The sequence below is a fragment of the Pseudomonas sp. FW306-02-D09B genome (genome assembly GCF_058782685.1).
Window position 1 is genome coordinate 370,800 of the sequence record NZ_JBYSXY010000003.1, and the last position, 41,081, is coordinate 411,880.

Sequence of the window (41,081 nt, forward strand, 5' to 3'; positions counted from 1 at the left end):
TCGGCAATGCGGCGCCCGAAGGCCACCTGCGTCGCGAGCAGGTTGATCTGGCGCCCGTGCGGCGCCTGCTCAACGGTGAAGCCCTGCCGATTCTCGGCGACGACCCGCGCAGCATCGACGGGCGCAAGGTGTTCAGCGCCGCACCGCTCAAGGTCAACGGTCAGCAGGTCGGCTATCTCTACGTGGTGCTGCTCAGCGAAGAACATGACCGCTACGCCGAACGCGGCGCCACCAGCGCCGCGCTGAACACCGCGCTGTGGTCGATCGGGATGGTCGCGTTGCTGTGCCTGATCGCCGGTCTCACGGCGTTTACCCTGATCACCCGGCCGCTACGCCGCTTGACCGACACGGTCGCGCATTTCGACATTGACGGCGTACCGGTCGCCCCGCCCTCGCCGGCGCCCTCAGGTCCAGCGGAGAACCTCGCCACTCAGGACGAAATCGCCGTGCTCGATGCCGCCTTCCGGCAGATGCAAAAACGCCTGGGCGAACAATGGCGTTCCCTGACCCGCCAGGATCAGGAGCGCCGCGAGCTGGTCGCCAATATCTCCCACGACCTGCGCACACCGTTGGCGTCGCTGCATGGCTACCTCGAAACCCTGTCGTTGAAAGACGCCAGCCTGACCCCGGCCGAGCGCCGCCGCTATCTGGGCATCGCCCTCGACCAGAGCCGCAAGGTCGGCGGCCTGGCGCAGTCATTGCTGGAACTGGTGCGCCTGGAACACGGCTTCGTCCAACCGGTGCTGGAGCGTTTTTCCCTGACCGATCTGGTGCAGGACATCTTTCAAAAATTCGAGCTGACCGCCGAAGCCCGACACGTGCAGCTCAAGGCAAGCTTCGCACCGAATGTCTCGGCGGTCTGCGCCGACCTTGGGTTGATCGAGCGCGTGCTGACCAACCTGTTCGACAACGCCTTGCGCCACACACCCGATGGCGGGGAAATCGACATCAGCCTTGTCCCACAAGGCAAGTTCGTCGAGATCACCGTCAGCGACAGCGGCCCAGGCATCGCCGCGGAACTGCGCGAAGGCTTGTTCCTGCGGCCCTTCAACATTGGCGGTGCACGCCGTGACGGCGGTTTGGGACTTCGCATCGTGCACCGGATTCTGCAACTGCATGGCCGCGAGATTCACTTGCTCGATATACCGGGCCAGGGCGCGACCTTCCGTTTTTCGCTTCCGGTGGATGAGGAAACGGCGAGCGCGTTGGCGGTTCGCTCGATGAATTTGAATTCGCCCCAGCGATAATCCGCTGGCCTCCCTGATACTCATTTAAGCAAAGACGCCGGCGGCTTGCCCGCCGGACTGCTTTTAGCCCCGCCTTCGAATCGAACTCGGGGCTTTTTTTGCGCAACGATTGGCCGCTGTTGCGGTCACATCGGTCGCTGTGTTGCCCTGATCGTCCGTTGGTCCGTGACAACATCGCAGCGGTCCAATAGATTAAGCGACCCGAAAACGCCGATGCCGTTCTCGTCTCAAATTCTGTTTAAAGAAGTAGTGAATTTTCAATGCCAGATTCCAACACCGCTGAATCCGTAATCACCTTGTCGTCCAAAGCGGAATACGAAAACTCCATCAATCTTTCACAACACGTGCCGCAGGCCAAAACCATCAGCGAGATGGTCCTGGACGCCTTCCACACCTCGAAAGAAAGCGACCAGATTCGCGAGCTTCGCGCGGCCATCCGCCAGGCTCACGACCGCTTCGACGACGACAAAGCCTACGAACTGATGGGCGAACTCAAACAACTCAAGGACGCCGAGGCCGCCGATATCGCAGCCCTGGAAGACCTGAGCAGCAAGTTCCCGATCAGCCGGATTCTGTCGAGCTTCAAGGATGACCCAGACTTTCAGGAGCTGGTCTACGGCCTGGCGCTGAAAGTGCTGAACCAGACCCATCAGGCCATCAGCAACCCAAGCGCCGGCAAGAGCAAAGCAGCCCGCGCCAAGAAAGAAATCGAAGTGTTCAGCATCAGCAAGGACGGTGTCAGCGTCAGCCTGCCGCTGCGCAATCCGCGCTCCAAACCGTACGTCGACCGTGAAGCCTTCGAATTCCTCGGTTTCACCTTTGTGGGTGAAGGCGACGAGGCAGAGCTTGCCAGCGAGACCTTCATCGACAATGCCGGTACCGAACAACCGGCCACCCGCAAAGCCATCGTCACCGCCCTGCAACAGCAGACGGCGTTCGACGGCTACAGCATCGCGGCACAGTAACCACGGCCTGCGCCTAACTCTCGTTATTGCCGTAACTCCCGTTATTGCCGTAGCAGCTGTCGAGCCTGCGAGGCTGCGAGGCTGCGAGGCTGCGTCAGAGGCGGACCGCGATCGGGCGCAGTCCTCGCAAATCCTGCGTACGCGGTTCGCCTGAAAGAACGCATTGCCTGATTTTACGACCGCTTTGCGGCCGGACGCAGCCTCGCGGGCTCGACAGCTGCTACGAGAGCTAGACGTAGCCTCGCGGGTACGGCAGCTGGAACAAGCAATTGGGCCACTCGCTCCGCCTGACAAATCCTGAATCCGGTCTACATTAAAAAGCCACTACCCAAAGCGCAGGGATTCGCTTATCCTTTTGGCTGTATATAAATACAGTAGTCGCAAAAGACAACTATCGTGAAGGCATGTGAGGTGGTGAATGGCCGTCGAAGTGGTATACCGCAGCAGCCGAGATCTGGAGCGCTTGTTCATGGATAAAGCCGAAGCTGACCGTCATGACAAAATGCTCGAACTGGCCGAATTGCTGGCTGAAGTGTTGCAAAAAGCGGTTCCGTCGCTGACCGAGCAACAGGTGGAAGAAGCCGGGATCTACATGGCGAAAAACCGCGATGTGTTCGCCAAGGCGTTCAAGAGCCAGCCGGACGCCCTGTCCGAATTGCTCAACGTGCCTGTCGCAGCCGTTGAACCCGTTGAGCCAACGGAACCAGCCGAGCCAGCGGAGCCTGCCAAACCCGCGAAATCGGCTAAGCCCGCGAAGTAAGCAACGCCCGAATTGAATAGGCCCTGAGTCACTGACTCAGGGCCTTTTTCATGCCCGCGTTTCAACTGTCCGGTTGTTCCAGTGCCTCGACCAACACCTTGAAGAACCGCGCCGCTTCTCCCCCCGTCACCACCCGGTGATCGAAGGTCAGCGACAGCGGCAATATCGGGTGCACCACAACCTTGCCCGCCATCGCCACCGGCTCGTCGCGAATGGCACCGGCCGCGAGGATCGCTACTTGCGGCGGCACCACCACCGGGTTGGCATAGCGCCCGAACATGGTGCCGAAGTTCGACAAGGTCAGGGTCGCGCCCATCATTTCCCTGGCGGGGATCGAACGCGCCTGCACGTCGGCGCGCAAGCGGGTGATGCCTTCTTTCAAATCATCTGACGAGCGATTACCCACATCGCGCAACACCGGCACGAACAAACCATCAGGGGTGTCGACGGCAATGCCCAGATTCAGGGTGTCGTGGTGCTTTATCGACAAGGACTTGCCATCAAAGCCACTGTTGAGCATCGGCTCCACGGCGCAGGCTGCCGCCATGGCTTTGGCCAAACGGATCAACGGATCACGCGCACGGCCCCAGCGATGCAGGTCGGCATCGGCGTAGATGGTCACCGGCACCACCTCCGCGTGGGACCTGGCCATGTTTTGCGCCATGCTGCGGCGCACCCCGCGCAGCTTCTCCCCGCCAAATTTGTCGCGCTCGGTTTGCGAGGCACTTTCCACATCGCTGCGGGTGATCAGCCCATCGGGGCCGGACCCGCTCAGCCCAGTCAACTCGACGCCCAGTTGCCGGGCCAATTGCCGTACCGCCGGGGTTGCGCGAGGACTCATGTGTTCACGGGTCGAGGGCGCGGCGCCAACGAAAAACTGATCGTCCTGATGGCCGCCACCGCCTTCAAGCCGGCCCACCACCGTGCCGGCATCCGCCTCGCCTTCATACCCCAGCAAGGGCTCGCCGACGTGCAGGATGTCACCTTCACCGCCGAAGGTTTTCGCCACCACACCGTCGTAAGGTGCGGGAATATCCACCAGGGCCTTGGCAGTCTCCACCGAAACCAACAGTTGATCGGCCTTCACCGTATCGCCGACCTTGACGTGCCATTCGACGATTTCCGCTTCTTGCAGCCCTTCGCCCAAGTCAGGCAGTTTGAAATATTTCATTGCAGCCTCCCGGGCCTCAGACGCCTCTTTAAAAGTGGTGCAGCACGCTGTCACAGGCGTGAAGGATGTCTTCGACGTTGGGCATGTACAGCAACTCTTGCCGATACAGCGGTGGCGGAATGTCCGGCGCGGTGACCCGCAGGATCGGCGCCTGCAAATCCAGCAACGCACGTTCATAGAGGCTGGCGGCGATTTCCGCGCCGACGCCACAGGTACGTGGCGCTTCATGGACGATCACGCAACGGCCGGTCTTGCGCACCGAGGCCTCCAGCGTGTCGAGGTCCAGCGGCTTGATGCTCGCGACATCGATCACCTCGACCGAAATCCCTTGTTCCGCCAGCGCATCGGCCGCCTGCAAGGTTTCCATGACGCTGGCACCCCAACTGATCAGGGTGATATCGCTGCCTTCACGCAAGGTGAAACAGGTATCGAGCGGCAAGCGTTTGCCATCGTCGATCAACGGTTGCGGGTTCATTCGGTAGAGCCGCGTCGGTTCGAGAAAGACCACCGGGTCCGGGTCGTCGATAGCCGCCAGCAGCAGGCCATAAGCCCGTGCCGGTGACGAAGGAATCACCACGCGTAACCCTGGGATATGCGCAAACAGCGCCTCGGTGCTTTCACTGTGATGTTCCGGCGCACGAATGCCCGCGCCCATCGGCGTACGCAGCACCATCGGGCAAGTGATCCGCCCGCGCGTGCGATTGCGCATGCGGCTGGCATGCGACACCAGGTGCTCCATGGCCGCGTAGATGAAGCCCATGAACTGGATTTCCAGCACCGGTTTCAGTCCCTGGGCAGCCATGCCGATCACCAGCCCGCCGAGCATGGTTTCGGCCAGCGGCGTATCGATCACCCGCTTGAAGCCAAAGCTGTCGCGCAACCCTAGCGTGGCGCGAAACACACCGCCGTTCACGCCGACGTCCTCACCGAGCACGATCACGTTTTCGTCCTCGCGCATAGCCCGATGCAATGCCAGGTTGACCGCCTCCAGCAGCGTGACTTTGCCGTTACTCATGAGCGGCCCCTCCTGCACGGCGCGCCGCGCGCTCGAGCAACCACTCGCGCTGCTCGGCCAGCGCCGCCGGCCACTGGGCATAAACGTGATCGATCACCGATTCAGCTGACTGCTGGCCGGCCGCATCGAAGTTATCCACAGCGCCCTGCACCAGCGCCTGGCACTCGGCAATCAACGCCTGTTCACGCCCTTCGTCCCACACGCCCTGCCCGGCCAGATAACGTTGCAAGCGCTTGACCGGTTCTTCAAACCAGGCCTGTTTGACCTCTTCGGCCGGGCGATAACGCGTCGCATCGTCTGCGGTGGTGTGATCGCCGAGGCGGTAACTCACACATTCCAGCAACACCGGACCTTTACCGTGACGCGCGCGTTCGAGGGCGATTTGCACCCGGTCGTAGACCGCGAGTATGTCGTTGCCATCGACTTGCTCGCCGTGGAAACCGGCGCCGATCGCCTTCTGCGCCAGGGTCGGCGCTGCACATTGAATCCGCCGAGGCACCGAGATCGCCCACTGGTTGTTGTTGATCACGAACACCACCGGCAACTGCCAGGCCCCCGCGACGTTCAAGGCCTCAAGAAAGTCGCCCTTGCTGGTGGCGCCATCGCCGCAGGTGGTCACGGCTACCCGGTGCTCGCCACGAATCTTGAATGCACTGGCGACTCCGCAAGCGTGCAGCGCCTGGGTGGCGATCGGCACGCAGATCGGGAAGTCCTCGACCGCCGCGGGCTCGGCAAAGTCGCTGCCGCGCTCATCGCCGCCCCAGTACAGCAAAATCTCTTCCATGCGCACCCCGCGCATCAATTGCACGCCAGTGTCGCGGTAATACGGGATCAGCACGTCCTCAGGATGCATCAGGCTGCCGACTGCCACGCCGATCGCTTCCTGGCCGAGGGTCGGCGCGTAAGTGCCGATGCGCCCGGTGCGTTGCAGGGCGACGGCTTTTTGATCGAAGAGACGGGTCAGGACCATTTGCCGGTAGAGGCGGGTCAGCAGATTGAAGTCGTCGGCCCAGGCGGGAAGTTCGCTCAATGCCTGGCCGTCGGGGGATAAATAGCGGGTGTAGGGAAGGTCGACCTTGTTACGAGGCATGAAACGGCTCCTTGCACGCCGGGTCAGCGTGCCGTTGTCGGGCCTGACGCTTGTGGCGCCAGGCTCAGGGAGCAAGTCGACCGGGTAAGGCCCTCACTCCGTCATCGGTACAGCACTTTCTCTGCCAGCTCATCCGCCACCCGGGCCGGCGAGCGTTTTTCAGCCTGGGCATGGGCGAAGACTTCAGTCAGCCGCGAGCTGATTTTCGAGAGGTGCGCGGTGATGTTCGACAACGCCTCGCCACGGTGTTTGAGCGATACATAAATCAACCCGCCGGAATTGATCACGTAGTCCGGCGCATACAGAATGCCGCGGTTTTCCAACTGGTCGGCCACCAGCAGGTTGGTCAGCTGATTGTTGGCCGAACCGGCCACTGCGGCGCAGCGCAATTGCGCAACGCTGTGGCTGTTGAGCACGCCGCCCAGCCCACAAGGCGCGAGAATGTCGCACGGGGTGCTGAGCAGCGATTCGTTGGCAATCGGACGGGCGCCCAACTGCTCGATGGCCAGTTGTACCTTGCCGGCGTCGATGTCGCTGACCAGCAATTCAGCCCCGGCGGCATGCAGTTGCTCGGCGAGGGCAAAACCGACATTGCCCAACCCCTGGACCGCCACCCGCAGGCCTTCGAGGTTGTCACTGCCCAAGCGGGCCATGGCCGTGGCGCGAATACCGGCGAACACCCCCATGGCGGCATGCGGCGCCGGATCGCCGGCGGCGGTGGTGCTGGTGACATGCTGGGTTGTCTGGGCAATGCAATCCATGTCGGCGACCGAAGTACCGCTGTCGATGGCCGTGATGTAGCGACCATCGAGCTGTTCGACAACGCGGCCGAAGGCCTCGAACAAGGCACTGCGGCTTTCGACGTGAGGTGGGCGAATGATCACCGCCACCCCGCCACCCTGCGCCAGCCCGGCCAGCGCGGCCTTGTAACTCATGCCTTGCGCCAGGCGCGCAGCATCCACCACGGCGCTTTCATCGTCGGGATAGGCAAGGTAACGGCAGCCACCAAGGGCGGGACCCAAACGGCTGCAATGAATGGCGATCACCGCCTTCAACCCGGTCACCGGGTCAACGCTCAGGTGCAGCGATTCAAGGCGAGTGCTTTGCATGAGAGCGAACATCGTAGGGCTCCCGAATCACTTCTTGTAGTCGCCAGTATAGGCCTGCGGCTGAAAATTGCTGAAGCGCACCGGAATAAGCAGAAGCGGTTTTACAGCCTTTAAGACATAACCTGCAACGGCATGTGTAGAGCACTGGACGAATGCCTGAGACGGGGCTAAAACGAGGCATCCGTCGGAGATTTTGATGAACCCGCGCCACGCTTTTTTCGCTTGTCTGCAACGCTCGCCACCGGCGCTCTTCGAAGCGGCGCTGTGGATCGCTGCCGAACACGATCCACAGGTGAAGCCCGAGGTACTGCTGGAGCAATTCAAGGACCTGCAACAACGGGTCAGTGCCGGTTTACCCATGTTGCCGGTCAGCGAATTGGCCCAACCGTTGTTGCGGCGACTCAATGACATGGGTTATCGACAGGACGAGTCCATCCCGCTGCGCCCGCAGGCGGCGCTGCTCAACAAGGTGCTGGAACGCCGGCGCGGACAACCGCTGGCCCTCGGTTTGATCGCGCTGGAGCTGGCCCGACGGCTGGAGATCCCAATGGTCGGGGTGAATTTTCCCGGGCATTTTCTGTTGCGGGTGCCGGGTGCCGATCATTTGCTCGACCCGTGTGGCGGTCGGCGCTTGTACCCCAACGACTGCCGCGAGTTGCTGCAGCGCCAGTACGGTCCGAACATGCAGCTCAACGCCGAGCATCTGCTTACCAGCGAACCGGTCCAGATGCTCCAGCGACTGTCGCGCAATTTGCGCCAGTTGCATTTAACCAACGACGACAACATCGACGCACTGATCGATGCCGAGCGGGTGCTGGAACTCGGCAACGCTTGCGTCAGCGACTACCTGGCCCGCGCCAGCCTCTATCAACGGCTGGAATGCCCCAACGCCGAGCGTTTCGACCTGGAGCATGCCTTGTTGCTCACCGACGACCCGATCCAGCGCATCCGCCTGACTGAACGGCTGGGGCATTTGCCACCTAACGCCATCGTGCATTAACCCTTTAACCACTGCATTCCTGTGGCGAGGGAACTTGCTCCCGCTGGGCTGCGCAGCAGCCCCAAAACCGGCGAATGAGATCCTTCAGAAACAGTGTTACTGCCTGTTTTTGGAGCGCTTCGCACTCCAGCGGGAACAAGCTCCCTCGCCACAAGAACAAAGTATCCGCTCAGCTATGGGGTATCGGGCTGATTCGCCGGGTGGGCCTTGATGAAGGCCGGATGCTGCGCTGCCAGCGCCGCGACCCGGCGAATCCGTGGATACGCCTCAAGGGAAATGTTGAACCGCTCGGCCGCGTACAACTGCGGGATCAGGTAGACATCCGCCAGCCCAGGCGCGCTGCCGAAACAGTAACCCTCGTCGCCAATCAAGTGCTCGACCGCCGCCAGCCCCTGAGTAATCCAGTGGCCGATCCAGTGCACCACCTGCGGCTCATCGTGACCGAGTTGGCGCAGTTGATTGAGCACGCTGACGTTGTGCAGCGGATGAATGTCGCAACCGATCAACGCCGCCACCCCACGCTCATGCGCGCGCCTGGCCAGGTCTTTGGACAGCAGCGGCACCTGTGGATAACGCTCCTCCAGGTACTCGATGATCGCCGGGGACTGGATCAGCAACTCGCCTTCATCGGTACGCAAGGCTGGCACCCGGCCTTGCGGGTTGATATGCAAATATGCCGGTTGCTGGTGTTCGCCACCTTGCGGCGCGATCAAGTTGATCGGCAGCGCCTGGTACTCCAGCCCTTTGAGTGCCAGGGCAATGCGCACCCGAAAGGACGACGTCGAACGGTAGTAGGTAAAGAGTTCCATGGCCTGAACCTCTTAGCGCGCCGGCAGGATTTTGCCGCGGCATTCGCCGAAACCGATGGAGGCGAAACCGTCACGGCTGCAGCGTGCGCGCAGGATGATTTCGTCGCCGTCTTCAAGGAACTTGCGCACCTCGCCCGAAGCCAGCTCGATCGGCTTTTTACCGCCTTCGGTGATTTCCAGCAGGCTGCCGAACTGACCGTTTTCCGGCCCCGACAAGGTGCCCGAACCGAACAGGTCACCGGCCTGCAACTGGCAACCGTTGACGCTGTGGTGCGCGACCATTTGCGCCACGGTCCAGTACATGTATTGAGTGTTGCTCAGCGTCAGGCGATGGGCTGGCAGGTTTTGTTCGCGCATGGCTTCGGTGAGCAGCAGCACTTCCAGTTCGATATCGAAGGCACCCGCGGCCTGATCGCGTTTGTCGAACAGGTACGGCAGCGGTTGAGGATCGCCTTCGGGACGCGCCGGTTGGGCACGGCGGAATGGCTCCAGCGCTTCAGCGGTGACAACCCATGGCGAGATGCTGGTAATGAAGCTTTTCGACAGGAACGGCCCCAGTGGCTGGTATTCCCAGGCCTGGATGTCGCGCGCCGACCAGTCATTCAGCAGGCAAAAACCGGCGATGTGCTCGGCGGCGTCGCCGATGGCAATCGAGTCGCCCATCTCATTGCCCTGGCCGATCCAGATGCCGAGCTCCAGTTCATAGTCCAGACGCGCACACGGGCCAAACGTTGGTTCGGTCTGACCGGCTGGCAAGGTCTGGCCTTTCGGACGACGCACGTCGGTGCCGGATGGGCGAATGGTCGATGCACGGCCGTGGTAGCCGATCGGCACGTACTTGTAGTTCGGCAGCAGCGGGTTGTCCGGGCGGAACAGTTTGCCGACGTTTTGCGCGTGCTCGATGCCGACGTAGAAGTCCGTGTAGTCATTGATCTTTGCAGGCAGGTGCATCTGGCAATCGGCGGCCAATGGCAACAGTTTTGCGCCTTGGGCTTCGATCTTGCCGCGCAGGGTGCTGCCTTCGGTGAACAGCTCCAGCAGACGCTCACGCAGGGCCACGCGGGCGCCACGTCCGAGGTCGAAAAATGCGTTCAGCTGACCGCCACGAGTGGCTTCGACGGCCACACGCGCCGCACCGTCAAACAGACCGGCGTCGAGCGCCGCTTCCAGGTCGAAAATATGCTCGCCGATCGCCACACCGCTGCGCGGCGCCGAACCCTTGGTGCTGAACACGCCCAGCGGCAGGTTCTGCAGCGGGAAGTCAGTGTGACCGTTGGCGGAGGCAACCCAGCTACGAGTGGGGGTGGTCTGAGTCATGGGTTATCTCCGGTTCGGATTGAATGTGACGGGCAGCGAGGCCCAGCATGCATCGTAGTTGTTTTGCAGTTGCGGGCAATCGAGGGCAAAGCGGCTTGGGCGCAACACCTGGCTGGTCTCGAACATGAAGGCCATGGTGTTGTCGATTTTGCTCGGCGCCAGTTCGGCATTGATCGCCTTGGTGCAGGTTTCACCGTCCGGACCGTGAGCGCTCATGCAGCTGTGCAACGACGCGCCACCCGGCAGGAAACCTTCGGCCTTGGCGTCGTAGGTGCCCTGGATCAGGCCCATGAATTCGTTCATCAGGTTGCGGTGGAACCACGGTGGACGGAAGGTGTTTTCGGCCACCATCCAGCGCGGCGGGAAGATCACGAAATCGAGGTTGGCCAGACCATGGACACTGGTCGGCGACGTCAGCACGGTGAAGATCGACGGGTCCGGATGATCGAAGCTGACTGTGCCGATGGTGTTGAAGCGGCGCAGGTCATATTTGTACGGCACATTATTACCGTGCCAGGCGACCACGTTCAGCGGCGAATGGTCGAGCTCGCAGCCCCACAACTCACCGAGGAATTTCTGTACCAGGGTGGTCGGTTGCTTGAGGTCTTCGTAGTGCGCGACCGGAGTCAGGAAGTCCCGTGGATTGGCCAGACCGTTACTGCCAATCGGCCCGAGGTCCGGCAAGCGCAGCGGCGCGCCATGGTTCTCGGCCAGGTAGCCACGGGCTTGCGGGTCGAGCAATTCGATGCGGAACTTCAAACCGCGCGGCAGCACGGCGATTTCCAGCGGTTCCAGTTCCAGCACCCCGAGTTCGGTGGCGATGCGCAACCGCCCCTGCTCCGGCACCAGCAACCACTCGCCATCGGCGTTGAAGAAAACCCGCTCCATGGAGCGATTGGCGCGGTAGTGAAAAATGCTGATCCCTGCCGGTTTTTCCGAACCCGAATTGGCCGCCATGCACACCAGACCGTCGATGAAATCGGTCGGTTCGCCAGGGATCTCCAACGGGTTCCAGCGCAGGCGGTTGGGCGTCACGTCGCCCAGCGGTCCGCCAGCCAATTGCCGCTCCAGCTTAACGAACGCCGGGTGATTGGCCGACGGCTGAATACGGTACATCCAGGTGCGTCGCGCTTCACTGCGCGCCATGGTGAACGCAGTACCGGAGAACAGTTCGGTGTAGAGACCGTACGGGGCTTTTTGCGGGGAGTTCTGGCCGACGGGCAGTGCGCCGGGCAACGCTTCGCTGCTGAATTCGTTGCCGAAACCTGACTGGTAAACCAGCGCTGGCGCCGTTGAATCAAGGTTCATGGAGCCTCCTGAACAGGGAGTAGGCCGTGGCCTGTGGCTCCCTTTCAGAAGTCTCGGCACGCCCAGGTTATTTTTATCGTAATTAGATTACGCATAACGTAATTTGATTGGTATTGACCGTCAAGCTATAAAGACGCCCATTCGTCCCGGGATCACACCGCCTCCATGGAAAAGCCGCGTAGCAGCACCGCCGACAGCGGTAAACAAAAAGTCCGCTCGGCCGAGGTCGGCACCGACATCCTCAAGGCCTTGGCCGAGTTGTCGCCATCGACATCGTTGTCGCGCTTGGCCGAACACGTGCAGATGCCAGCGAGCAAGGTTCACCGCTATTTACAGGCGTTGATCGCCAGCGGCTTTGCCGAGCAAAACGCCGCCACCAACCATTACGGCCTCGGCCGCGAAGCCTTGCGCGTTGGCCTGGCCGCTTTAAACAGTATGGACGTGCTGAAAGTCGCCGCCCTGCCACTCGCCGAGTTACGCGACGACCTGAACGAAACCTGCTTCCTCGCGGTATGGGGCAACCAGGGCGCAACCGTGGTGCATATCGAACCGGCGGTGCGTGCAGTGACGGTGGTGACGCAACTGGGTTCGGTCTTGCCGCTGCTCAGCTCATCCACCGGCCTGGTGTTCAGCGCTTTTTTGCCGAACCGCGAAACCGTTGAGTTACGCGAACTGGAAGTGCAGGCAACGGCGGCCCATCCGCTGGCCGATGACCAGGTCTACGCGACCTTGTGTGAACAGATCCGCGAACGCGGCCTGCATCATGTGCATGGTTTGCTGATGCCGGGAGTCGATGCGCTCTCGGCTCCAGTGTTCAATGCCGTCGGCCAGGTGGCGGCAGTGCTGACCATCGTCGGCCCGACGTCGTTGTTCCACGCCGACGAAAACGGCCCGGCGGCGCAGCGATTGCTGGCGGCGACCCGGGCCGTGAGTTGGCGGATGGGCTACGAGCCCAGCGTCGCCGGTTAAATTGTTCGGCGCTGAACGCCTGTGTTTACTCCAGTAGCGTCTGCTCGCTGGAATCAGGCTCTTCGAGCGCCTCCTTCATCAATTCGGTCATCACCGCCAGATCCACGGTTTTTCCACTGCACGCAGAGACAACGCTCAAACAGGTATTCGCATCGCCCAAGCGCTTGGCAATCGCCTTCTGCACCTGCGAGAAACCCAACTTGCCGATACGCATCGTGGCCAGTTCCAGCATGCAATCGAGGTAGCTTGCGAATACCCCCGAATGATCTCCTTCGTGATAAGCCTTTGCCCCCTCGAACACCCCTTTTGCCATCACGACCGCGCTTAACCCAAGACCGATCGGTGGGAAGATACAGCCTATGACGGTGACTGCCGCTACCGCAGCGTCGTAGCTCAGTTTGGCAACAATCTCGATGAGACTCATGGTTTGTGCATCGACACCGTCAATGATCTGCCTGATCATCTCGCTGTAACAATGCGAAAAGTCGAATACCCGGCTATGAACGTGCAGTGCCGGCGGCTCGTCGTCGGTACTACGTTGCGTCATCTCTTCGATGTATGCGCTGATCACTCGCTGGTCGGTGTATTTGACTCGCTTGCAGTAATAACTGCCTAACCCCCCCACTTTCACCGACCTGGCGAACTCGGCCCGTGGTCGAAACCATCGGCCGTCAGGTGCATTCGGGGTATACAACAGATCCGTGGCCACGCCATCGTTCATCAAGCGGAAAACATAAACGCCCTGGACCCTGCGGTTTTGCAGATAAAACTGGTACACACCGTTGCGTTGGGGAGATTCAGGCTCATCATTTTCTATTGGATCGGTGGACTCCGGTACTCGCAACCGATCAATAGCCTGTTCGATACGTTCATAGTGTTCCCGCGAAAGCACACCGCTGAACAGTTCCGCCAACGCGGCGCGCTGCATCTCATGCAGTTGCGTGTTTACATACACATCGCGTTTCAGCGCGTAACGCGGGGCATTGGGGTCCAGGTAGTCGCTGGACAACATGTCGATATATTTTTCGCCCGGACGCAACGTCTTCGACCAGCCCACCATGTATTTCATCAGCACGTCGGCCATCAAGGTGTCGGAGATGGGGGGATGGCCGGCCAACAAACGCAGTGTTGGGTAGATTCCCGGGTTATGTATCGGCCCGCTATCTTCCGTGATGTGTTGTTCCTTGATGATGAGCTGAGACAAGGTCATTTCTTGCGACTCGTCCAGCACCACCTTTATCAGATCGGGGTTCACGACGACTGTTTCACCGTGTTCCGCCAGAACACCTTCAACCCTTTGTTTGATGAGGTCGTACGCAAACTTCTCGTAACTGATCAGCGCCGCCTCATGGCTGGCCAGCCGGGTCAACGCTTTAAGCTCGGTATTCAAACGAGCGAAATACCGTCGATGGTAAGAGGACGCCGAACGATAACCGGCAGGGATGACCGCCTCCACTTCGCCCCGCAGCCAACCGACATTGAGCAGAACAGCCTGGCGTAATGCCCCTGCACCGAACTGCGGCCATGGGGTACGCTTGAGGCCGCGCCATTGACTCGGCAACTCCAGCACAAATCTCATGTAAGCATCGGTGCGCTCTCGCTCAGAGGCGTGAGACTGCCGACTCAGGTAACTGCGTCCTGCCGGCTGATTCGTCCAATCGGCCATATGGAAGTTCAGTTGTTTGATGCTCACAAACTCGAACCAGACCCTGCCCCCGGGGGCTTGCGGCGTATAGAGCACGCAAGGACCGTCTTCACCTTCCGGTCCACAATAAACAATCATCCCTTGGAAGGCGTGTTTCCAGGTGTCAAACGAAAGACTCCCCATGGAATAGTTTCTGACGTTCTGGCTGGCCAGTTCGACGATCTTGAGGCTGTCGTCACTGAGATGCCCTTGCAACTTCGCGCTGAACGAACTCAGGTCCGTGCGACTGTCCAGCAAGGCTTGCAGGGCTTGCAGCACCGCTTCGCTGGTGTATTTTTCTTCAAATTTCTCGGCATACAGTGAGCGCATGCTGTTCTCATCGCCCAGCACCTCCCTCAGTACTTGCTCGGTAAAGTCTGGCGGTAACGTCTCACCTTCAAGGGTGATCTCCAATGGAACAGAGGACGGATCATACAAACCGTTGAGCATGAACTCGGGAAGTGTCAGGCGATTGCGTTGAACAACCTTTTGCTGCCCCACATAAAACGTATGAGAAGCGTTGACAAGAATGTGCTCCGGGTCGACAAGTTCACCGGTTTCAATTCTGACAATCTCTTGGGCATAGAAATGTGCGAACGCCTTGAGAGATACGGTTTCTTTCAGCTGCTCATCAAGCGCTTGCTCTTTTGCTGCCAGGGACTGTTCCGTATCGACATAATATTGGCGATCTTCTTCACTGGCATTTTGCAACCAATCCGGTATCAGGTGAGGTTGTTCGGCCATTGTTCGTTTCGAAGGACGCAACAGCTCTTTCGAAGAGTCGCCCCCCGCCACGGCCGTTAAAACATTAACATTCATGCACACTTCCTTTTGGCATCCAATAAAACTCTTTAACACCCCGCACACTGATCGCGCGGGGCATTCTACCAACTCATTCCATTTATCGGCCACTGCACAGGCTTATAAGGCACTGCTTATTGCGCGCGGTAATACTCGACGATACTGCGCCCAAACAAATTCAGCTTTTCAATATTGAAGATATTGTTATCCACGCGATAAAGCGGATCAAACGTCCACTGCCGGGTAAATACACCCGCATACTCGTCGCCGAACGTTGGAAACTCGTCATCCTGGACCTTCTCCATGATCGCCCAGCTCAGGGTTTGCGAGTAATCGACTACCGGCTGCCCAAGGTCATTGATCACTGTCGAGTTCAAGTAAGTCTCATCGGCCTTGATGCCATACTTCAACTGTTCAAAATCCTTATCCAGCATCGCACTGATTTCTTTCAACAAATCCATATTCAACATCTCCGAAATCCTTTTAATAAATAAGTGATCGCCCCTACACAATAGATAAATTCACTTGAACCGGGCCGACGAACACCTTATAAAGATTCCAGCCTTCAAAGTACACCCCGGAACATGTATGCATTCGTAAACAGCCACAACAAGATCGTGTTCCACCCACACTTAAAATACTAAACCCCTGCACTGTTTCCCTGGCCACCGCTGGAGTTCCTCGCCCCACGCCCAACGTTCCATTGATCCGTCGCGCCTGGGCTTTTACCGTATGTAACGATATAAACAAGAGGTCGGCAATTCGTTAGTTCGCGTTACCTTGAGCGACTAACTTGAGCACTTCTATTTCACGTTGACTCAACGGGTTTTGTACAAAAGGCGCCACCTGACGTGCATCGGCCATGGCAGCGACTGTTGCCGATGCTGTAACAGTCATTGTCTCGAATCGCTATTTTTCCTTTGGGGATAAGGACTTATCCTTGCCTGGCTTTCAGGGCAATGGGGCCGAAAGCACGAAGTACCGAGGTGTGATTTTCCCGCCTCATCAGCAACAGAATCCAGGTGATTTGAATCCGTTTCAGCTCATCGACCCGTGTTCACTGACGTTGATTTGTAGCTCCTTGATCCAACGTCTTACCTTGGCCGCTGCGTTTGCAGCGGCCTTTTTTATGGGCGAAATAAAGAACCCCGTGAGCACGGGGTTCGATGGGGGAAGTGCTCGGAGGCGAAGCTGATTGAGCGTACGCTGGCAATAGTCTTCGGAGTTACAACGAATACTTCTGCAAATTCCCCATCATTTCCTTCAGCGCCTCAATGTTGTCCTTCGGATGCGCTGCACCTTCAAAGTCGCAAATCTGCTGCCAGTGAGCCGCAACATCTTCCGGCGAGAAGCCCTCACGCGGATCGAAACCGGCGCCGAGGCTGCGCTCCCAGCGTACTTTGCCCATCCAGCCACCGCCGACTTCGAACAGGCCGGAGGTTTCCTGGCAGTTCTCACTGGCCAGGTACACCACCAGCGGGCTGACCAATTCCGGTTTCAGCTGTTCGAAGACTTGTGGCGGAATCAAGCCTTCGGTCATGCGCGTGCCACCGGTCGGGGCGATGGCGTTGACCAGAATATTGTTCTTGCGGCCTTCGAGGGCCAGGGTGCGAGTCAGGCCATAAAGACCGAGTTTGGCCATGCCGTAGTTGGACTGGCCGAAGTTGCCGTAGATGCCGGAGGTCGAGGCAGTGAAGATCACTCGACCGTAGTTTTGCTCACGCATGTGTGGCCACGCGGCACGGGTGACTTTATAAGCACCTTCGACATGCACGCGGTAAACCAGGTCCCAATCGCCGTCTTCCATTTTGTGGAAGGTCTTGTCGCGCAATATCCCGGCGTTGTTGACCACCACGTCGATGCGACCAAAGGTATCGAGGGCGTGCTGCACGAGTTTGTCGCCGTCGGTCACCGAATCGTGGTTGGCCACGGCACTGCCGCCGGCCTCGCGAATCTCTGCCACCACGCGGTCGGCTGCCGAGGCATTGGCGCCTTCGCCTTGAGCCGAGCCGCCGAGATCATTGACCAGTACCTTGGCACCCTGCCTGGCGAATAACAACGCATGAGCCCGTCCAAGACCGCCGCCTGCACCGGTGACGATCACCACTTTATCTTCAAAGCGCACAGACTCTTTCATTACCAAACTCCAGCAGGCCAGGGACAGTGAGCCCGAGTGTCAGGCACGGCGCGGGCAGTCACAATCAACAGGGCTGAGGCTGAATGGTGTGCAATAAGGCGGGGGGATGATGAGCGCGAATGCGCTTGCACGGACCGTGCTGGAGCAGCCGGGCAGCACTACGTTGACCAGCGAGACAGCAATTCGCTGAATAGGGGGTAGTCCTTAGGGCTTCTAGCCTGTTCGCGTGTAGGATATGTGCCATTTTGCCAAGGATGCTCACAATGTTTGACTCGTGCAAGGAAGCCTGGCGCCGGATATCCGGGGTCTTTCTCACCGTGGTGAGCGTTCTTTCCAAAGTCGTTGGCTGGTTGCTGAAAAGCCTCTTTGGCCAGTGGCAGCCGCCCTTCTGGCTGAGGGCTATCGGCGCTGGGCTGACGACGCTGGGGCACAAGGCCCGAGCCTATCCGCGCCAGACCACTGGCGGCGTGTTGGGCTTGCTGCTGGTAGTGGCAGCGGTTTTTTACGGCTGGCACTGGTATTCAAACCTGCCAAAACCGCACACCGTGGCCTATTCGGTGCACAAGCCGAACCTGACGGATTACACCCAGCAGCCCCCCATCGTCGATACCCTGCAAATCCGCTTCGCCGAATCGGTGGCGCCGTTGCAGGACATTGGCAAGCCCGTCACTCAGGGCATTAGCCTCAAGCCCGCCGTCCAAGGCACCTGGAGCTGGGCCGATGATCGCAGCCTGTTGTTCGTGCCGGACCAGGACTGGCCGATTGACGCCCATTACAGTCTCGAACTTTCAAAGAGCAACCTGCTGGCTGACGGTGTACTACTGGCCGAATACAACAGCCAGATAACCACCCCGCCATTCCGCGGCCAACTGACCCAAAACGAGCTGTACCAGGACCCAGTCAATCCGACACTGAAACAGCAGGTGGCGACCTTCCGCTTCTCCCACCCGGTGGACGAAGAAAGCCTGCGCAAGCGAGTGTCCATTACCCTTGGCAAAGGCTTGGCCTACCGCGATGCCCAGGCGCCTAACCTGCCGGAAATCAGCTTCGACGAACGCAAGCTCAACGCCTACATCCGTTCCGCCGCCCTGGCCACGCCGCTGGAAAACGCCTCGGTCACGATCAAACTCGACGAAGGCATCAAGGCTCGAGATGGCGGCAACACCAGCCCTGCGCCGTTGAGCGCCGATGTGACGGTGCCCGGGCGTTATCGCCTGACCTTCAGCAGCGCCGACATCCAGTTTGTCGACAACGAACGCGGCGAGCCGGAACCTGTGCTGATGTTCAGCAGCTCCAACGCTGTGGCCGATGAGACCATCGCCGGTAAGGTCCAGGCCTGGCTGCTGCCGGAAAAAGCCGAGGATGACCACCGCCCCTGGTCCACCAGCGAAATCGACGAAAAACTGTTGGCCCGCAGCATCCCGGTCAAATTGACCCACGTACCGAGCATCGAGCCGCTGAACACTCAGCACGCCTTCAAGTTCAAGGCCCCGGCGGGCCGCATGCTGTATGCACGGGTTCCGGCCAATCTGGAAGCCATCGGCGGTTACCTGGCAAAAAATCCTGTGGCGTCGCTGGTGAGCATGCCGGCCTATCCGCGTACCTTGCAGTTCCTCTCCAACGGTGCATTGCTGAGCCTCAACGGCGAAAAACGCCTGGGTTTCATGGCTCGTGGCGTGCCCGGCGCCCATGTGGAAATCGCCCGTTTACTGCCCAACCAATTGCAGCACCTGGTGGATCAAAGCAGCGGCAGCTTCGCCCGGCCAAACTTCGGCAACGACTATTTCGACCGGATGGTAGAGCGCATGTCCCTGGACATTCCGCTTTCGGCCGCCGATCCGTCGAAAACCCTCTATGACAACGTAGATCTCAGCCGTTACCTCACCGCCAACGGTGGTCGCCGAGGGATTTTCGTCCTCAAGCTGAGCCCCCAGGACGATCCGGCCGAGCACACCTTCGACGGTTATTCGCGCAATACCACCAGTGACCTGCGCTTTATCGTGGTCACAGACCTGGGGATCATCGCCAAACGCTCCAGCGACGGCAGCCACGATGTGTACGTGCAATCCATCGGCAACGGTTCACCCGTGGCCGACGCTCAGGTCGATATCATCGGCCGCAATGGCTTGCCAGTGAGCAGCGGTAAAACCGACACCGAAGGCCACGCCCACTTTGCCAAACTCGACGAGTTGCGCCGCGAAAAAACGCCACTGATGTACGTGGTAACCCGTGGTAACGACCAGTCCTTCCTGCCAATTGCCCGACAGTCCCAGCAATTGGACCTGTCGCGTTTCGACGTCGGCGGTCTGAAAGAAGACGGCGCCATCGACCGCTTGAGCGCTTACCTGTTTACCGACCGCGGCCTCTATCGCCCCGGCGAGACCGCGCATCTGGGCATGATCGTGCGTAGCGGCAATTGGAAAGGTGTGCTGCAAGGCCTGCCACTGGAGTTGCAAATCACCGACCCCCGGGGCCTCGAAGTGATACGCCAGCCGCTGAAGCTGTCGGCCTCGGGTTTTGAAAGCTTCGATTTCGCCAGCAGTGAAGTAGCGCCGGCCGGGGATTACACCGCGACCCTGCAACTGATTGGCGAACAACAGACCCGCACCGATTTGGGCAGCGTCAGCTTCAAGGTTCGCGACTTCGAGCCGGACCGCATGAAAGTCAGTCTGAGCCTGCACGATACGCCGGTACAAGGCTGGATACCGCCGGAGCAAGTGGTGGCCAAGGTCACCGCGCTGCACCTGTTCGGCGCTCCGGCGTCGGGTCGGCGGGTGACCGCAAAAATGTCCCTGAGCCCGACGCTGGCCGCCTTCGATCGCTTCCCGGACTACCGCTTCCGTCTCAGAGACTCCCTGGAAGAAGCCAACTCCGAGGACCTGGCAGAGACCGAGGCCGACGACAACGGCCAGGCCGTCCTTGACCTCAACTTGCAACGTTTTTCCAACAGCACCTATCGCCTGCAAGTCATGGCTCAGGTCTACGAGGCCGAAGGCGGTCGCAACGTCGCCGCCCAGAGTGCTTTGCTGGTGTCTTCGGCGTCGTACCTGGTAGGTGTGAAGAGCCAGGATTCCTTGGGCTACGTGGCCAAGGATGCGTCGCGCCAGGTGCAATGGCTGGCCGTCGCGCCGGATCTCACGCCGGTAGCGGTCGAGGGCCTGAGCACCGAGCTGGTGGAACACCGCTACGTTTCGGTGCTGATCAAGCAATCCAACGGCACCTACAAATACGAGTCGCGGATCAAGCACATCAACCAGTCAGCCACGCCCCTGCCCTTGGGTAAGGACGGCGCGAAACAGACGCTGAACACCGCCACACCAGGCGACTACACCCTGCAACTCAAGGACGCCAACGGCAACCTGCTCAACGCCATCGACTACAGCGTCGCCGGGCGTGGCAACACTTCCCGCTCCCTGGAGCGCAACGCCGAGCTGCAACTGCGCCTGGACAAACGCAGCTATGCCACCGGCGACGAGATCGCCATCAGCATCCGCGCGCCTTACACCGGCGCCGGGCTGATCACCATCGAGCGCGATAAGGTCTACACCCAGCAGTGGTTCAAGGCCGACAGCACCAACAGCGTGCAGCACATCCGTGTGCCAGCCGGGCTGGAGGGCAATGCTTACATCAACGTGCAATTCGTGCGGGACATCGGCTCATCCGAGGTCTACATGAGTCCATTGTCCTACGGCGTGGTGCCGTTCAGCATCAACCTCGATGCGCGGCGCATGGCGCTGAAGGTCGAAGGCCCGACGAAGACCGAGCCGGGGCAGGTGCTGGACATCAAGGTCAATGCCGACCGCCCTTCCCGCGCCGTGGTCTACGCAGTGGACGAAGGCATTCTGCAAGTAGCGCGTTATCAGACGCCGGACCCGCTGGGCTTCTTTTTTCAGAAACGGGCGCTGGAGGTCGGTACCAGCCAGATTCTTGACCTGATCCTGCCGGAATTCAGCCGCCTGCTCAGTGGCGCTGCACCCGGTGGCGATACGGAAAACGCCTTGGCCTCGCACCTCAACCCGTTCAAACGCAAACACCAGCCGCCCGTGGCATGGTGGTCAGGGCTGATCGACTTGCCGGCCGGGGATACCGTGCTGCATTACCAGATCCCGGACAGCTTCAACGGCAAGTTGCACCTGTTTGCGGTGGCGGTGGATGCCGACAGCGTCGGTGTCAGCGAGGCCAGCACCGATGTGCGCGGGCCACTGGTGATCACGCCGAACGTGCCGGCCTTCGTTGCACCTGGGGATGTGTTCAGTGTCAGTGCCGGGGTCTTCAGCAATCTGGAAGCGCCCACCCGCGTGAAATTTGAGCTGCAAACCAGCGCCGGCCTGAAAGTCGAAGGCGACCCCAACAGCACCCTGGACCTGCAACCGCGCAAGGAAGGCATAGCCGAATTCCGGATCAAGGTCCTGGAAAACCTCGGCTCGGCGGATTTGCGCTTTGTCGCGGTGCTGCCGGACGGCAAGCGTATCCAGGTGGCCGAAACCACCTCGATCCGGCCCTTGAGTGAACACCGGGTCGCCCTCAGCCTCGGCCGTTTCGACAGCACCAGCAAAGAGTTGAAACCCACGCGCGAACTGTTCCCCCAACTGCGTAATGTGCAACTGGGGGTGGCCGCCTCGCCTCTGGTCTGGGCTAATGGCCTCAAACACTATCTTGATGACTACGGTTACGCCTGTACCGAGCAATTGGTGTCCAAGGCCATGCCGACGTTGATCTGGGGCGGCACCGCACCAGAAGCGGAACAGGCCTTTACCGGTGCGGTGCGCATGCTTCGACAGCGGCAGAATCAAGCCGGTGGTTTCGGCCTGTGGGCCGCCAATCCTGACGTCGCGCCTTATGCCAGCCTGTATGCCACTGACTTCCTGATCGAAGCCAGGGAGCGCGGTCTGCCGGTGCCGGAAGATGTGCTGGTGCGCGCCAACGCTTACCTCACCGACCTGGCCAACGGTCCCAGCGAAGGCCTGTCGGAATTGCGCAACCGTGCCTACGCCAGCTACCTGCTGAGTCGTCAGGGGATTCTGGTCAGTGGTGCCTTGAGCGATATCCGCGAGCGCTACGAGAGCTACTTCCGCGACAGCTGGAAGAATGACTTGGGCGCCGCCTACCTCGCCGCCAGTTACAAGTTACTGAAGCAGGATCGTCAGGCTGATGCACTGGTGCGCAAAATCCCGTGGCGTTCCATCAGCGATGCCTGGGACAGCGACGGCCTGTATTACGACCCACTGGTCCACGACGCCGAGCACCTGCATTTGCTCAGCCGCCACTTCCCGGAGTTGCTGGGCGACGTGCCGGTGAACCTGCTGGACAAGCTCGGCAAGCGCCTCAATGAGCAGCGTTACAACTCGCTGTCGGCCGCACTGTTGTTGCGCGCCCTGGACAACTACGGCCAACGGGCGCAAAGCAACATGACCCTCAAAGCCACGGCCTGGCTGGGAGACAAGCAGCAACAACTGTTACAGATGGCCGGTCAACCGCCTCGTGCGGCAGTCCCGCCAGGCACGCAAAAACTGCTGATGGAAAAAACTGACGGTCCTGCTGCGTTCTACATGCTCAGCGAGGCCGGTTTTGATCGGAGTGCGACCCTCCATTCCATCAGTAATGGCCTGGAAATCATCCACGAATACCTCGACCTGAACGGCAAGCCCGTCAGCCAGGTGAGCGTCGGTGATGAGTTCCTGGTGCGCCTGCGACTGCGGGCCACGGATCGGGATCAGGTGCAGCAAGTGGCGGTGGTCGATTTGTTGCCGGGCGGCGTCGAGCCGGTGTATCGCCTGCCGCCAGAGCCGCAGGCCGCCAGTGAAGGTGAAGGCGAAGAATCGCAATACGCCGAAAACAGCGAAGAGGCCAACGCCTGGCAAGCGCCTATTGGTGAGAGCGAGTTGAGCAATTGGCAACCGGATTACATTGATGTGCGCGATGACCGGGTGGTGTTTTATGGCACGGCGCTGCGGGACGTCGGCACCTTCGTCTACCGCGTACGGGCCACCAACGCCGGGACCTTCAACACGCCACCGGCCTATGCCGAAGGCCTGTACCAAACCACCTTGCAAGGCCGTGGCAAGGTCGGCCAGCTTGAAATCGTCAAGCCTTGAAACATCCGGGACGGCGCTTGAAACCCCTGCTGGCAGTTGGGCTGGCAGTGGGCGTGCTGGTGGGGCTGCGACTGTGGCCCCATCAGCCACTGGAGCAAACCACCTCATCCTCGCGACTGGTGCTGGCCGACGACGGTTCGCTGCTGCGCATGACCCTGGCCGCCGACGGCCAGTATCGGCTGTGGCTGCCCCTGGAGCGCATCTCGCCATCACTGGTCGAGGCGTTGCTGCTCAAGGAAGACCGCAACTTCTATTGGCACCCGGGAATCAACCCGCCAGCATTGCTGCGGGCGGCCACGGCCACTTACAGCGGGGGCCAGCGCCAGGGCGGCTCGACCTTAAGCATGCAACTGGCGCGACGGCTGTGGGACCTCAATACCCGGCAGGTCCCCGGCAAACTGCAACAAATGGCCCTGGCGCTTTGGCTGGAGCTGCGTTACAGCAAACACGACATCCTTGAGGCCTATCTCAACCTGTCGCCCATGGGCGGCAATATCGAAGGTGCCGAAGCGGCAAGCCGGATTTACTTCGGTAAAGCGGCAGCGCAGTTGTCGTTATCCGAAGCCCTCGCGCTGGCGGTGATTCCCCAGCAGCCAGGACGGCGCGCCAGCTTCGGACCGTCGCTGCAAAACGCTCGCCTGCGGCTGATGGCGGACTGGCGCAAGACCTATCCCGAAGATCCGCGTAACAGCAGTTTGCTGGAGCTGCCACTGGAGGCGCGCACTCGTCAGCAGATTCCTTTCCTGGCGCCTCATTTGAGCGAACAGCTGCTGACGTCCCAGACCGGTAATGAGCTCAACAGCACTCTCAACCTGCCCTTGCAACGGCTGCTGGAACGTTTGATTGGCGGCTTTATCGCCGAACGCCGCAGCACCGGTATCGAGAACGCCACGGCAATCCTGGTGGACAGCCGCGACCAGAGCGTCAAGGCGCTGGTAGGCTCGGCGGATTACTTATCCACGGCCATTCACGGGCAGGTCAACGGCGTGCTGGCGCGACGCTCACCCGGTTCCACCCTCAAGCCGTTTCTCTATGGGCTGGCGCTGGATCAGGGGTTGATCCACCCCATGAGCATTCTCAAGGACATGCCCAGTAACTTCGGCTACTTCCAGCCGGAAAATTTCGATGGCAGTTTTGTCGGCCCACTGACAGCCCGGGACGCGTTGATTCGCAGCCGCAATATTCCGGCGGTGTGGCTGGCCAGCAAGGTCAAATCCCCTTCGTTGTACGGCTTTTTGCAAAGGGCCGGGATCAAGGGATTGCGGGGCGAGAGCCATTACGGTCTGGCCCTGGCCCTGGGCGGTGGCGAGATGACCCCCGAAGAATTGGCGCGGCTGTACCTGATGTTGGCCGGCGACGGGCATTTGCGGTCGTTGCGTTACCTCGTCGAGCAGCCTCAGACCAGCGGTGCCGCGCTGCTGACGCCGCAAGCCGCGTTCATGGTGCGCGATATGCTCAGGCACAACCCGCGCCCGGATGGCTTGCCGGCCAACAGCGCTAGTCGGCACTGGCGCACGGCCTGGAAAACCGGCACTTCCTGGGGCTTTCACGATGCCTGGAGCGCCGGAATCGTCGGCCCGTACGTGTTAATCGTGTGGGTCGGCAATTTCGACGGCAGGCCCAACCCGGCGTTCATTGGCGCAAAGACGGCAGCGCCACTGTTCTTTCGCATCGCCGACGCCCTGCCTCTGGCATTGCCCACGGTCGCCGACAAAGTCGACAAGCCACCTGCAGGATTGACGCGGATCGACGTCTGCGCCGCCTCCGGCGAGCTGCCCAACCGCTGGTGCCCCTCGACCCGCAAGACCTGGTATATCCCCGGGGTCTCACCCATTCGTGTGTCCAACCTGCATCGCCCGGTGCTACTCGACACCCGTACCGGCAAGGCTGCCTGCCCGCCGTTCGATCCGCAGTACACCCGCGAAGAAGTATTCGAATTCTGGCCCAGCGATGTACAACGACTGTTCCGCGCCGCCGGCCTGCCACGGCGCACGCCGCCTGACGTGCTCAAGAGCTGCCAGCCCAATCGCCACGGCGATCAGAGCGAAGCCCCGCAAATCCGCTCGCCGCTGACCCAGGTCACCTATCAGCTGCGCCTGTCCCACCCCCAGGAAAGCATTCCCCTGAACGCCAACGCCGCGAGTGATGCCTTGACCCTGTATTGGTTCGCCGACCAGACCCTGATCGGTCAGGGCCCACCCCAAGCCACACTGAACTGGCGGCCAGGCAAGTCGGGCGAGTATCACTTGCGAGTCAGTGATGATCAGGGCCGCAGCGTGAGCCGAGGATTACGGGTAGAGTTTTTGCCTTAGCCGAGTAAGGAGCGACCCCGGGGTCGCATGACCACGCATTAGCCATGACTTGATGCAGGGCGCAGCTGAAACCAAAACGGGCCTGCATCTGCAGGCCCGTTTTCAGTGGGGTGGTAAGGGTGTTTCAGGCATCAGCTATTGAAAGCGGCCTGTTCGTTCTCGAGAAATTCTTCTTCCAGCAGCGCGTCGGCATGGGCACCCGAGTTGATCGGCGTGACGGTGGCGCGTTTACCGCGCAATTTGCCGAACAGATGTTCCAGCGCATGTTCAAGTTTGGTGGCCGCCCCTTCGATGGCCAGTTCCAGTGTGTCGGCTTTATGAGTAACGGAAACCGGTTGATGGCCTTTTGGCCGCGCTTCAAGTTGGCAGCGCATGTCGTGTGGACCGGGTTTATCGCCGTTCTCGTCCCGCAGGTGGACTTCGACCCGTGTCAGGTCTTCTTCGTATCGTTCGAGCGTGCTCTCAATGGTAGTACGTACCCACTCCTCCAGTCGGATGCTGCTTTGAATATGGTTATCGCTGTTGACTTGGATTTGCATAGTTCATCCCTTATTTCAGCTAGCTCGCGAGAGGTCCGGTGCAGTGTTTGAAACCTGAGTGACCGTGACCTCTTGATTACAGAGTTGGGCAGATGGAGAAACAATTCAACCCCTAAAAAAAGATAAATATTCATACGCAAAAAAAGCCGGACAACCGACAAAAGCGCTGTTAATGTCGGGAGTCGACTCGAACTGCAACACTGCAACAAATCCTCACAATTGCCCCTCACCCAGGGGGTGCAACCCGCGAAAAATCCCCGCCTCCTCCACCAGCCAGTCATGCACCGCGCGCACGCCCGGATGGCTCAGCGCCCCCGGTGAATACAGCAACACATAGCGTTTGTAGTTGGGCACCGCGACGCCGAACGGCACGATCAGCGTGCCCCGCTCCAGCTCATCGTTGAGCAAGGTCCGGCGGGCGATGGCCACGCCCATCCCGGCAATCGCCGCCTCGATGGTCAAGTGGTTGCGGTTGAAGGTATGCCCGCGCCGTACGTCGGCACCGTCGAAGCCGATAGCGTTCAGGTAAAACTCCCACTCCGCGTATTCATAACTGCCGCGCCAGGCGGTGATGTCGTGCAACAACGGAAAATGCACCAAATCCGCCGGCCCGTGCAGCGGCGGTCGACCGCGCAGCAGGCTCGGCGCGCAGACCGGGAAAATCTGCTCGTCGAGCAAGGCTGTGGATAACAATCCCGGGTAACTGCCATCGTTCAAGTCGATGGCCAGGTCGAAGTCGCCTTCGTGCAGCGCCACACTGCTGTCCTCGGCCACCAGCCGCAACTGGATATCCGGAAACCGCTGCTGCAAACGCGGCAGGCGCGGCGTCAGCCATTTGCCGAGAAACGAAGGAATCGAGCGCAAACGCAGGATGCCGCTGATCATTCCCGCATCCAGCCGGCGTAGTTCCGCGTCGATGCTGCCGTAGGCTTCGTTAACTGTGATCGCCAGACGCTGGCCTTCGGCACTCAATTCGACGCCCCGGGCGCGGCGGTGAAACAGGCGAAACCCCAGGCGCTCTTCCAACTGGCGGATCTGCTGGCTGACGGCGCCGGGGGTGATGTGCAGTTCTTCGGCGCAGCGGGTGAACGACAAGTGGCGTGCCGCACAGGAAAACACATGCAGCCAGACGTAGGTCTGGGCATGAAATTGACGACTCATCGTTTAGTCCTACTAAAGCCTGTCTTAGGAAGTTTCGTTGGTCAGCGCTGACCGAGGTAGGCAGTATCGCCTACATTGCGCTTGTCCTACAAAAAATGGCGGCGATTCCTACTCCATTGCTTGTAAGGCTTTAGCATGGCTATCAGTGTTTTCGATCTCTTCAAAGTCGGTATCGGTCCGTCCAGTTCCCACACCGTCGGCCCGATGCGCGCCGCCGCGACCTTCGCCCAGGCGCTGTTTGACCAGGGTTTGCTGGAGCAAACCCGACGGGTGGAAGTCCGTCTATACGGCTCGCTGTCCGCCACCGGCGTCGGCCACGCCACCGATCGCGCCTGCGTCATGGGGCTGATGGGCGAATGGCCCGACAGCATCGACCCGAGCTGCATCGGCCCGCGTATCCAGCAGTTGCGTGAAAGCGGCGAACTGCTGCTGGCCGGTCGCCGGAACATTGCCTTCGATTGGCAACGTGATTTGCTGCTGCTCGACGAAAGCCTGCCCTACCACCCTAACGCCATGTCGCTGACAGCCTTTGGCGAAAACGGCCAGTTGTGGGAACAAACCTACTATTCGGTCGGCGGCGGTTTCATCGTCGAAGCGGCCGAAGCCGAGTCGGGCGTGCCGGCCGCCAGCGACGTGGTGTTGCCGTACGAATTTTCCAGTGCCGTGGAATTACTGTCGCTGTGCAACCAGCACGGCTTGCGGGTTTCCGAGCTGATGATGGCCAACGAACGGGCCTGGCGCAGCGATGCGGAAATTCGCAGCGGCCTGCTGCACATCTGGTCGGTGATGCGTGAATGCGTCGAGCAAGGCCTGCGCCACGAAGGCATCCTGCCGGGCGGTCTGGATGTGCCGCGCCGCGCTGCGAAATTGCACCGCAGTCTGTTGGAAATCGGCAAACCGAACGTCATCAGTTCGACCCTCTCGGCGATGGAATGGGTCAACCTGTTCGCCCTCGCCGTGAACGAAGAAAACGCCGCCGGCGGCCGCATGGTCACCGCACCGACCAACGGCGCGGCGGGGATCATCCCGGCGGTGCTGCATTACTACATGAAGTTCAACCCCGACGCCTCGGACGACGATGTCGTGGCGTTTTTCCTCGCCGCCGCGTCGGTGGGCATCCTCTGCAAAAAGAACGCCTCGATCTCCGGCGCCGAAGTCGGCTGCCAGGGTGAAGTCGGTTCCGCCTGCGCCATGGCCGCTGCCGGCCTCGCCGAGGTATTGGGCGCGACACCCGAACAACTGGAAAACGCCGCCGAAATCGGCCTGGAACACAACCTCGGCCTGACCTGCGACCCGGTCGGCGGGCTGGTTCAGGTGCCGTGCATCGAGCGCAACGCGATTGCCGCGGTGAAGGCAATCAACGCCACCCAAATGGCCCTGCGCGGCGACGGCAAACACTTTATTTCCCTGGACCGGGTGATCCGCACCATGCGCGATACCGGCGCCGATATGCATGACAAATACAAAGAAACTTCACGGGGCGGCCTGGCTGTGAGCTGGGTGGAGTGCTGACGAGCATTCCCTGACCGCCTGCATTACGTGAGCCCGAGCAAGAATAATAACGAGGCGATACTGATGACCGATGTACGTACACCTGCTGCCGATAATCCTGCTGTAGAACTGCCCCGTAGTACCGCAACAACCAGCAAAGGCTGGAGCAAACACGACACCACCTGGATGCTCGGACTTTACGGCACGGCGATTGGTGCAGGCACGCTGTTCCTGCCGATCAACGCCGGTGTCGGCGGTTTCTGGCCGTTGCTGGTGCTGGCGCTGCTGGCCTTCCCGATGACCTTCTTCGCCCACCGCGGCCTGACCCGCTTCGTGCTGTCCGGGCGTTCCGGGGACATCACCGAAGTAGTGGAAGAGCACTTCGGCATCGGTGCCGGCAAGCTGATCACCCTGCTGTATTTCTTTGCGATCTTCCCGATTTTGCTGGTGTACAGCGTGGCGCTGACCAACACCCTCAGCAGCTTCATGGAGCATCAATTACACATCGCACCGCCACCGCGCTCGGTGTTGTCGCTGGCGCTGATTCTGGGGCTGATGGCGATCGTCCGTTGCGGTCAGGGCGTGATCGTCAAATGCATGAGCGTGCTGGTTTACCCGTTTGTCGCCGCGTTGCTGTTGCTCGGTGTGAGCCTGATCCCGAACTGGAACGGCGCGTTCTTCGCCTCGGCCAGTGAAGGCATGCCGTTGCCGCTGTTCTTCAAAACCCTGTGGCTGGCGATTCCGGTGATGGTGTTCTCGTTCAACCATTCGCCGATCATCTCCGCCTTCGCCGTCGACCAGAAACAGCGTTATGGCGCCCAGGCCGAACCGAAAAGCCGCGGCATCCTCGCCGTCGCCCACAGCATGATGGTGCTGACCGTGATGTTCTTCTGCTTCAGCTGCGTGCTGGCCCTGTCGCCAGCCGACCTGGCAGCCGCAAAGGCGCAGAACATCTCGATCCTGTCGTACCTGGCCAACCACTTCCAGACCCCGGTCATCGCCTATGCCGCGCCGTTGATCGCGCTGGTGGCAATCACCAAATCCTTCCTCGGCCACTACATCGGTGCGAGCGAAGGCTTCCAGGGCCTGATCGTGAAAAGCCTGCGCGGCCGCGGCCGGGTGATGCCAGCCACCTGGCTGAACCGCGTGACCGCGCTGTTCATGATCCTCAGTTGCTGGGCGGTGGCGACCTTCAACCCGAGCATCCTCGGCATGATCGAAACCCTCGGTGGACCGGTGATCGCCTGCCTGTTGTTCCTGATGCCGATGTACGCGATCCGCCGCGTGCCGTCGCTGCGCCAGTATTCGGGGCAAGCCTCGAACGTGTTCGTGGTACTGATCGGCCTGATCGCACTGTCAGCGATCATCTACTCCGTCATGCCCTGAAACGGCCCATGAATGAAAAAGGCGAGCCATTTGGCTCGCCTTTTTATTGCCGGTTTATTGACCCGGAGCAGGACCGGCATGGCCCTTGCTTCGTCAGAATGGAGGCACACGGATGTTGTTGAAACCTCAGCGAACGGCCTGCCGGTGGTCTGGAAAAGCGAACCAATCCTGATCCCGTCCGGTCAATGACTGCACGATCCCATCAAGCGGTGACGCATTATGGATAACCCTTTCCAACTGATCACCGACGCTTTTGCGCCGGATTATCAGGTCAACCTGAGCATTCAGGGACTCGACGGCAGCATCATGCTGACCCTCTCCAAAACCGGCCGAATCGTCGCCAAGCGGATGATCAGCGCCGCACAACGCAATGACCCGCAACGCCTGAAACGGCTGGTGCAAAGCATTCAGTTCGGCATCGCCATCGAACAGGGCCACAGCGCCGTGGCGATCCTTGAAGCGATGACCAACGGCGACAACTTCAAATTACCGCCGCCCTCACCCAAGACTCCACCCCCTCGGCCGGCAAGGTTTTAAAGCTCGCCCTTCTCGACTTCCGGATGCTCACCGGAGCCCGCCCCGGTCTTGCGCTGCGGGTGTGCGATCTTCACCGACGGAAATTGCGACGAGGCATAGCGCACCACCAGAATCGAAAACGCCAGCAGCAGAATGCCGCCGCACAGGTAGATGATCCCGATGTCCGGCGGGTTGTGGTGCGACACGTTGGAGATCAGCAGGCGCGTCAACGCGGTGATCGCCACGTAGATCAGAAAGCGCACCGGCATGTGGTTGGTCTTGAAGTAAATCCCGACCATCGCGCCCAACTCGAGGTAGATGAACAGCAGCAGGATGTCATCGATCTTGATGTCACCCTCCTTGATCATCAATAAAAACTCCGCCACCGCCGCCCAGGCAGTGACTGCACCGATGGCGAACAGCGCCAGGTAATGGAACGTCTCAACGAACAGGTTACCCAGCGATCCGGCCAACTCATGGACGCTCTGGCGAAGCTTTTCAGCCCAATTGATATTCACGGTTGTTCTTCCTTAGGTCGGTTCGACCGATGATGCCGGTTTGACGTGACGGTAGTTCTGCATGCAGAAAAAAGGCCAGCGGCATGGAGTGAGATGGTAGCGGGATGATATGAGGCACGTTGGAGTGCTTTGGGTAAATGTAGGACCGTTCTGAATTTGGTTTTTGGGCATCGGATGGATTTCTGGGGGCGCGCCAGCAGGAGCTTGCCCTGCGGCGATTAGCGACCTCCCAGGCGCTAAAAAACCATACAGAGCCAGCACATCGCTACGATTGTGCCCGCCAATCTCTGCACGCTAACGTCAAACCGTCGCTGCCTATTCAGCGACCGGGCCTGATAACCCGGGTAATATGCGCGCGCACCAGCGCCAAAAACCTCGATTGCCGGCGTTTTTTTTAGCCTGTACTTTCGTGCAATGGCGGCTGTGCGTGGGAGACCTTCGGGTCTGCCGGGTCGCGTGCATACCGGTTTATCAGCCTGCGCACAGCTGCCACCCACTCGCCTGATAACGAACGTGGCCGCTCTACTTTGTTTCTGGAGTATTGCTAATGCACGCTATTGATCCGTCCAAAGTTCGCGCTTTTACCACCTCCACCCTCTCGGAGGTGCCCCATGACTAACCTCAAAGTGTAGTGGTCTAATTTCCCCGGACACCTCGATAGGTGGAGAATGCATCTATCGAGGAGTTTTTCATGACTGGCAAACGCAGGGCATTCGACGACAGCTTCAAGCTGCAAGTCGTAAAGATGATCAAGGACCAAGGACTGGCCGTTCCGCAGGTCTGTCGCGACCTGAATATTGGTGAGACCGCCGTCCGGCGCTGGGTGCAGCAGTACGAGGCTGAACAGCTGGGAGAAGCCGGAATCGGCAAACCGTTGACGGCTGAGCAACAGCGCATCCGGCAGCTGGAGCAGGAAAACCGCCAGCTCAAGATGGATAACGATGTATTAAAAAAAGCCACCGCCTTCTTTGCCCGCGAGCTGAAGTAACGTATCGCTTGGTTCGGCAGCTGCAACAGAAGGCTTATTCAGTGGCGTATGTCTGTCGGCTGCTGGGTATTAGCCGCTCCGGTTTCTACGAGGCCACCAAACGTGCTGGATCGCCAGCCTCGATTTGTCCCGTGACTGTGCAACTCAAGGCGTCGTTTGCTGCGAGTGGCGGCTGCTATGGCAGTCGTCCGTTGCGTAAAGCGTTGCGCGCCAAGGGCATGGAAATAGGCGTTTATAAAATTCGTCGCTTGATGCGCGCCAACGGTCTGCGTTCGGCCTGGAAGCGCAAGTTTGTGCACACGACTGATAGCAACCACGATCTGCCGATTGCTGAAAATGTGTTGAATCGCCAGTTCGAACCCGAGGCGGTGAACAAGGCCTGGGTAGCGGACATTACCTATATCCGGACCCGTAGCGGCTGGCTGTACCTGGCCGTGGTACTGGACTTGTTCTCACGCAAGATCGTGGGTTGGTCCATGGCCCCGAACATGCCTGCCGAGCTGGTATGTAGTGCAATGCAACTGGCCGTTGCTCAGCGTCAACCGCCATCTGGTCTGATCGCTCATTCGGATCGCGGTAGCCAGTACGCCAGCGCGAGCTACAGGGCGCTGCTGACAAGAAATAACATGCAGCAAAGCATGAGCCGTAAAGGTAACTGCTGGGACAACTCAGTGATGGAGCGCTTCTTCCTGAGTTTGAAAATGGAGCGGGTATGGCGGCGCGATTACGCCAATCACGCCGAAGCGATACGTGACATCACTGAATACATCGTTGGGTTTTACAACAACGAGCGTCTGCACTCAAAACTGGGATATCTGCCACCGACCGTTTACGAACGGGCAATGGCGTCTAAACCACCTATCGAGGTGTCCGGAATTAGTTGACCACTACAAAGACCTGACAACCGCTGGCCTCACACCCTTCTCCATCCATTCCGACCACCCCCTCTTCCGCGTCAACAGCGGCGTCTCGATCCACGAAGCCTTGTCCCATGTGTCCGACTTGCTCCACCTCTCCAAACTGCTGGCCGAAGACGCGGCGATGGAACGCGGCAAGGACCGCTATGCCTGGGCGTCGCATTATTTGCAGGAGATGAGTAAGGCGGTGATCGATGACGTGGTGAAGGTGCTGGGTGCGCCGGGTAATAACCGCGATTGAATGGAAAAAGCCCCGGGCTTCTCTTGAAGGCGGGGCTTTTCAGGCGTTCGACTATTTGCTCAAACGGCGCCTAACCGCTCAACCATGTCGGGGAATTTCTCCACCAGCCTTATCAACAAGGCGGCCTGAGCATTGGGCTTCGACGTTTTCTTTCGCGCCCTTCTCGGGAGCCGGTTTGTCCTGCAAGGAATGACTGCGCAGTGCGATCTCACCTTCGCGCTGAGCCACCATCTCGCCAACGCCTCGCATTAACTCTACGAACAGGTCGCGCTTTTTCATGAAGCTACCTCGTGCTTTCAACTCTGCCTCAATGGCTTTTTTGAGCGCATTAACTTGGTCGGCGACCATCGCAAAACTATAGACATGTTGCTTATAGCTCGGCAATTGGTGGCCTGGTCGCCAAGATCAAAAGATCGCAGCCTTCGGCAGCTCCGAATATCACTCACCCACAATGAAGTGACGCGCCCCAACCACTCAGGCCGGCTGTCAGGCCGCCGTGCTGTTGCTGTTGATCTTGATCCACCCGCCCCTTCGGGAGGCCGAGCGCAGGTGTTCATCAGGGGGTGGGCGCGCAGCGCCGTACGGCGCAGCCGGACACATCGAGAGGAGGTCGTCGCGAAGCAGACCGTAGGCGATGCCCCCTGATGGACACCGGAGTGAGGGGACGCCGAGCCTAGGCGAGGTGCCGTACGCTTGGGGCGAGCGTTTTTTTGCTTACTTTTTTTAGGCGCTTGTAAAAAAAGTGAGTCGCCGTCAGGCGAAACCCCAAGTGGCCGTTACCGCAGGAATGGATATGTACACCTGCAAGAGGTTGGTCGGCTGTCAGGCCGCCATCGCGGGCAAGCCCGGCTCCCACAATGGATCGATGTACATCTGCAAGAGACAGGTCGGCTGTCAGGCCGCAATCGCGGGCAAGCCCGGCTCCCACAATGGATCGATGTACATCTGCAAGAGACAGGTCGACTGTCAGGCCGCCATCGCGAGCAGGTAAATCCGGGGGCAATAAAAAGCCCCGCGCTTCTCTCGAAGGCGGGGCTTTATGTACAACCGCAAAACCTTAAGGCGCGTAAGTCAGCAACAACTCGGTCGGCACCTTGAAGTCCAGCGACATCATCACGCTCAACGCCGTGATGGTAAAAATCGAAAACACAAACAGCTTACGTGCCCAAACCGTGTCATCCACCGCCTTGTAGCCCGTCCAGGCCATGTACAACCAGTACATGCCCATGGCCGCCGCAACCGCGAGATAACTCATGCCAGCGTAACCACTGAACGTCAGCATCAAGGTCGCCACCAGGAACGCCAGGATGTACAGCAGGATGTGCTTCTTCGCCACCTGAATCCCACGCTTCACCGGCAACACCGGAATCGATGCCGCCAGGTAATCATTGAAGCGAAAGATCGCGATCGCGTAGGAATGCGGCATCTGCCACAAGCTGAACATCACCAGCAGCGTCAGCGCCGCCATGTCGAAGTTATTGCTGACTGCGACATAGCCGATCACCGGCGGCATCGCCCCCGACAGACTGCCCACCAGCGTGCCGTGAACCGACTTGCGCTTGAGGTACAGGCTGTAGAAACCGACGTAGATGACAAAACCGATCACCGCGAACAACGCCGCCAGCGGGTTGGCCACGCGATACAGCAAGGCCACGCCGGCAACACCCAGGACGGTCGCGTAAACCAGTGCCAGTTTCAGGGAGATCAGGCCCTGCACCAGCACACGGTTCTTGGTGCGTTCCATCTTCAGGTCGATGTCACGGTCGATGCAGTTGTTGAACACGCAACCCGACGCAACCACCAGGGACGTGCCGATCATCGCAGCCAGGAAAATGGCCAGATCGACATGCCCTTTCGAGGCCAGGAAAAACCCGCCTGCCACAGAAAGCACGTTACCGAAAATGATCCCCGGTTTGGTGATTTGGATAAAGTGCTTTAAGGACATCCGGACTTTCCTCAGTGCGCCATCATGACGGAATGGATGCTGTACATGATCCACAGCGACAGACCGACCAACAGGACGATAACCAGCGCCGCGAAAACAAACGCAATCACGTTGTTACGCTGGGCGGCGGAGCGGTCCAGGTGGAGGAAGTACACCAGGTGCACCAGCACCTGGATCACTGCGAAGGCCAGTACGATCGCCAGGGTCATGGCTTTCGGCAGGGATGGGTACATCACCAGGCCGAAAGGAATGATGGTCAGGATCACCGACAGGATGAAGCCGATAGCGTAGGACTTGACGCTGCCGTGGCTGTCGTCGTGACTATCGTGTGAGTGAGCTGCGTTAGCCATTTACAGAGTCCCCATCAGGTAAACAACGGTGAATACGCAGATCCACACTACGTCCAGGAAGTGCCAGAACAGGCTCAGGCAGCTCAGACGGGTCTTGTTGGTCGCCGTCAGGCCATTCTTCTGGACCTGATACATCATGATCGCCATCCAGATCAGACCGCTGGTCACGTGCAGACCGTGGGTGCCGACCAGGGTGAAGAACCCGGACAGGAAGCCGCTACGGTTCGGACCGAAGCCTTCGGAGATCAGCGTATGGAACTCGTTGATCTCCATGCCGATGAAGCCCAGACCGAACAGGAAGGTGATGGCCAACCAGCCCAGCACCTGAGTCTTCTTGCCTTTGAACAACGCCAGCATGGCGAAGCCGTAGGTGATCGAGCTGAGCAACAGGCAGGCGGTTTCGCCCAGCACGTAGGGCAGTTCGAAGATGTCGTGGCCCGACGGGCCACCGGCTACGTTGTTTACCAGTACCGCGTACACCGCGAAGATCGACGCAAACAGAATGCAGTCGGTCATCAGATAGAGCCAGAAACCGAATACGGTCATCTCGCCCGAGTCGTGGTGATGGTCATCGTGCCCATGGTCATGACCATGGGCGTGTCCAACATTGGTCACTAAGTTCGACATGGTTTAAGCCTGTTCCAACGAGGTTTCAACACGGGTGGCGGTGGCCGGAATCGCTTTGGCCGCAACCAGACGCTTGTGCTGCTCGGCTTCAATGCGCTCGATCACATCGACCGGCACCATGTAGCCTTGATCATCACGGGCAGCGTGGATCACGAAATAGATCACGGTGCCAGCCAGGCCGAAGATAGCCATCCACCAGATGTGCCAGATCATCGCGAAACCGAACACGGTCAACAGAGCACCCATGACCAGGCCGGTCGCGGTGTTGTTTGGCATGTGGATCGGCTCGTACTTGGCCGGAGCCTGGTACGCAGTACCGTTTTCCTTGGCTTCGGTGAACGGGTCGATACCGTCGGCTTTCGGCAGTACAGCGAAGTTGTAGAACGGTGGTGGCGACGAGGTCGACCATTCCAGCGTGTGGGCATTCCACGGGTCGCCGGCTTCGCACATGTTCTGTGGCAGCTTGCGATCACGGATACTCACGTACAACTGGATCAACTGGCAGGCAATACCGAAGGCGATCAGTACAGCACCAACCATTGCAACGTGCAGGTATGGCGTCCACTCAGGGTTGGTGGTGCTGTTCAGACGACGGGTCATGCCCATGAAGCCCAGTACATAGAGCGGCATGAACGCGACGAAGAAGCCCGAGATCCAGAACCAGAACGCTGCCTTGCCCCAACCTTCGTGCAGCTTGAAGCCGAACGCTTTAGGGAAGTAGAAGCCGAAGCCGGCGATGTAGCCGAACACGGCGCCGCCGATGATCACGTTGTGGAAGTGCGCGATCACGAACAGGCTGTTGTGCAGTACGAAGTCAGCACCCGGGATGGCCAGCAGTACGCCGGTCATGCCGCCGATGGCGAAGGTCACCATGAAGCCCAGGGTCCACAGCACTTGGCTGGTGAAACGCAGACGGCCCTGGTAGATGGTGAACAGCCAGTTGAACAGCTTCACCCCGGTCGGGATCGAAATCAGCATCGTCGCCAGACCGAAGAAGGCGTTGACGTTGGCACCCGAACCCATGGTGAAGAAGTGGTGCAGCCAAACCATGAAGCCAAGGATCGAGATCGCGCCGCTGGCGTAGATCATCGAGTGATGGCCGAACAGTTTCTTGCCGGAGAAGGTCGAGATGACTTCGGAGAAGATCCCGAACGCCGGCAGAATCAGGATGTAAACCTCGGGGTGACCCCAGGCCCAGAACAGGTTGACGTACATCATTGGATTGCCACCAAGTTCATTGGTGAAAATGTGGAAATCCATGTAACGGTCAAGCGTCAGCAGTGCCAGGGTAGCGGTCAGGATCGGGAAGGAAGCGACGATCAGTACGTTGGCCCAGGTGCAGGTCCAGGTGAAGATCGGCATGTCCATCATTTTCATGCCCGGGGTACGCATTTTCAGCACGGTGGCCAGGAAATTGACCCCCGTCAATGTCGTACCCAGTCCAGACAGTTGTAATGCCCATATGTAGTAGTCCACACCCACGCCCGGGCTGTAGCCCAGTTCCGACAGCGGTGGATACGCAACCCAACCGGTACGGGCGAATTCGCCGACACCCAGGGACACGTTCACCAGTACCACGCCGGAAACCAGCAGCCAGAAGCTCAGGGAGTTCAGGAACGGGTAGGCAACGTCACGCGCGCCGATCTGCAGCGGCACTGCAAGGTTCATCAGGCCGGTGAAGAATGGCATCGCCATGAAGATGATCATGATCACACCGTGAGCGGTGAAGATCTGGTCATAGTGTTCAGGTGGCAGGTAGCCAGGCGAACCCTCAGTGGCCAGGGCCAGCTGGGAGCGCATCATCACGGCGTCGGCAAAACCACGCAGCAGCATGATCATGGCAACGATGATGTACATCACGCCGATTTTCTTGTGGTCGACCGACGTCAGCCACTCGGTCCACAAATAGGTCCACTTCTTGAAGTAGGTGATTGCAGCAAATACCGCCAGACCACCGAGCGCGATCATGGCGATGGTCACCATCACGATCGGCTCGTGGAACGGGATCGCTTCCCAACTTAATTTACCAAACATCGTTTACTCCTCTGCCCCGGCAGCTGAATGCGAACTCATGTCCATCCCTTCCATACCGGCGCCGGCCACTTCGTGTTCTTTCTTCTCGTGGTGCATCGGCTTGCCCGGTTTCATGCCTTCATACTTGTCGATGATGGTCTGGAACAGGTTCGGCGCGTACGAGGAGTAGAGTTCAACCGGGTTGTTCTGGCTTGGTTTGGAAAGGGCTTCGTATTCAGCTTTTTCAAGCTGTTTAGGTGCTTTCTTGACATCACTGACCCAGGCATCGAAATCTGCCTGAGAGGTGGCGATTGCTTTGAATTTCATGCCAGTGAAGCCAGCACCGCTGTAGTTGGCGGAGATACCGTCAAACTCGGCATTCTGATTGGCGATCAGGTGCAACTTGGTTTCCATGCCCGCCATCGCGTAGATCTGACCGCCCAGGCCCGGAATGAAGAACGAGTTCATCACGGTGTCGGAGGTGATTTTGAAGTTAACTGGCGTGTTGGCCGGGAACACCATCTTGTTGACGGTGGCGATGCCTTGTTCCGGGTAGATGAACAGCCACTTCCAGTCCATCGCGACCACTTGAATGGTGATCGGCTTGACGTCGGATTCCAGCGGACGGTAAGGGTCCAGGGCGTGGGTCGACTTGTAGGTGACGTAACCCAGGGCAATGATGATCAGGACTGGGACAGCCCACACCGCGATTTCAATCTTGGTGGAGTGCGACCATTTCGGGGTGTAGACGGCGTCCTTGTTGGAAGCGCGGTATTTCCAGGCGAACAGGAAGGTCATGACGATGACCGGAACCACGACCAACAGCATCAGCAGCGTTGCGGTGATGATCAGGTTGCGCTCGTCCAGGCCGACCTGGCCCTTGGGATCGAGCAGGGTCATGTTGCAGCCTCCCAGCAACAGCGTGCCGAGCAGCGGCAATAAGCCTAGTAGTCTGGGGTACCTGTTTTTACTCATCTCACGACCTCTAAAGCAGCTTGCGCAATGCAGTTGGGTTTTGATCGCCAACACTTCACCCTGCCAAGGGTTGGCATTTTTCTTGGATTGAATAAGGGCTTGCCCGTCGCGCGCTAAACGCTGGTCGACACATCCTGGGCTAGCGGTGAGTTCTTATTCGAATTCGTGGTCAAAGGCCTTGTTACAGACCAATTCCATTTGGTGCGGATAGTTGGAAGGCGCCGACACCTGGCGTCGAATGAAGCCCGTTACAGCCCCACGACCACCCCTTGTGCCAAGGAGAGTGCCGCCCCGGAATTTCAGTGCGGGCGATTGTAGATATGTAACGTTGTATAAACCATGTCTCAACTCGAAATAATTTTTATCGGATACCGCAACAATCATTAACGAAATCTGCAAAGATTATCCACGATATCGAGACAGATTCTCAATAACAACCCCAAAAAAACCAGCGCTACTGTCCGCAGTTCAGACAGCTTCAGCCCCTCTCGAAGCATCGCTGACCTCGCGCAAGCCCCCTTGTCACAAGGCCTTTAGCCATTCGTCCGAGCCTGTTAAAACTGCCTGCTGCACCGCATTTTCCGGCTTCCGGAGAGGCCCGTCAGCAAGATAAATTCCCTGTCAGTTTCAGCGACGACAATCGTCTTTGAAATGAGTTGCGACACCTTTGCTGTGACAACATGTCGCACACGTGTCGCACCCTTCTTTGCCGCGCGTCACGATCCTTTGACAGACCCGCTGAAACGCAAAGCGCCCCGGCCTCTTTTCGAGGTCCGGGGCGCTTTATTCAAGGCCTGTGGCTGCGGCGAGAAGCCTCAGTTCAGGTGTTTGCGGTTACGCGAAATGAGCAGTGGCACCAGCACCACAGTCAACACGAAGGCCACCAGCGCCCACTGTGCCAGCGACAGGCCGAGGATCGGCGGGTACGGTGTTTCGCAGAAGCCGTCGACCTGGAAGCCCAGCGGGAAGATCTTCGCCAGCGGCAAGCCGTCGACAATCGGTTGCAGCACATCGATGCCGCAACTGACCGCCGGGTAAAACTGCGTATAGACGTGATGCCCGGCCGCAGCAGCGCCTGCAAGGGCGAAGATCACCACCAGCCCTTCGAACACGGTGATGCTGCGACGAGTGCGCATGGCGGCACCGATAAAGGCACTGATCGCAATCAGCAACAGTGCATAGCGCTGCAGGATGCACAGCGGGCATGGCGCCTCGCCCAGCACCACTTGCATGTACAGCGCGCCGCCGATCAGCGCCAGGCAGATGATACCCAACAAGACCAGGAAGCGCCGCTCACGGCCCATCCGCATCATTTCCTCGTTCATCGCGTTTCCCTTCTGACTATCTATTGCCCGCAAGTCTACACGCTGGCTCTGACCTTTGAGAGCCGGCACGTGCCGGTGGATGGGGGAATAGACGATAAGCGGGTTAAGAAGGGATTAACTTTCGAGTGTTTTTACGAATCGGGACCGCGGTGAAGCCTTCGCGAGCAAGCCCGCTCCCACATTAGCACTGCGTCGTACACATGGATGGTGTATGGCGCGGTCTAGTGTGGGAGATTCTATGTTGCAGGACAACCCTGCAACGGTCGATTCGGTTGGTATTCGCTCTGGTTTTTCATCAGG

30 protein-coding genes and 3 pseudogenes (1 of these 33 only partly in view) are annotated in these 41,081 nt (G+C 59.4%); 12 read left to right on the forward strand and 21 right to left on the reverse strand.

The annotated features are described in order from the left end of the window. From AC3WK5_RS08420 to AC3WK5_RS08430, 3 genes and pseudogenes are all read left to right on the forward strand, one after another. Positions 1-1,247: the 3' portion of a sensor histidine kinase gene (locus tag AC3WK5_RS08420; protein ID WP_103318133.1), read on the forward strand. 280 nt of this gene lie to the left of the window's left edge; only the last 1,247 of its 1,527 coding nucleotides appear in the window; its start codon lies beyond the left edge, outside the window; the stop codon is at positions 1,245-1,247. Between the two features lie 260 nt (positions 1,248-1,507). Beyond that, positions 1,508-2,212 (forward strand): hypothetical protein, encoded by a 705-nt coding sequence (locus tag AC3WK5_RS08425; RefSeq protein WP_054595759.1) that lies wholly within the window; start codon positions 1,508-1,510, stop codon positions 2,210-2,212. A 418-nt stretch (positions 2,213-2,630) separates the two neighbouring features. Further along, positions 2,631-2,870 (forward strand): annotated as a pseudogene (locus tag AC3WK5_RS08430) (YebG family protein); the annotation flags it as partial. A gap of 163 nt (positions 2,871-3,033) precedes the next feature. Here AC3WK5_RS08430 and AC3WK5_RS08435 read toward each other — a convergent pair. The 4 genes from AC3WK5_RS08435 to AC3WK5_RS08450 all read right to left on the reverse strand — a co-directional run bounded on the left by AC3WK5_RS08435 (position 3,034) and on the right by AC3WK5_RS08450 (position 7,369). Beyond that, positions 3,034-4,143: a dihydrolipoamide acetyltransferase family protein gene (locus AC3WK5_RS08435; RefSeq protein ID WP_103318137.1), complete on the reverse strand. Its 1,110-nt coding sequence runs from the start codon at positions 4,141-4,143 to the stop codon at positions 3,034-3,036. Between the two features lie 28 nt (positions 4,144-4,171). Further along, the gene (locus AC3WK5_RS08440) at positions 4,172-5,158 is read right to left on the reverse strand and encodes an alpha-ketoacid dehydrogenase subunit beta (protein ID WP_103318140.1); all 987 of its coding nucleotides are present in this window, start codon (positions 5,156-5,158) and stop codon (positions 4,172-4,174) included. Next, positions 5,151-6,248 carry a pyruvate dehydrogenase (acetyl-transferring) E1 component subunit alpha gene (gene pdhA / locus AC3WK5_RS08445; protein WP_103318141.1) on the reverse strand — a complete coding sequence of 366 codons (1,098 nt, stop codon included), beginning with the start codon at positions 6,246-6,248 and terminating at the stop codon, positions 5,151-5,153. The genes AC3WK5_RS08440 and pdhA overlap by 8 nt, the downstream gene beginning before the upstream one ends. Positions 6,249-6,349: 101 nt before the next feature. After that, a complete protein-coding gene (locus tag AC3WK5_RS08450; protein ID WP_103318143.1) occupies positions 6,350-7,369 on the reverse strand; it encodes a Leu/Phe/Val dehydrogenase in 1,020 nt (339 codons plus the stop codon). A 184-nt stretch (positions 7,370-7,553) separates the two neighbouring features. On the opposite strand from AC3WK5_RS08450, the gene AC3WK5_RS08455 reads away from it, so the two are divergent. Further along, complete coding sequence (locus AC3WK5_RS08455; RefSeq protein WP_054595754.1) at positions 7,554-8,357, forward strand: SirB1 family protein; 804 nt, start codon at positions 7,554-7,556, stop codon at positions 8,355-8,357. A gap of 173 nt (positions 8,358-8,530) precedes the next feature. On the opposite strand, the gene maiA is transcribed toward AC3WK5_RS08455, so the two are convergent. Genes maiA through hmgA form a run of 3 tightly spaced genes read right to left on the reverse strand, consistent with a single transcriptional unit; the run spans position 8,531 to position 11,791 of the window. Beyond that, positions 8,531-9,166: a maleylacetoacetate isomerase gene (gene maiA, locus AC3WK5_RS08460; RefSeq protein ID WP_103318145.1), complete on the reverse strand. Its 636-nt coding sequence runs from the start codon at positions 9,164-9,166 to the stop codon at positions 8,531-8,533. A 12-nt stretch (positions 9,167-9,178) separates the two neighbouring features. Beyond that, positions 9,179-10,483, reverse strand: a complete 1,305-nt coding sequence (gene fahA, locus AC3WK5_RS08465) for a fumarylacetoacetase (protein ID WP_103318147.1) — start codon at positions 10,481-10,483, stop codon at positions 9,179-9,181. A gap of 3 nt (positions 10,484-10,486) precedes the next feature. Then, positions 10,487-11,791, reverse strand: a complete 1,305-nt coding sequence (gene hmgA / locus AC3WK5_RS08470) for a homogentisate 1,2-dioxygenase (protein WP_103318149.1) — start codon at positions 11,789-11,791, stop codon at positions 10,487-10,489. A 165-nt stretch (positions 11,792-11,956) separates the two neighbouring features. Between hmgA and AC3WK5_RS08475 the strand changes: the two genes are divergently transcribed. Beyond that, entirely contained in the window at positions 11,957-12,760 is an 804-nt protein-coding gene (locus AC3WK5_RS08475) for an IclR family transcriptional regulator (RefSeq protein WP_103318151.1), read from the forward strand. A 25-nt stretch (positions 12,761-12,785) separates the two neighbouring features. Here the strand turns inward: AC3WK5_RS08475 and AC3WK5_RS08480 are convergent, their stop codons facing one another. The 4 genes and pseudogenes from AC3WK5_RS08480 to AC3WK5_RS08495 all read right to left on the reverse strand — a co-directional run bounded on the left by AC3WK5_RS08480 (position 12,786) and on the right by AC3WK5_RS08495 (position 17,382). Next, on the reverse strand, positions 12,786-15,263 hold the full coding sequence (locus AC3WK5_RS08480; RefSeq protein WP_256585261.1) for a dermonecrotic toxin domain-containing protein: 2,478 nt from the start codon (positions 15,261-15,263) through the stop codon (positions 12,786-12,788). Positions 15,264-15,379: 116 nt separating this feature from the next. Continuing rightward, positions 15,380-15,715 carry a hypothetical protein gene (locus AC3WK5_RS08485; RefSeq protein ID WP_103318155.1) on the reverse strand — a complete coding sequence of 112 codons (336 nt, stop codon included), beginning with the start codon at positions 15,713-15,715 and terminating at the stop codon, positions 15,380-15,382. 175 nt (positions 15,716-15,890) lie between these two features. Then, positions 15,891-16,073: pseudogene (locus tag AC3WK5_RS08490) on the reverse strand (response regulator transcription factor); the annotation flags it as partial. A gap of 397 nt (positions 16,074-16,470) precedes the next feature. After that, positions 16,471-17,382 carry an SDR family oxidoreductase gene (locus tag AC3WK5_RS08495; RefSeq protein WP_103318157.1) on the reverse strand — a complete coding sequence of 304 codons (912 nt, stop codon included), beginning with the start codon at positions 17,380-17,382 and terminating at the stop codon, positions 16,471-16,473. A 263-nt stretch (positions 17,383-17,645) separates the two neighbouring features. Between AC3WK5_RS08495 and AC3WK5_RS08500 the strand changes: the two genes are divergently transcribed. Both AC3WK5_RS08500 and pbpC read left to right on the forward strand, forming a co-directional pair. Continuing rightward, on the forward strand, positions 17,646-23,477 hold the full coding sequence (locus AC3WK5_RS08500; RefSeq protein WP_103318159.1) for an alpha-2-macroglobulin family protein: 5,832 nt from the start codon (positions 17,646-17,648) through the stop codon (positions 23,475-23,477). 17 nt (positions 23,478-23,494) lie between these two features. Further along, the gene (gene pbpC / locus AC3WK5_RS08505; RefSeq protein ID WP_371919148.1) at positions 23,495-25,789 is read left to right on the forward strand and encodes a penicillin-binding protein 1C; all 2,295 of its coding nucleotides are present in this window, start codon (positions 23,495-23,497) and stop codon (positions 25,787-25,789) included. Positions 25,790-25,920: 131 nt separating this feature from the next. On the opposite strand, the gene AC3WK5_RS08510 is transcribed toward pbpC, so the two are convergent. Together AC3WK5_RS08510 and AC3WK5_RS08515 are read right to left on the reverse strand one after the other, a co-directional pair. After that, positions 25,921-26,328, reverse strand: coding sequence for an HPF/RaiA family ribosome-associated protein (locus AC3WK5_RS08510; protein WP_054595743.1), 408 nt, complete (start codon positions 26,326-26,328; stop codon positions 25,921-25,923). A gap of 213 nt (positions 26,329-26,541) precedes the next feature. Continuing rightward, the gene (locus tag AC3WK5_RS08515; RefSeq protein WP_103318163.1) at positions 26,542-27,489 is read right to left on the reverse strand and encodes a LysR substrate-binding domain-containing protein; all 948 of its coding nucleotides are present in this window, start codon (positions 27,487-27,489) and stop codon (positions 26,542-26,544) included. Between the two features lie 135 nt (positions 27,490-27,624). On the opposite strand from AC3WK5_RS08515, the gene AC3WK5_RS08520 reads away from it, so the two are divergent. The 3 genes from AC3WK5_RS08520 to AC3WK5_RS08530 all read left to right on the forward strand — a co-directional run bounded on the left by AC3WK5_RS08520 (position 27,625) and on the right by AC3WK5_RS08530 (position 30,903). Continuing rightward, entirely contained in the window at positions 27,625-29,001 is a 1,377-nt protein-coding gene (locus tag AC3WK5_RS08520) for an L-serine ammonia-lyase (protein ID WP_103318164.1), read from the forward strand. Positions 29,002-29,064: 63 nt separating this feature from the next. Then, positions 29,065-30,366, forward strand: a complete 1,302-nt coding sequence (locus AC3WK5_RS08525; RefSeq protein WP_103318166.1) for a serine/threonine transporter — start codon at positions 29,065-29,067, stop codon at positions 30,364-30,366. Positions 30,367-30,585: 219 nt separating this feature from the next. After that, positions 30,586-30,903: a DUF3509 domain-containing protein gene (locus AC3WK5_RS08530; protein WP_103318168.1), complete on the forward strand. Its 318-nt coding sequence runs from the start codon at positions 30,586-30,588 to the stop codon at positions 30,901-30,903. On the opposite strand, the gene AC3WK5_RS08535 is transcribed toward AC3WK5_RS08530, so the two are convergent. Beyond that, the gene (locus AC3WK5_RS08535; protein ID WP_054595739.1) at positions 30,900-31,400 is read right to left on the reverse strand and encodes a phosphate-starvation-inducible protein PsiE; all 501 of its coding nucleotides are present in this window, start codon (positions 31,398-31,400) and stop codon (positions 30,900-30,902) included. The two genes, AC3WK5_RS08530 and AC3WK5_RS08535, sit on opposite strands and share 4 nt — an antisense overlap. A gap of 691 nt (positions 31,401-32,091) precedes the next feature. On the opposite strand from AC3WK5_RS08535, the gene AC3WK5_RS08540 reads away from it, so the two are divergent. Both AC3WK5_RS08540 and AC3WK5_RS08545 read left to right on the forward strand, forming a co-directional pair. Further along, positions 32,092-33,272, forward strand: a protein-coding gene (locus tag AC3WK5_RS08540) for an IS3 family transposase (RefSeq protein ID WP_371919149.1) whose coding sequence is annotated in 2 segments (ribosomal slippage) — positions 32,092-32,359 and positions 32,359-33,272 — 1,182 coding nt in all. Because the reading frame shifts where the segments join, the coding sequence is not laid out codon by codon here. Positions 33,273-33,285: 13 nt separating this feature from the next. Continuing rightward, positions 33,286-33,546 carry a DUF3077 domain-containing protein gene (locus AC3WK5_RS08545; protein WP_103318179.1) on the forward strand — a complete coding sequence of 87 codons (261 nt, stop codon included), beginning with the start codon at positions 33,286-33,288 and terminating at the stop codon, positions 33,544-33,546. Between the two features lie 59 nt (positions 33,547-33,605). Here the strand turns inward: AC3WK5_RS08545 and AC3WK5_RS08550 are convergent. The 7 genes and pseudogenes from AC3WK5_RS08550 to AC3WK5_RS08580 all read right to left on the reverse strand — a co-directional run bounded on the left by AC3WK5_RS08550 (position 33,606) and on the right by AC3WK5_RS08580 (position 40,781). Further along, positions 33,606-33,825: pseudogene (locus tag AC3WK5_RS08550) on the reverse strand (transcriptional regulator). A 778-nt stretch (positions 33,826-34,603) separates the two neighbouring features. Continuing rightward, entirely contained in the window at positions 34,604-35,491 is an 888-nt protein-coding gene (cyoE, locus tag AC3WK5_RS08555) for a heme o synthase (protein ID WP_054595737.1), read from the reverse strand. A gap of 11 nt (positions 35,492-35,502) precedes the next feature. After that, positions 35,503-35,841, reverse strand: coding sequence for a cytochrome o ubiquinol oxidase subunit IV (cyoD, locus tag AC3WK5_RS08560; protein ID WP_054595736.1), 339 nt, complete (start codon positions 35,839-35,841; stop codon positions 35,503-35,505). After that, on the reverse strand, positions 35,842-36,468 hold the full coding sequence (locus tag AC3WK5_RS08565; protein ID WP_054595735.1) for a cytochrome o ubiquinol oxidase subunit III: 627 nt from the start codon (positions 36,466-36,468) through the stop codon (positions 35,842-35,844). It lies immediately after the preceding gene. A 3-nt stretch (positions 36,469-36,471) separates the two neighbouring features. Then, the gene (gene cyoB / locus AC3WK5_RS08570; protein ID WP_054595734.1) at positions 36,472-38,502 is read right to left on the reverse strand and encodes a cytochrome o ubiquinol oxidase subunit I; all 2,031 of its coding nucleotides are present in this window, start codon (positions 38,500-38,502) and stop codon (positions 36,472-36,474) included. Between the two features lie 3 nt (positions 38,503-38,505). Beyond that, positions 38,506-39,456, reverse strand: a complete 951-nt coding sequence (gene cyoA, locus AC3WK5_RS08575; RefSeq protein WP_054595733.1) for a ubiquinol oxidase subunit II — start codon at positions 39,454-39,456, stop codon at positions 38,506-38,508. Positions 39,457-40,271: 815 nt separating this feature from the next. After that, a complete protein-coding gene (locus AC3WK5_RS08580; protein WP_256585262.1) occupies positions 40,272-40,781 on the reverse strand; it encodes a disulfide bond formation protein B in 510 nt (169 codons plus the stop codon). Between the last annotated feature and the right edge of the window lie 300 nt (positions 40,782-41,081).

Bases quoted from the DNA above. Each gene is read 5' to 3' on its own strand.
- AC3WK5_RS08425 (WP_054595759.1), top strand. From the start codon at position 1,508: ATGCCAGATTCCAACACCGCTGAATCCGTAATCACCTTGTCGTCCAAA.
- AC3WK5_RS08435 (WP_103318137.1), bottom strand. From the start codon at position 4,143: ATGAAATATTTCAAACTGCCTGACTTGGGCGAAGGGCTGCAAGAAGCG.
- AC3WK5_RS08440 (WP_103318140.1), bottom strand. From the start codon at position 5,158: ATGAGTAACGGCAAAGTCACGCTGCTGGAGGCGGTCAACCTGGCATTG.
- pdhA (WP_103318141.1), bottom strand. From the start codon at position 6,248: ATGCCTCGTAACAAGGTCGACCTTCCCTACACCCGCTATTTATCCCCC.
- AC3WK5_RS08450 (WP_103318143.1), bottom strand. From the start codon at position 7,369: ATGTTCGCTCTCATGCAAAGCACTCGCCTTGAATCGCTGCACCTGAGC.
- AC3WK5_RS08455 (WP_054595754.1), top strand. From the start codon at position 7,554: ATGAACCCGCGCCACGCTTTTTTCGCTTGTCTGCAACGCTCGCCACCG.
- maiA (WP_103318145.1), bottom strand. From the start codon at position 9,166: ATGGAACTCTTTACCTACTACCGTTCGACGTCGTCCTTTCGGGTGCGC.
- fahA (WP_103318147.1), bottom strand. From the start codon at position 10,483: ATGACTCAGACCACCCCCACTCGTAGCTGGGTTGCCTCCGCCAACGGT.
- hmgA (WP_103318149.1), bottom strand. From the start codon at position 11,791: ATGAACCTTGATTCAACGGCGCCAGCGCTGGTTTACCAGTCAGGTTTC.
- AC3WK5_RS08475 (WP_103318151.1), top strand. From the start codon at position 11,957: ATGGAAAAGCCGCGTAGCAGCACCGCCGACAGCGGTAAACAAAAAGTC.
- AC3WK5_RS08480 (WP_256585261.1), bottom strand. From the start codon at position 15,263: ATGAATGTTAATGTTTTAACGGCCGTGGCGGGGGGCGACTCTTCGAAA.
- AC3WK5_RS08485 (WP_103318155.1), bottom strand. From the start codon at position 15,715: ATGTTGAATATGGATTTGTTGAAAGAAATCAGTGCGATGCTGGATAAG.
- AC3WK5_RS08495 (WP_103318157.1), bottom strand. From the start codon at position 17,382: ATGAAAGAGTCTGTGCGCTTTGAAGATAAAGTGGTGATCGTCACCGGT.
- AC3WK5_RS08500 (WP_103318159.1), top strand. From the start codon at position 17,646: ATGTTTGACTCGTGCAAGGAAGCCTGGCGCCGGATATCCGGGGTCTTT.
- AC3WK5_RS08510 (WP_054595743.1), bottom strand. From the start codon at position 26,328: ATGCAAATCCAAGTCAACAGCGATAACCATATTCAAAGCAGCATCCGA.
- AC3WK5_RS08515 (WP_103318163.1), bottom strand. From the start codon at position 27,489: ATGAGTCGTCAATTTCATGCCCAGACCTACGTCTGGCTGCATGTGTTT.
- AC3WK5_RS08520 (WP_103318164.1), top strand. From the start codon at position 27,625: ATGGCTATCAGTGTTTTCGATCTCTTCAAAGTCGGTATCGGTCCGTCC.
- AC3WK5_RS08525 (WP_103318166.1), top strand. From the start codon at position 29,065: ATGACCGATGTACGTACACCTGCTGCCGATAATCCTGCTGTAGAACTG.
- AC3WK5_RS08530 (WP_103318168.1), top strand. From the start codon at position 30,586: ATGGATAACCCTTTCCAACTGATCACCGACGCTTTTGCGCCGGATTAT.
- cyoE (WP_054595737.1), bottom strand. From the start codon at position 35,491: ATGTCCTTAAAGCACTTTATCCAAATCACCAAACCGGGGATCATTTTC.
- cyoD (WP_054595736.1), bottom strand. From the start codon at position 35,841: ATGGCTAACGCAGCTCACTCACACGATAGTCACGACGACAGCCACGGC.
- AC3WK5_RS08565 (WP_054595735.1), bottom strand. From the start codon at position 36,468: ATGTCGAACTTAGTGACCAATGTTGGACACGCCCATGGTCATGACCAT.
- cyoB (WP_054595734.1), bottom strand. From the start codon at position 38,502: ATGTTTGGTAAATTAAGTTGGGAAGCGATCCCGTTCCACGAGCCGATC.
- cyoA (WP_054595733.1), bottom strand. From the start codon at position 39,456: ATGAGTAAAAACAGGTACCCCAGACTACTAGGCTTATTGCCGCTGCTC.
- AC3WK5_RS08580 (WP_256585262.1), bottom strand. From the start codon at position 40,781: ATGAACGAGGAAATGATGCGGATGGGCCGTGAGCGGCGCTTCCTGGTC.